This window comes from Sphingomonas sp. IBVSS2 (genome assembly GCF_002127225.1).
Classification (GTDB): Bacteria; Pseudomonadota; Alphaproteobacteria; order Sphingomonadales; family Sphingomonadaceae; genus Sphingomonas.
The window spans coordinates 672,561-726,823 of the sequence record NZ_NFUR01000002.1 but is presented as its reverse complement, the minus strand read 5'-3'; the positions used below and the strand labels follow the sequence as shown (position 1 = coordinate 726,823).

The 54,263-nt window shown below is 68.4% G+C and carries 57 protein-coding genes and 2 other RNA genes (2 of these 59 cut by a window edge); 19 read left to right on the top strand and 40 right to left on the bottom strand.

What is annotated here, in order from left to right; all coding sequences use genetic code 11:
• On the top strand, positions 1-335 hold the 3' portion of the coding sequence (locus CAP40_RS09480) for a SufE family protein (RefSeq protein WP_086129101.1). The gene continues 73 nt to the left of window position 1, outside the view; the window shows 335 of its 408 coding nt (coding positions 74-408); its start codon lies beyond the left edge, outside the window; it ends in the stop codon at positions 333-335.
• 36 nt (positions 336-371) lie between these two features.
• Here the strand turns inward: CAP40_RS09480 and CAP40_RS09475 are convergent, their stop codons facing one another.
• The 11 genes from CAP40_RS09475 to CAP40_RS09425 all read right to left on the bottom strand — a co-directional run bounded on the left by CAP40_RS09475 (position 372) and on the right by CAP40_RS09425 (position 9,097).
• On the bottom strand, positions 372-677 hold the full coding sequence (locus tag CAP40_RS09475; RefSeq protein ID WP_256924103.1) for a (2Fe-2S) ferredoxin domain-containing protein: 306 nt from the start codon (positions 675-677) through the stop codon (positions 372-374).
• Positions 674-1,210: a J domain-containing protein gene (locus CAP40_RS09470; protein ID WP_086129407.1), complete on the bottom strand. Its 537-nt coding sequence runs from the start codon at positions 1,208-1,210 to the stop codon at positions 674-676. Before CAP40_RS09470 ends, CAP40_RS09475 begins: the two co-directional genes overlap by 4 nt.
• Positions 1,211-1,268: 58 nt before the next feature.
• Positions 1,269-1,635: RNase P RNA component class A (gene rnpB / locus CAP40_RS09465), an RNA gene on the bottom strand.
• 40 nt (positions 1,636-1,675) lie between these two features.
• Positions 1,676-1,972, bottom strand: coding sequence for a hypothetical protein (locus tag CAP40_RS09460; RefSeq protein WP_086129099.1), 297 nt, complete (start codon positions 1,970-1,972; stop codon positions 1,676-1,678).
• Positions 1,973-2,050: 78 nt separating this feature from the next.
• A complete protein-coding gene (locus tag CAP40_RS09455; protein ID WP_179188022.1) occupies positions 2,051-2,752 on the bottom strand; it encodes an N-acetylmuramoyl-L-alanine amidase in 702 nt (233 codons plus the stop codon).
• A 34-nt stretch (positions 2,753-2,786) separates the two neighbouring features.
• Positions 2,787-3,632, bottom strand: a complete 846-nt coding sequence (locus CAP40_RS09450) for a protein-glutamate O-methyltransferase CheR (RefSeq protein WP_086129098.1) — start codon at positions 3,630-3,632, stop codon at positions 2,787-2,789.
• Complete coding sequence (locus tag CAP40_RS09445; RefSeq protein ID WP_373384894.1) at positions 3,629-4,612, bottom strand: chemotaxis protein CheB; 984 nt, start codon at positions 4,610-4,612, stop codon at positions 3,629-3,631. Before CAP40_RS09445 ends, CAP40_RS09450 begins: the two co-directional genes overlap by 4 nt.
• Positions 4,613-4,742: 130 nt before the next feature.
• Positions 4,743-5,108, bottom strand: coding sequence for a response regulator (locus tag CAP40_RS09440; RefSeq protein ID WP_086129096.1), 366 nt, complete (start codon positions 5,106-5,108; stop codon positions 4,743-4,745).
• A gap of 80 nt (positions 5,109-5,188) precedes the next feature.
• Positions 5,189-5,614 carry a chemotaxis protein CheW gene (locus tag CAP40_RS09435; RefSeq protein ID WP_086129095.1) on the bottom strand — a complete coding sequence of 142 codons (426 nt, stop codon included), beginning with the start codon at positions 5,612-5,614 and terminating at the stop codon, positions 5,189-5,191.
• Positions 5,614-7,938, bottom strand: coding sequence for a chemotaxis protein CheA (locus tag CAP40_RS09430; protein WP_086129094.1), 2,325 nt, complete (start codon positions 7,936-7,938; stop codon positions 5,614-5,616). Before CAP40_RS09430 ends, CAP40_RS09435 begins: the two co-directional genes overlap by 1 nt.
• A gap of 58 nt (positions 7,939-7,996) precedes the next feature.
• Positions 7,997-9,097: a serine hydrolase gene (locus CAP40_RS09425; RefSeq protein WP_218822127.1), complete on the bottom strand. Its 1,101-nt coding sequence runs from the start codon at positions 9,095-9,097 to the stop codon at positions 7,997-7,999.
• Positions 9,098-9,284: 187 nt separating this feature from the next.
• Here CAP40_RS09425 and CAP40_RS09420 point away from each other — a divergent pair, with 187 nt between their 5' ends.
• The gene (locus tag CAP40_RS09420) at positions 9,285-10,643 is read left to right on the top strand and encodes a glycosyl hydrolase family 28-related protein (protein WP_179188020.1); all 1,359 of its coding nucleotides are present in this window, start codon (positions 9,285-9,287) and stop codon (positions 10,641-10,643) included.
• A 62-nt stretch (positions 10,644-10,705) separates the two neighbouring features.
• Here the strand turns inward: CAP40_RS09420 and CAP40_RS09415 are convergent, their stop codons facing one another.
• The gene (locus CAP40_RS09415; RefSeq protein ID WP_086129092.1) at positions 10,706-11,350 is read right to left on the bottom strand and encodes a histidine phosphotransferase family protein; all 645 of its coding nucleotides are present in this window, start codon (positions 11,348-11,350) and stop codon (positions 10,706-10,708) included.
• Between the two features lie 212 nt (positions 11,351-11,562).
• Positions 11,563-11,709 carry a lmo0937 family membrane protein gene (locus CAP40_RS20155; RefSeq protein ID WP_144034313.1) on the bottom strand — a complete coding sequence of 49 codons (147 nt, stop codon included), beginning with the start codon at positions 11,707-11,709 and terminating at the stop codon, positions 11,563-11,565.
• Positions 11,710-11,860: 151 nt separating this feature from the next.
• Here CAP40_RS20155 and CAP40_RS09410 point away from each other — a divergent pair, with 151 nt between their 5' ends.
• Both CAP40_RS09410 and CAP40_RS09405 read left to right on the top strand, forming a co-directional pair.
• Positions 11,861-13,846 (top strand): ATP-binding protein, encoded by a 1,986-nt coding sequence (locus CAP40_RS09410; protein WP_086129091.1) that lies wholly within the window; start codon positions 11,861-11,863, stop codon positions 13,844-13,846.
• Between the two features lie 187 nt (positions 13,847-14,033).
• Entirely contained in the window at positions 14,034-14,492 is a 459-nt protein-coding gene (locus CAP40_RS09405) for a hypothetical protein (RefSeq protein ID WP_086129090.1), read from the top strand.
• A gap of 4 nt (positions 14,493-14,496) precedes the next feature.
• Here the strand turns inward: CAP40_RS09405 and CAP40_RS09400 are convergent, their stop codons facing one another.
• On the bottom strand, positions 14,497-14,895 hold the full coding sequence (locus CAP40_RS09400) for a Mov34/MPN/PAD-1 family protein (protein ID WP_086129089.1): 399 nt from the start codon (positions 14,893-14,895) through the stop codon (positions 14,497-14,499).
• Positions 14,896-15,086: 191 nt separating this feature from the next.
• Between CAP40_RS09400 and CAP40_RS09395 the strand changes: the two genes are divergently transcribed.
• The 4 genes from CAP40_RS09395 (at position 15,087) to CAP40_RS09380 (ending at position 18,312) form a co-directional block, all read left to right on the top strand.
• Positions 15,087-16,034, top strand: coding sequence for an RluA family pseudouridine synthase (locus tag CAP40_RS09395; protein WP_086129088.1), 948 nt, complete (start codon positions 15,087-15,089; stop codon positions 16,032-16,034).
• A gap of 58 nt (positions 16,035-16,092) precedes the next feature.
• The gene (gene rpoH / locus CAP40_RS09390) at positions 16,093-16,995 is read left to right on the top strand and encodes an RNA polymerase sigma factor RpoH (RefSeq protein WP_086129404.1); all 903 of its coding nucleotides are present in this window, start codon (positions 16,093-16,095) and stop codon (positions 16,993-16,995) included.
• Between the two features lie 230 nt (positions 16,996-17,225).
• Entirely contained in the window at positions 17,226-17,900 is a 675-nt protein-coding gene (gene mtgA / locus CAP40_RS09385; protein ID WP_086129403.1) for a monofunctional biosynthetic peptidoglycan transglycosylase, read from the top strand.
• Positions 17,875-18,312, top strand: a complete 438-nt coding sequence (locus CAP40_RS09380; RefSeq protein WP_086129087.1) for an NUDIX domain-containing protein — start codon at positions 17,875-17,877, stop codon at positions 18,310-18,312. The genes mtgA and CAP40_RS09380 overlap by 26 nt, the downstream gene beginning before the upstream one ends.
• 40 nt (positions 18,313-18,352) lie before the next feature.
• On the opposite strand, the gene CAP40_RS09375 is transcribed toward CAP40_RS09380, so the two are convergent.
• The 3 genes from CAP40_RS09375 to CAP40_RS09365 are packed head-to-tail and all read right to left on the bottom strand — an operon-like array spanning position 18,353 to position 20,647.
• The gene (locus tag CAP40_RS09375; RefSeq protein WP_086129086.1) at positions 18,353-18,634 is read right to left on the bottom strand and encodes a hypothetical protein; all 282 of its coding nucleotides are present in this window, start codon (positions 18,632-18,634) and stop codon (positions 18,353-18,355) included.
• Positions 18,635-18,694: 60 nt separating this feature from the next.
• Complete coding sequence (locus CAP40_RS09370) at positions 18,695-19,018, bottom strand: YbaB/EbfC family nucleoid-associated protein (protein ID WP_086129085.1); 324 nt, start codon at positions 19,016-19,018, stop codon at positions 18,695-18,697.
• 9 nt (positions 19,019-19,027) lie between these two features.
• Positions 19,028-20,647, bottom strand: a complete 1,620-nt coding sequence (locus CAP40_RS09365) for a DNA polymerase III subunit gamma/tau (RefSeq protein ID WP_086129084.1) — start codon at positions 20,645-20,647, stop codon at positions 19,028-19,030.
• Positions 20,648-20,719: 72 nt separating this feature from the next.
• Between CAP40_RS09365 and CAP40_RS09360 the strand changes: the two genes are divergently transcribed.
• Positions 20,720-21,127 carry an NIPSNAP family protein gene (locus CAP40_RS09360; RefSeq protein WP_086129083.1) on the top strand — a complete coding sequence of 136 codons (408 nt, stop codon included), beginning with the start codon at positions 20,720-20,722 and terminating at the stop codon, positions 21,125-21,127.
• 38 nt (positions 21,128-21,165) lie between these two features.
• Here the strand turns inward: CAP40_RS09360 and ffs are convergent.
• The 5 genes from ffs to CAP40_RS09335 all read right to left on the bottom strand — a co-directional run bounded on the left by ffs (position 21,166) and on the right by CAP40_RS09335 (position 24,218).
• An RNA gene (gene ffs / locus CAP40_RS09355) (signal recognition particle sRNA small type) lies at positions 21,166-21,263 on the bottom strand.
• 83 nt (positions 21,264-21,346) lie between these two features.
• Entirely contained in the window at positions 21,347-21,565 is a 219-nt protein-coding gene (locus CAP40_RS09350) for a hypothetical protein (protein ID WP_086129082.1), read from the bottom strand.
• A gap of 156 nt (positions 21,566-21,721) precedes the next feature.
• Positions 21,722-22,057 carry a 2Fe-2S iron-sulfur cluster-binding protein gene (locus tag CAP40_RS09345; RefSeq protein ID WP_086129081.1) on the bottom strand — a complete coding sequence of 112 codons (336 nt, stop codon included), beginning with the start codon at positions 22,055-22,057 and terminating at the stop codon, positions 21,722-21,724.
• Positions 22,054-23,145, bottom strand: coding sequence for a cysteine desulfurase family protein (locus tag CAP40_RS09340; protein ID WP_086129080.1), 1,092 nt, complete (start codon positions 23,143-23,145; stop codon positions 22,054-22,056). Before CAP40_RS09340 ends, CAP40_RS09345 begins: the two co-directional genes overlap by 4 nt.
• Positions 23,142-24,218: a cysteine desulfurase family protein gene (locus tag CAP40_RS09335; RefSeq protein WP_086129402.1), complete on the bottom strand. Its 1,077-nt coding sequence runs from the start codon at positions 24,216-24,218 to the stop codon at positions 23,142-23,144. Before CAP40_RS09335 ends, CAP40_RS09340 begins: the two co-directional genes overlap by 4 nt.
• Before the next feature lie 97 nt (positions 24,219-24,315).
• Here CAP40_RS09335 and CAP40_RS09330 point away from each other — a divergent pair, with 97 nt between their 5' ends.
• Positions 24,316-24,972: an alpha/beta hydrolase gene (locus CAP40_RS09330; RefSeq protein WP_086129079.1), complete on the top strand. Its 657-nt coding sequence runs from the start codon at positions 24,316-24,318 to the stop codon at positions 24,970-24,972.
• A gap of 93 nt (positions 24,973-25,065) precedes the next feature.
• Here the strand turns inward: CAP40_RS09330 and CAP40_RS09325 are convergent, their stop codons facing one another.
• The 5 genes from CAP40_RS09325 to CAP40_RS09315 form a co-directional block, all read right to left on the bottom strand.
• Entirely contained in the window at positions 25,066-25,272 is a 207-nt protein-coding gene (locus CAP40_RS09325; protein ID WP_086129078.1) for a DUF2093 domain-containing protein, read from the bottom strand.
• Positions 25,273-25,310: 38 nt separating this feature from the next.
• Positions 25,311-26,153: an alpha/beta hydrolase gene (locus tag CAP40_RS09320; RefSeq protein WP_086129077.1), complete on the bottom strand. Its 843-nt coding sequence runs from the start codon at positions 26,151-26,153 to the stop codon at positions 25,311-25,313.
• 130 nt (positions 26,154-26,283) lie between these two features.
• A complete protein-coding gene (locus CAP40_RS20440) occupies positions 26,284-26,451 on the bottom strand; it encodes a hypothetical protein (RefSeq protein WP_179188018.1) in 168 nt (55 codons plus the stop codon).
• Positions 26,451-26,627 (bottom strand): hypothetical protein, encoded by a 177-nt coding sequence (locus CAP40_RS20435; protein WP_179188016.1) that lies wholly within the window; start codon positions 26,625-26,627, stop codon positions 26,451-26,453. The genes CAP40_RS20440 and CAP40_RS20435 overlap by 1 nt, the downstream gene beginning before the upstream one ends.
• A 4-nt stretch (positions 26,628-26,631) precedes the next feature.
• A complete protein-coding gene (locus tag CAP40_RS09315; RefSeq protein WP_086129076.1) occupies positions 26,632-27,600 on the bottom strand; it encodes a threonine/serine dehydratase in 969 nt (322 codons plus the stop codon).
• Positions 27,601-27,751: 151 nt separating this feature from the next.
• Here CAP40_RS09315 and CAP40_RS09310 point away from each other — a divergent pair, with 151 nt between their 5' ends.
• A complete protein-coding gene (locus CAP40_RS09310) occupies positions 27,752-28,993 on the top strand; it encodes a type III PLP-dependent enzyme (RefSeq protein ID WP_086129075.1) in 1,242 nt (413 codons plus the stop codon).
• 145 nt (positions 28,994-29,138) lie between these two features.
• Entirely contained in the window at positions 29,139-30,218 is a 1,080-nt protein-coding gene (locus tag CAP40_RS09305; protein ID WP_086129074.1) for a deoxyhypusine synthase, read from the top strand.
• Between the two features lie 67 nt (positions 30,219-30,285).
• Here the strand turns inward: CAP40_RS09305 and CAP40_RS09300 are convergent, their stop codons facing one another.
• Entirely contained in the window at positions 30,286-31,041 is a 756-nt protein-coding gene (locus tag CAP40_RS09300) for a hypothetical protein (RefSeq protein WP_144034297.1), read from the bottom strand.
• Between the two features lie 38 nt (positions 31,042-31,079).
• Positions 31,080-32,576 carry a serine hydrolase gene (locus CAP40_RS09295; protein WP_086129072.1) on the bottom strand — a complete coding sequence of 499 codons (1,497 nt, stop codon included), beginning with the start codon at positions 32,574-32,576 and terminating at the stop codon, positions 31,080-31,082.
• Positions 32,577-32,716: 140 nt separating this feature from the next.
• Here CAP40_RS09295 and CAP40_RS09290 point away from each other — a divergent pair, with 140 nt between their 5' ends.
• The 3 genes from CAP40_RS09290 (at position 32,717) to CAP40_RS09280 (ending at position 34,678) form a co-directional block, all read left to right on the top strand.
• Entirely contained in the window at positions 32,717-33,490 is a 774-nt protein-coding gene (locus tag CAP40_RS09290) for a transcriptional regulator (protein ID WP_086129071.1), read from the top strand.
• Between the two features lie 93 nt (positions 33,491-33,583).
• Complete coding sequence (locus tag CAP40_RS09285; RefSeq protein ID WP_086129070.1) at positions 33,584-34,165, top strand: TetR/AcrR family transcriptional regulator; 582 nt, start codon at positions 33,584-33,586, stop codon at positions 34,163-34,165.
• A 60-nt stretch (positions 34,166-34,225) separates the two neighbouring features.
• Positions 34,226-34,678 carry an MAPEG family protein gene (locus tag CAP40_RS09280; protein WP_086129069.1) on the top strand — a complete coding sequence of 151 codons (453 nt, stop codon included), beginning with the start codon at positions 34,226-34,228 and terminating at the stop codon, positions 34,676-34,678.
• 38 nt (positions 34,679-34,716) lie between these two features.
• On the opposite strand, the gene CAP40_RS09275 is transcribed toward CAP40_RS09280, so the two are convergent.
• The 11 genes from CAP40_RS09275 to CAP40_RS09220 form a co-directional block, all read right to left on the bottom strand.
• Positions 34,717-36,609: an XrtA/PEP-CTERM system amidotransferase gene (locus CAP40_RS09275; RefSeq protein ID WP_086129068.1), complete on the bottom strand. Its 1,893-nt coding sequence runs from the start codon at positions 36,607-36,609 to the stop codon at positions 34,717-34,719.
• 95 nt (positions 36,610-36,704) lie between these two features.
• Positions 36,705-38,228: an exosortase A gene (xrtA, locus tag CAP40_RS09270; protein ID WP_179188068.1), complete on the bottom strand. Its 1,524-nt coding sequence runs from the start codon at positions 38,226-38,228 to the stop codon at positions 36,705-36,707.
• Between the two features lie 75 nt (positions 38,229-38,303).
• On the bottom strand, positions 38,304-39,554 hold the full coding sequence (locus CAP40_RS09265; RefSeq protein WP_086129066.1) for a TIGR03087 family PEP-CTERM/XrtA system glycosyltransferase: 1,251 nt from the start codon (positions 39,552-39,554) through the stop codon (positions 38,304-38,306).
• Positions 39,554-40,627 carry a FemAB family XrtA/PEP-CTERM system-associated protein gene (locus CAP40_RS09260; protein ID WP_086129065.1) on the bottom strand — a complete coding sequence of 358 codons (1,074 nt, stop codon included), beginning with the start codon at positions 40,625-40,627 and terminating at the stop codon, positions 39,554-39,556. The genes CAP40_RS09265 and CAP40_RS09260 overlap by 1 nt, the downstream gene beginning before the upstream one ends.
• A complete protein-coding gene (locus tag CAP40_RS09255; RefSeq protein WP_086129401.1) occupies positions 40,624-41,478 on the bottom strand; it encodes an XrtA system polysaccharide deacetylase in 855 nt (284 codons plus the stop codon). Before CAP40_RS09255 ends, CAP40_RS09260 begins: the two co-directional genes overlap by 4 nt.
• An 8-nt stretch (positions 41,479-41,486) precedes the next feature.
• Positions 41,487-42,650: an ExeA family protein gene (locus CAP40_RS09250; protein ID WP_086129064.1), complete on the bottom strand. Its 1,164-nt coding sequence runs from the start codon at positions 42,648-42,650 to the stop codon at positions 41,487-41,489.
• 17 nt (positions 42,651-42,667) lie between these two features.
• Positions 42,668-44,263 carry a hypothetical protein gene (locus CAP40_RS09245; RefSeq protein ID WP_256924101.1) on the bottom strand — a complete coding sequence of 532 codons (1,596 nt, stop codon included), beginning with the start codon at positions 44,261-44,263 and terminating at the stop codon, positions 42,668-42,670.
• Entirely contained in the window at positions 44,260-45,408 is a 1,149-nt protein-coding gene (locus tag CAP40_RS09240; RefSeq protein ID WP_256924100.1) for an AAA family ATPase, read from the bottom strand. The genes CAP40_RS09245 and CAP40_RS09240 overlap by 4 nt, the downstream gene beginning before the upstream one ends.
• A gap of 1 nt (position 45,409) precedes the next feature.
• Positions 45,410-46,924, bottom strand: a complete 1,515-nt coding sequence (locus CAP40_RS09230; RefSeq protein ID WP_086129063.1) for an XrtA system polysaccharide chain length determinant — start codon at positions 46,922-46,924, stop codon at positions 45,410-45,412.
• 10 nt (positions 46,925-46,934) lie between these two features.
• Complete coding sequence (locus tag CAP40_RS09225) at positions 46,935-47,579, bottom strand: XrtA/PEP-CTERM system exopolysaccharide export protein (RefSeq protein WP_086129062.1); 645 nt, start codon at positions 47,577-47,579, stop codon at positions 46,935-46,937.
• A gap of 169 nt (positions 47,580-47,748) precedes the next feature.
• A complete protein-coding gene (locus CAP40_RS09220; RefSeq protein WP_218822126.1) occupies positions 47,749-49,152 on the bottom strand; it encodes an FRG domain-containing protein in 1,404 nt (467 codons plus the stop codon).
• A 264-nt stretch (positions 49,153-49,416) separates the two neighbouring features.
• On the opposite strand from CAP40_RS09220, the gene CAP40_RS09215 reads away from it, so the two are divergent.
• The 4 genes from CAP40_RS09215 to rnk form a co-directional block, all read left to right on the top strand.
• The gene (locus tag CAP40_RS09215; protein WP_086129061.1) at positions 49,417-51,831 is read left to right on the top strand and encodes a TonB-dependent siderophore receptor; all 2,415 of its coding nucleotides are present in this window, start codon (positions 49,417-49,419) and stop codon (positions 51,829-51,831) included.
• 99 nt (positions 51,832-51,930) lie between these two features.
• Positions 51,931-52,488, top strand: a complete 558-nt coding sequence (locus tag CAP40_RS09210) for a helix-turn-helix transcriptional regulator (RefSeq protein ID WP_086129060.1) — start codon at positions 51,931-51,933, stop codon at positions 52,486-52,488.
• 98 nt (positions 52,489-52,586) lie between these two features.
• Entirely contained in the window at positions 52,587-53,744 is a 1,158-nt protein-coding gene (locus CAP40_RS09205) for a CynX/NimT family MFS transporter (protein WP_086129059.1), read from the top strand.
• Positions 53,745-53,951: 207 nt separating this feature from the next.
• A protein-coding gene (gene rnk, locus CAP40_RS09200; RefSeq protein WP_086129058.1) for a nucleoside diphosphate kinase regulator crosses the window boundary here: on the top strand, positions 53,952-54,263 show its 5' portion. It continues 87 nt past the right edge of the window; 312 of the gene's 399 nt are visible here — the first part of the coding sequence; it begins with the start codon at positions 53,952-53,954; the stop codon falls past the right edge of the window.

Below are 54,263 nucleotides of genomic sequence, written 5' to 3'. Positions count from 1 at the left end.
ACCTGGGCCGCGGGCTGGAGGCCATGCCCGATGCGCTCAAGACCGACGCCACCCTGGTCCGCGGCTGTTCCGCCGCGGTGTGGGTCTACCCCACCAGGCGCGACGACGGCCGGCTCCATTTCCTCGCCGATTCGAACGCGGCGATCACCAAGGGCATCATCGCGCTGGTGCTGCTCACGGTACAGGACAAGGCCCCGGCCGAGATATTGGCGACCGACATCGAAGCCGCGCTCGCCCCGTTCGACCTCAAGAACCAGCTGAGCTCGAACCGGACCCAGGGCATCCCCAACATGATCGCCTTGGTACGGGCAACGGCGGAGCGGTACGCGGCGTGAAACTCCCCTCCCTGGAAGGGAGGGGAATCCAAGGGGTCAGTCCCGCCCCAGCCCCAGTTCGCCGGCCACCACGTCCAGATCCGTCCCCTTCGGCACGAGCAGCCACTCCCGCGGCCCGCCGGCATCGACCACCGTCACTGCGCCGCGCGGGCAGACGCCCATGCACTTCACCTCGACGATCCCCGCCTCGGCCTTGCGGCCCTTCTTCAATCCAAGATGCTTGCGCAGCGCCTTGGCGAGCGGCGTGCGCCCCTTGGCCCCGAAGCCGCCCTTCAGCTTCTTCGAGCATTTCGCGCAGACCAGGATGGTTTGCCCCCAGTTGGAAGGGACGCGGCGCTTCAATCGCCCTTCCACGTCCGCCGTTCCTCGGCGGCCTTGAGCACGTCATAGGCTGCCTGGATCGCCTGGAACCGCTGGGCGGCTTCCGCGTCGCCCGGCTTCACATCGGGGTGATTGACCTTGGCGAGCCGGCGCCAGGCGCCGCGCACCGCTTCGAAATCGGCATCGACCTCGAGTTCCAGCACTTCGAGCGCACGCATCTCGTCGCGCGAGCGGCTGCCGTCGCCCGGCCCTGCCCAGCCATTATACTTCGCCTCGGCAAAGCCCGATGCGTCGCGGCGCTCGTCCGCCTCGCGCTTGGCCGCCTCTTCCGCGGTCAGGCCGGCGAAATAATCCCAGTTGCGATTATATTCGGCGGCGTGCGCCTCGCAGAAATACCAGCGCTCGCGGCTGTTGGGCGATTTGGGCGCCGGCCGGTCGCCCGGCTGGTCGCAGCCATGGCGATCGCACATGCGCACCTGCACGGCCTCGCGCTCGGCGCCATAGGCGCGCCAGCGCGGAAACCCCCAGTCGGTCGAGCGTGTCGATCTTGCCATGCCGCCCAGATAGCCCCTCGTTCGGTCGGCGCAAGCGCGATGCCGCTCCATAAAGTGAAATGCCAGAGGGTCTATAAGCCGGGTTCTGTCCTCGCCTGACGGCGATGTGCGACCATTCCTCTAGGCGACGGATCGCTCCGCCGCTCCAGCAACCAACCCGGGCGACGGGCCGGAACCAGGCCCATGCGCCGCCCCTATTCGGTCTTGCTCCCGGTGGGGTTTGCCATGCCGCTTCCGTTGCCGGTCGCGCGGTGCGCTCTTGCCGCACCCTTTCACCCTTGCCGCTCCTTGCAGGAGGTAGGCGGTCTGCTCTCTGTGGCACTTTCCCTGGGGTCGCCCCCGCCGGGCATTACCCGGCACCGTGTTTCCGTGGAGCCCGGACTTTCCTCGCGTGCTTGCGCACCCGCGGCCGCCCGACCCTCTGGCACGGACCGCTCTAGCGAAGCCGCGCGCGACTGCAAGGGCTCAGGGCGTTTTGCCCGGCTCGGCGGCGCGCAGCACCGCGGTGCCCCAGGCCATCACCTCGACTCGCCAGGTAACGTTCAGGCCCGATGCCAGCGCGATCTTGCGATAATCGGATCCCAGCCCCGTCACGCCATCGGCACCGCGCACCCGCGCGATCCGCTGCACGGCTTCGGTCGCCTCGCTGACGGTGGGGATATTGACGGAAGCGGGCACGCCACCGCGCGCATCGGCACGGGCGACGCCGGAGAGATAGGCCTGGACCGGGCCCAGGGACGTAAGGCCGATATTGCTGCTCAACGCGTAGCCACCTCCGCTTTCCTATAGATCATCCTATACTTGCAATAGCCTGCATGGAAATGGTGCACGCCTGCGTAACTAGTCGTCGCCCTGGGGCTTGGGCAGGAGCAGCGCGAGCAGCAGGCAGCGGCATTCCATGTCGATCTCGCCATCGATCATCTCGGGACGGAAGCGGCGCTGAAAGGCGATGACCGCGGCCTGCTCGTCGGTCACGTCATAGCCGAAACGCTCGAGCGCCATGATGAAGCCGGCATCGGGCCAGCCGGGGTCCATCAGGTTCTTCGTCGGCCGCGGCAGCGCCAGGCGCAGGCGGGCGAGCGCGTGCCAGTTGAACAGCTCGCCCGGATCCTGCTTGCGCGCCGGCGCCACGTCCGAATGGCCGACGACGTTGCCGCGGGTGATGCCGTAGCGCGCCTTGATCTCGGCGACGAGCGGGAGCAACGCGCCCATCTGTTCGGCCGGGAACGGGCGGTAGCCATGCTCATGGCCGGGGTTGACGATCTCGATGCCGACCGAGGCGGAATTCACGTCGGTGATCCCGCGCCAGTGCGAGCGGCCGGCATGCCAGGCGCGCTTATCCTCGCGTACCAGCCGGTGGATCGTGCCGTCCTCGTCGACGAGATAATGGGCGGAGACCTTCGCCGCGGGATCGCGCAGCCGATCGAGCGCCGCCGCGGCGCTCTCCATGCCGGTATAGTGCAGCACGATCATGGTGACCGGCAGCGCCCGCGCGTCGAAATTGGGCGAAGGCGCGTCGAGAAAGGCCAGGCCGTTGTGCATCGTGGACGACGCTAGCCGCGCAGGGCCGCCGCGATCAACCCGCCGCGCGCAGGGTCCCCGGCGTGTCGACCGGACGATAGAAGCCGCGATAGCGCTCGCAGGGCACGAAATGATCGGTCTGGCCGATCACCGTCTCCCCCGCCCCCAGCGCCAGCAACCCGCCCGGCCGCATCGCCGAAGCCAGGCTGTCGAACACCTTGCGGCGCACCGCGAGCGAGAAATAGAGCATCACGTTGCGGCACAGGATGATATCGAACATGCCCGCCGGGGCGGGATCGAGAGTCAGGTTGTGCTGGCGGAACTGGAGCTTGCGCACCAGCTCGGGCTTGGCGGCCCAATCGGCGCCCACTGTGTCGAACCAGGTCATCATCCGGAGCACGGGCAGCCCGCGCTGGATCTCGAACTGCGAGAAGCGACCGCTTCGCGCCCGCGCCAGGGCCGCGGGAGAAACGTCGGTCGCCACGATCTCGGGATCGGGCAGGCCGCGTTCGGAAAAGAGCATGGCGAGGCTCAGCGGCTCCTGCCCGGTCGAGCAGCCGGCGGACCAGATACGCAGCCGGCGGCTGCCCGCATCGGCCTGCATCGCCTCCGCCGCGTCCACGATCATGTCGAGCACGGCAGCATCGCGGAAGAAGCTGGTTTCCTGGTTGAGCAGCGCATCGACGACCAGGTCCGCCAGCTCCCCGGTCCGCGCCGCGATCAGCTGCGCCACCAGTTCGTCGAGGCTGGCCAGCCCGCGCGCGCGCAGGATCGGCTTCAGCGCCGTCTCGATCCGCCAGGTGCGGTTCGCCGCGATCTGCTGGCCGGCGCGCTGTTCGAGCAGCGCCGCGATCATGTTCATCGCGCCTGCCGAGGCGATCGGCGTGGAGCCCGGGATCATGCCCCGCCTCCGCCGCGGGCGATCAGCCGGCCGATCTCGTCCGGCGGCAATATCGCGCTCGCCCGTCCGGCATTGGCCACCGCGCCGGGCATGCCCCACACCACCGAGCTGGCCCGATCCTGCGCCAGCACGCGCGCGCCGGCATCGCACAGGTCCCTGGCGCCCTCGCAGCCGTCGCGCCCCATGCCGCTCAGCACCACGCCCAGCGCGCGGCTGCCGAACACTTCGGCGACGCTCTCGAACATGGGATCGACCGAGGGCATGCAGCCGCTCGCCGCCTTTTCATGAGACAGGCGGATCGCCGCGCCGTCGGAAGTGCGGACCACGCGCAGATGCGCGTCGCCCGGCGCCACGATGATCCGGCCGGGCCGGATGCGCATCCGGTCGACCGCGACTTCGCAGGGCCGGCCACCGAGCACCGCGAGCTGCGTGGCGAAATAGCTCATGAACGAGACCGGCAGGTGCTGGGTCACCAGGATCGGCACCTGGAAGCTCGCCGGGATGGCGCGCAGCAACTGGCTGAGCGCATGGATTCCGCCCGTCGAGGCGCCGATCGCCACCAGGTCGAAGCCCTCGGGCGCCTGGGCGGGAAACTGGTAATGCGGATGCTGCGCCGCCGGCTCGGGCTGCGCATGGGCATGGGCCTGCGCCTCGAGCAGGCGCGAGAGGCGCTCCTCGAGCACTTCGGCGAAGCGGCCGCCGAACGCGCCGATGCCTGGCTTCACCAGCGTGTCCGCCGCCCCCAGCGCCAGTGCCTGCACGGTCACCGCCGCGCCCTGCTCGGCCGCCGACGAGACGATCAGCACCTTGGCCCCGCGCCCCGCCGCGATCACGTCGGGCAGCGCGGTGATGCCGTCGATCCCCGGCATCTCGATATCGAGCAGGATGATGTCGACGCTGTGCGTCTTGAGATAGTCGAGCGCCGCGCGCACGTCGCTATAGGCGGCGGCGACGCGGAAACGGCGCGTGCCCTCCACCATCCGCCCCAGCACCGATCGCGCGACGACCGAATCGTCGACGATCAGCACCTGCGCCGGTCCGGCGGGGGTGCCGCCATATCCGGTGTCCGCAAGAGATGCCTGCGCCACTTGTGGCTCCCTCATGCGCCGCTCAGGCGACGCCGACGATCTGCAGCTTGCTTTCCAGCGTCTCGCGGTCGAACGGCTTCATGACATATTCGTCGGCGCCCGCCTCGATGGCGGCGCGGATATAGGCCATGCCGTTCTCGGTGGTGCAGAACACCACTTTCGGGCGCTGCGGCAGACCCGAATCCTTCAGCGCGCGCAGGAAATCCATGCCGCTCATCACGGGCATGTTCCAGTCGAGCAGGATCACGTCCGGCGGCGTCTGCAGGCAGGAGTCGAGCGCCTCGCGGCCGTCACCGGCCTCGCGCACTTCGAAGTCGAGCGTTTCCAGGATGTGCCGGGCGACCTTCCGGATCACCTTGGAATCGTCGACGACCAGACAAGTCTTCATTTTCCCCTGTTCCCCGCTTTCAGCGCTCTAGGTGGAGTGGACAGTGCACGAAAGGCGTAAGCGCCACGTTAATCGCGAGATTAATTCGGCCCGGCATGGCCGGGGACGAGGCTGGCAAGGTCGATCGCCAGGATCGGCTCGCCGTCGCGCTCCACGATTCCCCGCCCCGCCCCGCGCCAGGCGGGGTCGAGCGTGACGCCATGCGCGAGCGGCAGCAGCTCGAACGGCGCGACATCGTCGAGCGCGTCGACCAGCATCGCATAATGATGCCCCTCGACATGGGTGATCACCGCGCGGCGCGCCGGGCTGCCGCCCGCCATGCCGAGCGCCGACTGGGTGTCGACCACCGTCACCACGCGGCTGCGCAGCGCAGCGAGCCCGCGGACATGCGCCGAGGCGCGCGGCACCGCCGTCACCTCGCCGATATCGACCACCGATTCCACCTGCTCGGAATCGATCGCCACGGCGCGCCCGGCGATCTGGGCGATGAGATAGAGATGCGACATCAGCGACCTGCCTTGCCGGAAACCCGAGCTTCGAGTGCGGAAAGCAATCCCGCACGATCATATCTATAGACGCTGTCGTCGCCCGAACCGCCCGCGGCGCGCTTCTTTCGCAGCCGGACGACCGGTGCCGGCACGCCGGTCGTCTCCCGGCCGTCCTCGGTCGAAAGCACCACGGCGGGCGTCTCCCCGGGCGCCAGGCGCAGCGCGACGCGGTAGCCCGAGGCCTCCAGCAGCGGCTTGACGAACGAGGCCATCCAGCCATCGTCGTCGCCGGCGATCAGGCACAGCGGCGGGCTGTCCTCCACTTCGCGCTCGGCATGCTCGTCGAAGATCCACAGCATGTCGACCAGCTCGATCTGCTCGCCGTCCACCAGCACCACCCCGGCGATCGGCCCCGGCTCGCGGGCCGGCGCGATCTCCTCGGGCAGCATGACGATGTCGGCGGCTTCCTCGATCGCATAGCTGACTTCGTTGGTGCCGTCCTTGAGGCGCAGCACGTTGATCCGCTCCACCCCGTCCAGGTCGCCATGCGCGGCGAGCGGCAGGATGCGGTCGTCGATCGTCACGCGGAAGCGGCCCGCGGCGAAGCGGACATTGCCGGCATCGACCTGCTCCACCCGGTCGACCGCCGCCAGCGGCACCGCGCGGCGCACGCCGTCCAGGTCGCGGAACAGCAAGGCGGGCAGGCCCGGCGCGGCTTCGGCTTCCTCTTCCTCCTCGAAGATCTGCTGGCCGTCACGGCTGAAATCCAGGCTCGCGGCCTTGGCCATGCCGGCGCAATCGAGCAGCAGCATCGGCAGGCCCGAATCCGGCAGCGTCTGGCCGGCATAGAGGCCGGTCGACATCACCGCGGGCGAGGCCGGCTTGATCACCAGTTCCTCATTGTCGAGCACCGTGTCGACCGCGAGCGCATAGCTGCCCTCGCTCACGCTGACGATGGCGAGCATCTGGCAGCCCTCGTCGCGCGCCACGGCGGCGGGCAGGCCCAGCATGTCGGCGAGATGGATCAGCGGCATCCGGCGCTCACGCACGGTCGCCACTGGGGAGCCGCCGACCAGGTCGATGCGGATCGCCTCGCCGCGCTCGGTCACGATCTCCTCGATCGACTGGCGCGGAATGGCGAAGCGCTGGCCGTCCACTCCCACCACGATCGTGGAGATGATCGAGAGCGTCAGCGGCACATGGATGGCGATGCGCAGGCCCTTGCCCGGCGTGCTGTCGAGCTCGACGCGGCCGCCGATCTGCTCGATCGCGGCGCGCACCACGTCCATGCCCACGCCCCGGCCCGAAATCTCGGTCACCACGTCCCTGGACGAAAGCCCGGGCTCGAACACCAGGTCGAGCTTGGCGCGGGCCGAAAGGCCGCGCAGCTTGGCCTCGTCGCGGCCATTGGCGGCCAGCTTCTGGATCAGCCGCTCGGTATCGATGCCGCGGCCGTCGTCCGCGATCTCGATGATGATCTGATTGCCCGACTGGCGCGCGGAGACCGACAGCCGGCCATTTTCGCGCTTGCCGCCGGCGCGGCGCTCGGCCGGCGTCTCGATGCCATGGTCGATCGAGTTGCGGATGATGTGGACCAGCGGATCGCGCATCACTTCGATCATCTCGCGGTCGAGCTCGACGTCCGAACCGTCGACCTGGAGCATCACCGACTTGCCCAGCCCCGCCGCCGTGTCGCGCACCATGCGCGGCAGCGCGGAGAAGAGCGCGTCGATCTTCTGCATGCGCGTGCGCGTCACCGTGTCGCGCATCTCGCCCACGGTGAGCGACAGGCGCTCGAGCGCGGCCTCGATGGCAGGATCGATCTCGCCGTTCCGCAGCCGGCGGGCCAGCTCGTTGCGGGCCAGCACCATGTCCGACATGCCGGACATCATCCGGTCGAGCAGATCGACGTTCAGGCGCACGCTGCGCGAGGGCGCGCGGCTGACGATCGGGCCGGCATGGGCGATTTCCCCGGCCCCCTCGGCCAGCGCGGCGACCAGCAGGTCGTCGCCGCTGTCGTCCAGGCTGGTACCCGATTCGATCGCTTCCACCAGCTCGCCGATCCGGTCGACCACCGCGAGCACGGCGTTGACCAGCCCGCGATCGGGCGCGCGCCTGCCTTCGCGCACCTGCGCCAGCACGTCCTCGGCGGCATGGCTGAGCCGGCCGAGGCGCGGCAGGTCGAGAAAGCCGCAGCTTCCCTTCACCGTGTGCACGAAGCGGAAAATGGCATCGAGGCGGGCGCGGTCCGCAGGGTGCGCCTCCCACGCGACGATCTCGCCCGAAAGCGCTTCGAGCGTCTCACGCGTCTCGGCGATGAATTCCTGCAGCAGGTCGTCCATGGGGCCCCGGAAAGCAAATTTGCGGGGCGGTTGTGCGGGATGGGTGGTTAAAAGGGCGTTAGTGCTCGGGCGATTGCCGGGCGCCGTCCGCGCCAGCGGCATAGCTCGCATCCAGCAGCGCCGTGCCGAGATCCCCCAGCTTCTGGTAATCGAAGCTCGCATTGGTGAACACGATCACCATATGCCCATCGGCGAGCACGCGGCGGGCGAGCATCCGGAAGCCGCCGTTCGAGCCATCCTCCCACGCCGCCTCGCGCTCCCGGCCCCCGATCGGCGCCACGCGCACCCGGCCGCCCAGCGCATAATGCTGGTCCGGCATCAGAATGGTCGTCAGCGCCCGGCGCGAGGCGGGGCGGAGGAAATTGCCGTCCAGCACTGCGTTCATCAGCGTCATCAAGTCGGGCGCGCTGGTATAATAGCCACCCGCCATCGCCATGAAATCGGGCACCGGATTGGGCTTGCGCACCGGTTCCGGATCGAGCCCGGCATAGCCCTGCGCCATGCCCCTCACCGCGCCGGAATCGCCGCGATAGACGCCGCTGTCCTTCAGCCCCAGCGGTTTCACCAGCAGCCGATCGACCAGCGCGGCATAGGGCTTGCCGGATACGCGCTCGACGATCGCCTTGGCGATCAGCCAGTTGGAATGCGAATAGTCCCAGGCGGTGCCGGGTGCGAAGGCCAGGTCGCCGCTGGCATAGCGGCGCACCGCTTCCATCTGGTCCATTTCGATGCCGCGCGTCGCCGGATCCTTGCGCGCCGCCAGGATCTGGTTGGGCACGCCGCTCGAATGGCTCATCAAGCGCCGCAGGGTGAGCCTGGCGCCGGTGTCGGCGCGATAGTCGGGCAGGTAGCGGCTGATCGGCGCGTCGAGGTCGAGCTTGCCTTGGTCCACGAGCTTGAGGATCACGATCGAGGCGATCCATTTGGACACCGATCCGGTCTCGAAGCGCGTGTTCGGCAGCATCGGCACGCCGTTCCCGGCATCGGCGCGGCCGAACCCTTCGACCGCCGCGATCCGGCCGCCCTTGCCGACCAGCATCACGCCGTTGAACCCGTCGGCCTCGGCCGAGGCATCGGCGATGTCATGATAGGATTGCGCGGCAGCCGGCGCCGTGCCGGCCCCCAGCAGGATTGCAGCGAGCAGCGCAAGTCGCTTCACGGGCAGGCTCCGTCAGGATGATCTTCCGACGATGGCACGCGCCAGTGTGTCGTTCAAGCAAGACGGTTGGAATGCCTCGCCCCCGGACGCTGGAATTGTAGGATTCCGCCAGATAGTTCTCTTTTTGTTCCGATTCGGTTCGGAATCTCGGACACCACCCAAAGTGCCGTTCAAAGGAGAATTACGCATGATCTCGGTCAAGGATTTCGGCGCGCTGGGCGACGGCACGACGAACGACACCGCTGCCCTCAATACGGCCTTCTCGCAGGTCGGGCGCAGCATCTACATTCCCAAGGGGCGCTATGTCCACGACCAGCTCGATCCGCCGGTCTGCGCGCAGATCATCGGCGAAAGCGAATATTGCGCGATCCTCAAGCCCAGGGCCGGCGTCACCACCGGGCTATCGATCGCCGGGGGCGAGCATTATCCCGCAAAGCTGGCGTCGTTCCAGATCGACGGAGAGCTTACCTCAGGTGCCATCGGCCTGTTCCTGGGACAGGCATCCAGCTCCGTACAAGTGGACGGCGTCCGGGTCTCGCGCTTCACGGGAACCGATGCGGTCGGCGTCCGGGTCGGCGACCTGCTCAAATCGACCATCCGCAAGCTCACGGCGGAACTCAATACGCTGAACCTGCATGTCGAGCGGGTGATAGACCTGCTTCCGACGACGCTTCATTTCGATTCGTGCGTATTCGCCGATGCACGGACCCATGGCGCCAAGCTGGTGGACGGGTGGAACATCTTGTTCACCAATTGCGATTTCGAAAGCTCCGTCCTGGAAGGCACTCTGCTCGCACCTCGCGACCAGGGCAATCTGGACCAGATCGTCTTCGACAGCTGCTGGTGGGAGAAAAACTATTTCTCGCATCCGGATCGCTACCAGTTCGTAGCCGGCGACGGCACGGCCCGCGCGGGCGCGGTCATCCATGCCACGCTGCGCAATCCCCGCTTCTCCACCGATACGGACTCCGCCAAGGCGGTGCACATGAACGGCCCGGCCGTGCAGGGCTTCGTCATCACCAATCCGACGATCTATTCGGCCGTGAACGGCGCGATCTCGATCGAGAACGGAGCCTTTGGCGAGATCAACGAATGGCAGGTGATCCGCGGCATGCTGTTCGACAGCGTCGTGCATGACCCGGACAACAAATGCGCATCGAGCGGCGCCGCCGGCTTCAGGTCCTGGGCGCCGGCGTTCAGCGTGCCCGGCGCGGGCGCGGCGGGCATCGCATCCTCCACCGTCGCTATCGCCGACTATCGGCTGGAGGGCGCCAAGACGATGCTCCAGCTCGATTTCACCGTGGTCCTTGCGTCCACGGCCACGCCGACGGCGATCTTGGCGACGCTGCCGACCGGGCTCACCCCGGCCCAGTCGGCCGTGTGCTTCGGGTTCGTGATGGAAGACAGCGGCGGCGGCCCGGTATACGCTCCCGGCGTCCTCGCTGCGTTCACCGACGGCAAGCTATATGCGCGAAAGGCCGACAATGCGGCGTTCGCCGCCGGGGCCACGGTCAACTTTCGCGGCGTGGTGATCTACGAAAACTAGCCTGGCGCCGGGCGACGGCTGCCTTCCCGGAAGCGCCGGGAAGCAGCCGTTCCGCCCGGTCCTCACCCCACCCGGAACGAAGCTCCGAACAACAGCACCTCGGCATCGGGCGGGCTCACCTGAAGCATGCCGCCGCCCTGGGTGACCAGCGCGTGGATCAGATAGGCCGCCGCCGCACGCGGCGTGATCGGCATGTCGTCCTTGCCGCCGGCCAGCGCGCCGCGCAGCTCGGGATCGAGCACGATGCGCGGGCCGTCGGCGCGCACGACGATCTCGATCTGGCCGTCGACGATCTCGGCGCCGATATCGAGCTGGCCGCCACGGATCAGCGCATCGCCGCCGATCAGCGCCAGGTTCATCAGCACCTTGATCGCCTGCTTGGGCAGCACCGGATCCTCGACCATCCAGCCCACATTGACCCGGTGGTTCTCGCCGAACAGCCCCTCGATCGCCGCCTGCGCCTCGCGCGTGTCGACCGTCTCGCCGAAGCCGCCCGCGGCGCCAAAGGCGAGGCGGAAGAACTTCAGCTTGTTGGCGCTCGCCTTGGCGCTCTCGTTGAGCAGCTCGAGGCAGCGGGCACGCATCTCGGGGTCATGCTCGTCGGCGAGCAGTTCCAGCCCGTTGTTGAGCGCCCCCACCGGGCTCAGCAGATCGTGGCAGAGCCGCGAACAGAGCAGGCTGGCGAAATCGGTCGGGCTGATGTTCAAGATGCTTGCTCCCCCGCAGGTGCAGCCTCTTTGGCGCAGGGCGCGCCATGCTGCAAGCGCATGCCTGTACGCGTCATCCGGGCAACGCTACCATTACCGGAAAACACGGGAGAGACCGACCGACCGCGCGAATCTCAGCATCGACAAGGCGCGCATCGATGGCGTGGCGGCGCCTGTCCGGGGCCGGTGGACGACGAAGCGCCCCGGGGGCCCTAGACTACTTTCCGCCCGGTGAAGAGCTGGATCAGGCCGACCACGATGGCAATCACCAGCAGGAGGTGGATGATCCCGCCAGCGATGTGGAAAGTGAAGCCCAGCAGCCAGAGGATCAGCAGGACGACAACGATGGTCCAAAGCATCTTCATGCTCTCCGATTAGCGTTCGTCCATCAACGGGTTGCGCCGCCGAAACGTTCCCCGGCCCCCTGCGGTTTTTCCGGATTACACACCATGTCGCGCTTGCTGCTACAATGCCGCCGGGCAGGCACTGGCCCGGTACCTGGAACGAACCATGACGAGCAGGGCCGCAGAGAGGCAGGACGCCACGATACCGGACCGCGATCGGATCGGCCTCGGCGCGGCCGCCCTGCCGCAATGGATGACCGGGATCGGCTGCATCATCCTCTCGCTGCCGCTGCTCGGTTGGCTGCTCGACCTGCCGGTGCTGCGCGGCTTCGGCAATCCCCATTACGCCGTGGCGCCGCTCAGCGCGATCAACGGCTGTAGCGTGACCCTGGCGGCGTTCCTGGCAGTGAGCGGCCACCCCCGGCTGGCCCGGCTGGCCGCCACCCCGGCAGCGATCCTGCTCAGCCTCATCACCTTCCAGTATCTCACCGGTGCGATCGCCATCGAGCGCCTCTTCTTCTTCGAGGCGGTGCAACGCCTGGGCGTGCGCAACGACGGGCTCAGCCCGGGCGGCACGGTGGCGGTGCAGGCGCTGGGCGGGCTCGCCGCGCTCGCGCTGACCGTGGATCGCCGCGCCTATCGCGTCATCGGCATCATCCTGGCCAGCGGAACGGTGGCGCTCACCCTGCTGGCGACGGCCGCGCTCGTCAGCGAGCCGGGCGGCATCTCGCCGGCCTTTCTCGGGCGCTCGGCGATATCGAGCGCGCTCGCCCTGCTCCCGGCCGCCGGGCTCATCCTCCATGCCATGCGCCACGAACCGAACGAGCGGGGATGGCACCTGCTGATACGGCTGGCGCCCGCGGTCATCATCCTTCCCGCCATCCCCTCGCTGCTCGGCTTCGCGGCCTATCAGGCGGACCTGCTCGGCTTCGGCGCGGCCCAGTTCGTCGTCCTCGCCGCCAATGTCGTGATCCTGGCCGGCGTGCTGGTGCGCGCGATCGGCCATGCCGATGCGCAGGGCCGGGCGCTGGCCATCCGCGAGGCCAAGCTGAGCGCCGTGCTGACGATGGTGCCCGACGCCGTGATCCTGATCGACGAGGAAGGCACGATCCTCGACTTCAGCCCCGCCGCCGAGCGGCTATGGGGCTATCGCGCCGAGCAGGTCGTCGGCGAGCCGGTCGTCCTTCTCTCGCCGCCGGCCCATGCCGAGCGCACGCGCCAGGAGCTGGCAGACCTGCGCGAGCGCGAGCTGGACCCATGGAACGCCGAGCCGCTCAGTGCCGTCGGGCAGCGCAGCGACGGCTCGCTCTTCCCGCTCGAGGCGCGTGCCGGCCGGGTCCAGGCGGAGGACGTGGCCTGCCTGACCATCTTCGTGCGCGACATGTCGGTCCAGTTCGGCGTCGAGGACCAGGTCGCCCAGCTCAATGCCGAGCTGGCCCATCTCGCCCGGCAGAGCGCAATGGGCGAGGCCGCGGCCGACCTTGCGCACGAGCTCAACCAGCCGCTCACTGCAGCCGCCAACTATCTCTCGGCCGCCGCCATGCTCGCGCGGAGCACCGGCAGCGAAGGCCCCGGCACCGAGATGGTGGACCATGCCCGCACCCAGGTGATGCAAGCCGGCGAGATCATCCGCCGCCTGCGCAGCTTCACCGAGCGCAACGATACCGAGCGAAGCGTCGAGCCGCTCCGCCCGATGATCGAGGACGCGGCGCGGCTCGTGCTGGTCGGGTCGAGCCGCCTCGCCGCCCAGATCGACTGCGACGTCGCGCCGGCCGAGCTGCGTGCCTTTGTCGATCGCGTCCAGATCCAGCAGGTGCTGGTCAACCTGATGCGCAATGCCGTGGAGGCACTGCGCGCGAGCGGGCAGCGGGATCCGCGCATCTGGGTCACCGCCCGGCGTGTCGACGGCCCGATGATCGAACTGCGCTGCCGCGACAACGGCCCCGGCCTTCCGCCCGAAACGCTCGCGCATCTCTTCCAGCGCTTCTCGGCCAGCCGGACCAGCGCCGGCATGGGCATCGGCCTGTCGATCTCGAAGCGCATCATCGAACTGCACGGCGGCGTGTTCTCCGCCGAGAACGCCCCCGAGGGTGGCGCCATTTTCGTCTTCACCCTGCCCACGCTCGACGAGGAGGACGCGAGCGCCCGCTAGGTCGTATCGATCTCCAGCGATGCGAGGTGCCGCCCGCAATCTCTCCTGCGAGGGGAAGATGGGTTGAACATCGATCCCCCACGTCGCCGACAAATTGCGACAATTTCGCCCCCCGGCCGATAAACCTTCGCGACAGGCCCGTCCTATCCCCGGTCTCGTCCAGACGTCACTGGAGCGGAGAAATCGCATGATCAAACTGAAGCTCGCCGCGCTGCTCGCTGCCGGCGCGATCGCTTTCGGCGGAGGCGCCGCGCTGGCCGCCCCGGCGCAGCAGGACCAGACGGCACCCAAGGCCCAGATGGCGCGCCGCCCCCACCACAACCCGATGGACGCCAACAAGGACGGCATGATCAGCCGGGACGAATGGATGAAGGCCGCCGCCGCGCGCTTCGAGCGGTTCGACGTCAACAAGGACAGCAAGATCTCGCGCCAGGAGCTGCGCTTCGGGCGCTTCGAGGAGCGGATGCACCGCCGCCACCGCCGCGGCTGGCAGCATGGCGGACCGCATCGCGGCCCCGGCTTCGGCCCCGGCCGCGAAGGCCCAGGGGCCCCGAACGGCCCGCATCGCCGCTTCGGCCCGCCCCCGCCCCCGCCGTCGGGACAGCCCGCGCCCGCGGCGCCCGCCGCCCCGGCGCCCGGCAACTGAACGGTCAGTCGATCGCGACCGGATCGAAGCGCCCGTGGAGCGCCCCCCCCTCCACGGCGCGCCAGACGGTCACGATATCGCCCCCGACGATCAGCCACAGCTTGCCGTCGGGGGCGGCCATCGCCGCATCGGTTATCGAGGGAGTCGCATCGCCGCTGGGATGCGAATGCCAATAGCCCTGGAGCTTCGGCCCGTCCCCGCGCTCGGCTCGAAGCGCTGCGAACAGCGCGGCAGGATCGATCTCGAAATGCCTGTCCGGCGCTTCGTCCACATTTTCAACAGCTTGATAGCTGGTGATTGCGCTGTCCGAACCGAACAGCAGCCCACACGCCTCAAGCGGCGCGGCGAGGACGGCCTCCCTTCGGATCGCATCGAGCAGGGCCATGGGAATTCGCAGGCGCATCGCCGCCCTCGATAGGACATGGCCCGCCGCGCGTCATCCCGGCGCAGGCGGGAATGACGGTGCCCGACGATCGAGTCCCCATCCCAGGGATTCCAACATCTTGACAGAGTACTGAAACCCGCGGAAATCTGTCGGATACCGATCGGTACAGATCTTGAAATCGCCAACCTCGTCCCCATTTAAGGTCAAACATGAATCCGGGGGTTTCCATCATCGAGGCACGTATCGCGGACACAGCCGATGGCTGGCGTCTGGACCGTGCGCTCGCCGACGCGGTGCCGACCCTGTCGCGCGAAAGGCTGAAGGCGCTGATTTCCTCCGGCGCGGTCACCGGCCCGCAGGGGCTGGTGCGCGATCCGGCGAAGAAGGCGCCCGCCGGCGCGCTGTTCAGCGTCGCGGTGCCCGAGCCCGAGCCGGCGCACAACGAAGCGCAGGAGATTCCGCTCAAAGTGGTGTTCGAGGACGAGCATCTGATCGTGATCGACAAGCAGGCCGGGCTGGTCGTCCACCCGGCGGCGGGCAATCTCGACGGGACGCTGGTAAACGCGCTGCTCCACCATTGCCGGGGCTCGCTCTCCGGCATCGGCGGCGTGGCGCGGCCGGGGATCGTCCACCGGATCGACAAGGACACCTCGGGCCTGATGGTGGCGGCCAAGACCGACCGCGCGCACGAGGGATTGGCGAAACAGTTCAAGTCCCATTCAATTGACCGGCGCTATCGTGCGATCGTGTCAGGACTTTTGAGACTATCCGAAGGTACGGTGGATGCGCCGCTCGCGCGTTCGCCGCACAATCGCAAGAAGGTTGCGATCGTGAAGAACGGGAAGCGCGCCGTCACGCATTGGCGCAAGCTTCGCGAACTTCAGGACGCGACGCTGGTCGAATGCCGGCTGGAAACGGGCCGCACCCATCAGGTGCGCGTCCATATGGCTTCTCTGGGCCATCCGCTGGTCGGCGATCCGGTCTATGGCAGTGTTCGCAAGGGGCACCGTCAACTTCTGGAAACCTTGAATTTCCGGCGCCAGGCCTTGCACGCGGCCCATCTGGGGTTCATTCACCCCATCGATAGCACCGCTTTGGCGTTCGAAAGCGAAATCCCTGCCGATATGCAGGAACTGTTCGATAACCTCATCGTATGATTTCAGGCGGCGCCGGCCTCGGCCGGGCGCGCCCTTCAAGTGAAAGGGAGATATGATCATGGCAAGCGGAAGCAACGTCCCGGCGACGATCCCCGCGCTCGGTGGTGAGGCCAGCCTCAACCGCTACCTGGCCGAGATCAAGAAGTTTCCGATCCTGAGCCCCGAGCAGGAGTTCATGCTCGCCAAGCGCTTCCAGGAGCATGGCGATACGGACGCCGCGGCCCAGCTGGTCACCTCGCACCTGCGCCTCGTGGCGAAGATCGCCATGGGCTATCGCGGCTATGGCCTGCCCGTCTCCGAGCTGATCTCGGAAGGCAATATCGGCCTGATGCAGGGCGTGAAGAAGTTCGAGCCCGATCGGGGCTTCCGCCTGGCGACCTATGCCATGTGGTGGATCCGCGCCTCGATCCAGGAATTCATCCTGCGCTCGTGGAGCCTGGTGAAGATGGGCACCACCGCCGCGCAGAAGAAGCTGTTCTTCAACCTGCGTCGGATGAAGGCCAAGCTCGATGCGTTCGAGGATGGCGACCTTTCCCCCGAGCATGTCGCCAAGATCGCCACCGATCTCGGCGTCACCGAGGAGGAAGTCACCTCGATGAACCGCCGCATGGCGATGGGCGGCGACACGTCGCTCAACGTGCCGATGCGCGAGGATGGCGAGGGCCAGTGGCAGGATTGGCTCGCCGACGAGGACCAACTGCAGGACGAGCGCGTCGCCGAGGCCCAGGAAGCCACCGTCCGCCACGAGATGCTCGTGTCGGCGATGGAGGACCTCAACGAGCGTGAGCGGCACATCCTCACCGAGCGCCGCCTGACCGACGATCCCAAGACCCTCGAGGAGCTCTCGCAGGTCTATGACGTCAGCCGCGAGCGCGTCCGCCAGATCGAGGTGCGCGCGTTCGAGAAGCTGCAAAAGGCGATGATGCGCATCGCCGGCGAGAAGCGCCTGCTGACCGCCTGACGAGCGTCATGGGGGATCAGGATCGCGATACCGGCGCGGAGCCCCCGCGCCAGCCCGAGGCGCCGGCGGACATCCCGCCGGCGCCTTCCGCATCCGCGCCGCGTCCGCGCGACTGGTCGCCGCGCGCGACCACGGCGCAGCAGCCCGGGCTGGGCGCGCCGCCGATGCCGGACCTCCGCCCGCTGGGCGAGGAATCTTCGCCGGGGAAAGCAAGGGCGCGCAAGCCCCTGCTGCGTCGCCTCCTCTTCTGGATCCTGAAGGCCGTCCTGCTCTTCCTGGCCGTCTCGATCGGCATGGTGATCGTCTACAGGTTCGTGCCGCCGCCGATCACCTGGACGCAGATCGGCGACATCGTCGGGGGCCATGGCGCCACCAAGCGCTGGATGTCGATCGACCGGATCGATCCCAACATGACGCGTGCCGCGATCGCCGCCGAGGATGCGCGCTTCTGCGCCCATCACGGCTTCGATCTCACGGCGATCGAGCAGGCCTATGCCCGCAACCAGAAGGGTGGCCGCATCCGCGGCGGCTCGACGATCAGCCAGCAGACCGCCAAGAACGTCTTCCTGTTCCAGGGCGGCGGCTATGTCCGCAAGGCGCTGGAGGCCTATTTCACGGTCCTGATCGAGAATATCTGGGGCAAGCGGCGGATCATGGAAGTCTATCTCAACGTCGCGGAGACGGGGATCGGCACCTATGGCGTCAACGCCGGCGCGATGCGCTATTTCAAGCATGACGCCTCGCGCCTGTCTCCTCGCGAAGCCGCCCAGATCGCCGCGGTGCTGCCCCTGCCCAAGAAGCGCGCCGGCATCGATCCGCGCGGCTTCACACGTCGTTACGGAAACGCGATAACTTCCCGAATCGGCACCGTGCGTGGGGATGGACTGGACGATTGTGTCCGGTGACGCGAATGAGGTGAGGACGCCGATCCGCATCGCCGCCGCGCTGATCGACGACGGTGCGGGCCATATGCTGCTGGTCCGGAAAAAGGGAGCTGCGGCCTATATGCAGGCCGGCGGCAAGATCGAGCCGGGCGAAACGCCGATCGAGGCGCTGCGCCGCGAACTGGCCGAGGAGATCGGCCTGATCCCTGCCACGGAACCCGCCTATGTCGGCCGCTTCCAGGCCCCCGCCGCCAATGAGCCGGGCCACGTGGTGGAGGCGGAGCTGTTCCACCTCACCGCCGCGCACCGGCCCGCCGCTGCGGCGGAGATTGCCGAGGCGCTATGGGTGCGGATCGCCGAGGCCGAGGCGCTGCCGCTCGCCCCGATGACCCGGGCCCATGTGCTGCCGATCGCCTTGAAGCTGCTGGGCTGACTTCATTCTTCCCCGGGCTGGTCCGGGGAAGGAATGAACGTCACTGGATCTTGTTCGCGGCGCTCTTGGCCGCGTCGCCGACATCCTTGGCCGCATCGCCCACCTTGTCGGCGGCGGTGCTGACCGCATCGGTCTTCGCATTCTCGCGGCTATTCTGGTTGAACAGATAGATGGCGCCGATCACCACCGCGATCAGCAGCGCCAGCCCGATCAACAGGCTGCCACCGCCGCCGCGGCGCTCGATCACCACCGTGCTGCCTTCCGTCTCGGTGACTCGCTCGGCGGTCACGCCATCGCTGCGCTCGGTTACGCGCTCGACCATTGCACTCCTCCTCGAACTTGCCCGTCAGCAACCGAGAAGACGTTGGAATGGTTCCGAAAATCAGAAGGGCAGCTTGAAGCCCGGCGGCAGCGGCAAGCCGCTCGTCATTTTCGACATCGCCTCCTGCGAAGCCGCATCGGCCTTGGCACGGGCGTCGTTGAAGGCTGCCGCGAGCAGATCCTCGAGCATGCCCTTCTCAGCCGGGTTCAGCAGCGAATCGTCGATCTGGATGCCGATGATCCGGCCCTTGGCCGAGGCCTGGACCTTGACCAGCCCGCCGCCCGACGCGCCTTCCACCTCGATCTTGTCGAGATCGGCCTGCGCCTTGGTGAGCTCGGCCTGGACGTTCTGCGCCATGGCCATGATGTCTTCGAGACTCTTCATAGATACTTCCTAACTTCCGGTCTTGCTCCAGCCGATCAGCTCGGCATCGGGAAAGGCTTCCATCGCGGCGGCGACCATCGGCGAGGCGAGCACCGCGTCGCGCTCGGCCTGCTCGTTCGCCGCCTGCTCCTCGCGCAGCGTCATCGCCTGGGCCGGCACGTCGACGCACAGCAACTTCCAGTTGGTGCCGGTCAACTCCTTGAGCGCGGCACCCAGTTCCTTGATGAAATCGAAGGGCAGCGGCCGCGCCGCCGCGAACTCCACCTCGGTGCCCGCGAAACGCACCGGGCGAAGATAGTCGCGCACCTGGGTGGCGAGCTGGAAGCGGCGCTTCTCCTCCAGATAATCGGCCAGCTGGCCGAGGCTGGTGGGCATCGCCGCGCCGTTCGGCCCCGCCGCCGCGGGAGCACCGCCACCCGAGATGGTGACGCTGCCGCTGGCGATCTGCCGCGCGAGGTCGCCCGGGTCGGGCAGCTGCGAGGCATGGATGACGCGCAGCAGCGCCATCTCCGCCGCCTCGATCGGCAGCGCCGCCCGCGCCACTTCGTCGTGCCCGCGCAGCACCAGCTGCCACAGCCGGTGGAGCGCCGGGAAGCTCAGCCCGGCCGCCCAGCGCTCGAGCGATTTCAGCTCCTCGGCCGACTGGCCCGAATTGGCATCGGTGCCGAGCTTGGCAAGGGTGACGGCATGCACCGTCTCGAGCAGCGTGCGCAGCACCGCCTGCGGATCGACGCCAAGGTCGTACTGCCCCCGGAGCGACGCCAGCGCGCCGGGCGCATCGCCCTCCAGCAGCAGCCCGAACAGCGTGCGGATCGCGCCGCGGTCCGACAGGCCCAGCATCTGGCGCACCGCCTCGGCCTTCACGCCCTCGCCTTCCAGGCCGGCGTGCGCGATCGCCTGGTCGAGGATCGACAGCCCGTCGCGCGCCGATCCCTCGGCGGCGCGGGCGATCAGCGCCAGCGCCTCGGGCTCCGCCTCGAAGCCCTCGGCCTGGGTCACCCTGGCGAAATGCTCGGCAAGCAGCTCGGCCGGGATGCGGCGCAGGTCGAAGCGCTGGCAGCGCGAGAGCACCGTTACCGGCACCTTGTTCACCTCGGTGGTGGCGAACAGGAACTTCACATGCGCCGGCGGCTCCTCCAGCGTCTTGAGCAGCGCGTTGAACGCGCTCTTCGAGAGCATGTGCACTTCGTCGATGATGTAGATCTTGTAGCGCGCCGAGACCGCCGAATAGCGCGACGCCTCGATGATCTCGCGCACGTCGTCGACGCCGGTGTGGCTGGCGGCGTCCATCTCGATCACGTCGATATGGCGGCCCTCGGCGATCGCCCGGCAAGGCTCGCAGACGCCGCAGGGATCGATCGTCGGCCCGCCCTGCCCGTCCGGGCCGATGCAGTTGAGCGCCTTGGCGATCAGCCGCGCGGTCGAGGTCTTGCCGACACCGCGCACGCCGGTGAGCAGGAAGGCGTGCGCCAGCCGGTCGCGCTTGATCGCGTTGCCCAGCGTGGTGACCATCGCATCCTGGCCGATCAGCTCGGAAAAGGTCTGCGGCCGGTATTTGCGCGCCAGCACGCGATAAGCATTGTCGCGCGGCTGCGGAGGTTCGTCGAGGCCAAGCAGGGAATCGGACATCGTTTGCGTTCCTAGCGTGTTCCCGTCGCCGCGTCCAAGCCGATGGACTAAGCCCGGCATGGGAGGAATGCGATGAAGATGACCGGAATAGCGCTCGGGCTGGCGGTGGCGGCGATGCTGGCGACGGCCCCGGCTCGCGCCGCAGACAAGCCGCTCTACCAGCTTCGCGTCTATGCGCTCCACGAAGCCAGCAAGCCCGTCTTCCATGCCCGCTTCCGCGACCATGCGATGCGGATCATGAAGCGCCACGGCTTCGACATCGTCGCGACCTGGGAAGCGCGGCGCGACGGGAAGCCCGAATTCGTCTACCTGCTGCGCTGGCCCGACGAGGCGACGCAGAAGGCCGGCTGGGCGGCATTCATGGCCGATGCGGAATGGATCGCGATCAAGAAGGCGACGCTGAGCCCCGACGCGCCGATCATGGGCGAGATAGAGGACCGGACGATGCGCCTGACCGACTATTCGCCGCCGTTCCCGTGAGGGCGACGGCCGTCGCGGACGCGATGGCGATGTGTGGATGCGGTGGGAGCCGGAACGACCCGCAGCGAAATCGTTGTGGCTGCTTCCTTCCGGATCTGACCAGGTTGGCGACGACTGCGTCCGCCCGACTCCCGCGGCGCATATGGGCAAAGTCAGGCGGTTAGGCAAGGGCGGGAACGCAGGCACGCTCCCGCCCGAAACCCTTGGCGTCCGCAATCCTTAGCGGACGCGCACCTTGCGGCACACCCGCTGGCGATGGCCATGGTGCCACTTGGTCTTGCACACGGTGCGCCATTTCGGGCGCTTGTGGTGCGGACGGTGGTGCTGGATGTCCGCCTTGCCGGCGATCGCCGGCGCCGCCGGGGCGGCGGCGGCATTGGCGGCCGGGATGGCGAGAGTCGCGGCAGCGGCGGCCGCGAGGATCGGAAGCAATTTCATATCTTCTCTCTCCTGCTTGCGGGGGAAAGAGCCCCCCGATGTCGGAAACCGGAACGATCGTTTCGGTTCCATGCTCGATCCTGAAATTGAACCGATTTCGACAGGCTGAACGGATCGCTCAGCCAAGGGTCATCCGAGATTCCGCTGCAATACGCCTCAGCGCCCCTGCATGTCGCGGTGCCCGGCCGGCATGTGCACCACCAGCCCGTCCAGGTCCGGCGTGAGCAGGATCTGGCAGGCCAGCCGGCTGGTACGCACCGCGCCCACCGCCAGGTCGAGCATGTCTTCCTCTTCCTCCGCGGCGCGGGGCAGCCGGGCAAAATAGTCGGGATCGACGATCACGTGGCAGGTCGAGCAGGCCATCTGCCCTTCGCAGGTGCCCTCCAGCGGCTGGCCGTCATTCTGCGCCACTTCGAGCAGGCGCAGCCCCGCCTCTGCCGTCACTTCGTGCCGGTCGCGCCCGTCGGCGCTGACGAAGGTGACGCGGATCATGCCGCGCGGCTCTGCCGCCGGGCGGCGGCGACGATCCGGTCGATCGCATGGAGCAACGCGTCCTCGGTGGTGTAGCGCCCGAAGCCGATGCGGATGCTCGCGCGTGCCTCGGCGGCAGAGAGGCCGATCGCCTCGAGCACATGGCTGGGCCGCCCCGATCCGCTCGCACAGGCCGATCCGGCGGAGAAGGCGACATCCCGCAGGTCCGACATCAGCCGGGCGACGTCGAGCCCGTCATGGCGCAGGTTGAGATTGCCGGGATAGCGGTCCCCCTGCGCGCCGTTCAGCACCCAATCGCCGGGAATACGGGCGAGCGCGGCGCGGAAGAGCTGCTCGGCATGGGCGTGATCGGCCCCGAGGCGCTGCTTGGCGAGCCTTGCCGCCGCGCCGAACCCCGCGCACAGCGCGGGCGACAGCGTCCCCGAACGGCCCGCCGGCTCCTGCCCGCCGCCATGCATCAGCGGCTCCAGCGCCACGCCGTCGCGGATCCACAGAGCGCCCACGCCCTTGGGCCCGTGGATCTTGTGTGCCGAAACGGCGATCAGGTCGCAGCCATCGGGGATGCGCACCCGGCCATAGCCCTGCACCGCGTCGCACAGGAACAGCGCGCCGGCGGCACGGGCGAGATGCGCCAGCTCCTCGATCGGCTGGATCACGCCGATCTCGTTGTTGACCAGCATCGCCGCGACCAGGCCGGTGCCCGGCCCGATCGCCGCCCGCGCGGCGGCGAGGTCGACCAGCCCCTCGGTGCCGACCGGCAGCACGACGACCTCCCTGCCCTTGCGGTGCTCTGCCGCGGCCGTGTCGAGCACGGCGGCATGCTCGGTGGCGATCGTCACGATCCCGCCGCCCGTGCCCTTGATCGCCCAGTTGAGCGCCTCTGTCGCGCCGCTGGTGAAGCTCACCGTGCCACCCCGCGGAAGCAGCGCGGCGACATCGTCGCGCGCCGCCTCCACCGCGGCCCTGGCCGCCCGGCCCGGGGCATGGGCGGAGTGCGGATTGGCGAACTGGGTCTCCAGCAGCGGCAGCATCGCGGCCAGCGCCTCGGGCGCGAGCGGCGTGGTCGCCTGATAGTCGAGATAGGTCATGCGGCCCTGTTTCTGGCCTCGATCGCGATCCGGCGCCAGAGCGTCGTGAAGGCATCCACCTCCGCTTCGGTGGTACCGCGCCCGAAACTCACCCGCACCACTTCGCGCAATGCCGGCTCCTCCCAGCCCATCGCAGTGAGGACATGGCTCGGCCGCATGCTGCCCGAGGAACAGGCGCTGCCCGCCGAGACCGACATACCGGCCAGGTCGAAGCGGATCAGCTGGGCGGCGGCGGAGACGCCCGGCATCCGATAGGCGCCGATCAGCGGACTGCGCGGACGGCTTGCGCCCACCGTGTCGCCACCCGCCGCGACGATCGCCGCCTCCAGCCGTGCCCGCAGCGCCGCCATTCGGGCCAGATCTTCGGGCGTCTGGACGGCAATCGAATAGCCTAGTGCACCGGGAAGGTTCTCGGTGCCCGCGCGATAACCCTTTTCCTGCCCGCCCATCGGCAGCAGCACGCCGAAGTCGCGCACCAGCAGCGCCCCGATCCCCGGCGGCCCGCCCCGCTTGTGCGCGGACACCGCGACAAGATCGGCATGGCGCAGCACCGCATCGTCGGCGCGCGCGGGCATCTGTGCCGCATCGACCAGCAGGATGGCGCCCGCCGCGTGCACGATGTTTGCGATTTCGGCGATCGGCTGGCGCACGCCGGTCTCGCTGTTCGCCCATTGCACCCCCACCAGCGCGCGCGGCCCCGCGGCCAGCGCGCCACGCAGCGCGTCGAGATCCAGGATTCCGTCGCCGTCCACGGGCAGCACCTGCGCGCCTTCCGAATGGCGCAGCACCGAATCATGCTCGACCGCGCTGATCAGCCGGCGCGGCGCCACCGAGCGGCCAAGCGCGATCTGCAGCGATTCGCTGGCGCCGCTGGTGAAGACCAGTTCGTGCGCCCAGCCATAGGCGGCGGCGACGTCGCTGCGCGCCTTTTCCAGCGCGGCGCGGGCCGCGCGCCCCTCGGCATGGGGCGAGCTGGGATTGGCCCAGTGGCGTATCCCCGCCTCCACCGCCGCCAGCGCCTGCGGCAGCATGGGAGTGGTCGCGGCATGGTCCAGATAGATGCGGTCGGCCAAGCGAATCTCGTTGTAATTGCGCAAAGGGGCGCGCTGCCTATATAGCGCCCAACGCACCGCGCTCCACAGCGCGCCTCCAATTCAAAGCAGGTCTGCCTTGCCCGAAGTCATCTTTCCCGGCCCCGAGGGGCGCCTCGAAGGCCGTTTCGCTCCCGCTCCCAAGCCGCGCGCGCCGGTCGCCATGATCCTCCACCCGCATCCCAATGCGGGCGGCACGATGAACAACCGCATCGTCCAGGAAGTCTACAAGACCTTCCAGCGCCGCGGCTTCGCGACGCTGCGCTTCAATTTCCGCGGCGTCGGCAAGAGCCAGGGGACGTTCGACAACGGCATCGGCGAACTGTCCGACGCGGCGAGCGCGCTCGACTGGGTGCAGAGCTTCCACCCGGAGGCGAGCAGCACCTGGGTCGCCGGCTTCGGCTTCGGTGCCTGGATCGGCATGCAGCTGCTGATGCGCCGCCCGGAAATCCGCGGCTTCATCTCGATCGCGCCGCCCGCGAACATGTTCGACTTCACCTTCCTTGCCCCCTGCCCGTCCTCGGGCATCATCATCCAGGGCGAGAATGACGAGGTGGTCACGCCGGGCGCAGTGCAGAAGCTGGTCGACAAGCTGCGCACCCAGAAGCACATCACCATCCATCACGACACCATTCCGAGCGCGAACCACTTTTTCGAGCACGAGATGGACGACCTGATGAAGAGCGTGGACCGCTATCTCGACATGCGGCTCGACCCCAACTCGCCGATCCGCTGATTCCCGCATCCCGTCACCCCGGCGAAAGCCGGGGTCTCCGGCGGCTGGCGCAGGTTGACGGCACGAGCGCCCGGCTTTCGCCGGGACGACCGCCTATTTCTTCAGATTCCCCGCCCCGCCCGCCAGCATCGCCGCGGTCGCCTCGGCCGCGCTGCGATAGGCTTCCTGGAACTCGGCGCTCCAATATTTCAGCTCGTTGAGCGGAATCTGCTCGCCGCTCACCGCGCACAGCACATAGCTGCCGGGACGCAGGATATCGAATTCGGGCGTGTCGTAGTGGAGCTGGGCGGGGCCGTTCATGCCGCCTATCTAGGGATTGCGGCGCCCGCGTCCAACACTCAGCGCGCCAGGACCGTGTCGATCCACCGATCGACCACCGCCGTCGCCGGATAGCCGGGGTCGCCCAGCGCGCGGTTGATCTCCATATGGCCGCGCAGCCCGCGTCCCGCAAAGCCCTGCACCGTCACGTGCGCACCCGCCGCCGCGAGCGCACGCCCCAGCGCTTCGGACTGGCGGGTGCCGTCGGCACGCTCCACGTGCAGGATCAGGAAGTCCCGCGCATTGGGCGCCGCCGCCTGCAAAGTCGGCGAGAGCGCGCGCTGGCGGGCGGGATCGCGGCCGAACGCGGCATCATAGGTGCCGCCCATGATCCGCGGGCCATCGGCCATCTGCGCGGGCACGTCATAGGCCGCGCCGTCGAGCAGCACGACGCCGGCCAGCTTGTCGACGCCCCAGCCCGCCTTGCGGAGATAGGCGGGATCGGTCGCGACCAGCGCCGCCAGATGCGCGCCCGCGCTGTGCCCCATCACCACGATCTTGCCCGGATCTACCCCCAGCGCACGCGCATGCTGCGCCAGATAGGCCAGCGAATCGGCGACGTCCTGCGCCTGCTGCTCCACCGTCGCACCCGGTACGAGCCGATAGTCGACGCTGGCGAAGGCAAAGCCGCGCCCGGTGAAATGGGCGATCTTCGCGGCGCCCGTGGCATTGCCCTTGTCGCCCCGCTGCCAGCCGCCGCCATGGACGAACACCACCAGCGGCGCGGCGTCCCCCGCGCCCTTGTAGAAATCGAGCTTCTGCAGCTGCGCCGTGCCATAGGCGATTTCGCGCGCCGGCGCGGATTGCGCGGACGCGGGCGTGCCGGCGAGCAGGAACGGCAGCAGGATCAAGGGCTTGCGCATCACGCACCTCATCGGCCGGGCATGCGAAGGATATGCGAGCGGCGCAGGGGCGTCCAACGATCTTGTGTAACCAGATGTGTCAGCGCCCCCAGGGGAGGATTGGCTTGGCGGCAATACGCCCTGGACCGCTTCAGATCTGCAAAATCAACAGGTTGCCGAGGATCACGACCGCGCAGATCCACATCAGGATCGCCTTGGTCCGGTCGGCCCGGAACTGTTTCCACCCGCCCCAGACGAGCGCGCCCATGGCGATCACCGCGATGCTGAGCCAGAGGGGTTCGAGGCCGGGATCGGGCATCAGCTGGCGATCAGCCAGACCAGCAGCCCGGTCGCCCCGATCACGCCGCCGAACAGCGCGATCATCCGCGGATCGCCGCGATAGGCGATGCGCAGCACCCCCCAGAGGAAATAGCCCAGCGCGCGCGCGCCGACGCTCATGACGTTGGCGATCACGGCGCCGAGGCGGCCGGCCACCGGGTCAGTCTTTCCCGGCAAGGACTTGGGCATAGGCATCGGGATCGGCATTGCCCCCGGAAAGGATCACGAGCAAGCCCGGCTTCACGTCCAGCCTGCCCGCGAGCAGCGCCGCCAGCGCCACTGCCCCGCCCGGTTCCACCACCAGCCGCAGCTTCGCCGCGGCCCAGCGCTGCGCCGCGCGCACTTCCGCCTCGCTCACCGCCAGCCCGGTCGCACCCCGCCGCGACAGCACGTCGAAAGTGAGCGGCGAGACGCGTGTGGTCTGCAGCGCGTCGCACGCCGTGGGCGGCGGATTGTCTTCCACCGGCTCGATCCACCCGGCATCGAGACTGCGGCGCATATCGTCCCAGCCCTCGGGCTCGACCGTGACGATCTCCGCATCGGGCAGCGCCAGCGCCAGGCCCGCCGCCAGCCCGCCGCCACCACAGGGCACCAGCACATGCGTGAAATCGGGCAACCGGGCCTCGACGATCTGGGTCATCGCCTCGATCCCGGCGCTCCCCTGCCCCTCGATGATCCAGGGATCGTCGAAGCTCGGCACCAGCGTCGCGCCGCGGGCATGGGCAAGGTGCGCGGCGATCTTCTCGCGGCTCTCGGTCATCCGGTCGTAGGAGACGATCTCCGCCCCCATCGCCAGCGTCGCGTCGCGCTTCACCCTGGGCGCGTCGGCGGGCATCACGATCACTGCCGGGATGCCGAGCTTCTTCGCCGCCCAGGCGACTCCCTGGGCATGATTGCCCGAAGAAAAGGCGACCACGCCCTTCTCGCGCGCGGGATCGTCCAGCGCCGTGAGCCGGTGCCAGGCGCCACGGATCTTGAACGCGCCGATCGGCTGCAGGCACTCGGCCTTGAAGCATACCGGCACCCCGCGGATTTCCTGAACGAACAGAGGGGTTTGCGGAAGGATCTCGGCGACCTTCGAGGCGGCGTCGCGAACGCCCGCGCGTGTAGGTTGTCGCACAATTGTCACAATTCACCCCCGCCGTAATATTCCGGGCCTCGAATCACTTTACACCCCGTTCCAACGTCCTTATGTGCCGCCTTCCGCTGCCCCATGGGACTTCCAACCGCAAGGCAGCTTTTGTCAACGATCGCCGTAAGGCACTTGGAGGTCCCTTGAGTTGCACAAGCATCATCGCGCGCTGGGGTTAGCACCCCTTTCGACCGCCGGCTCCACCGTGACCGGCATCGACATCGCCAAGCAGGGTCCGGTTCAGCCGGTCACGCTCGTCCGTCCGCACGCCGCGGCACGGGCCGCCCGGTTCTTCGTCGAGAAGTTCCCGGGCAAGGCAATGTATGCCGTGAAGGCGAACCCTTCGCCCGAACTGCTGCAGATCCTGTGGGACAACGGCATCACCACCTATGACGTGGCGTCGATCGGCGAAGTGCGCCTGGTCGCGCGTACGCTGCCCGAAGCCACGCTTTGCTTCATGCACCCGGTCAAGGCCGAGGAAGCGATCGAAGAAGCGTACTTCACCCACGGTGTCCGCACCTTCTCGCTCGACAGTCTCGAGGAGCTGGAGAAGATCGTCCGCGCCACCAGCCGCGACGGCGTGGCCGCGAGCGACCTGACGCTGTGCGTGCGCCTGCGCGTCTCGTCGGATCACTCCAAGCTGAGCCTGGCATCGAAGTTCGGCGCCGGCCCGGGTGAAGCCGCCAAGCTGCTGTTCGAGACCCGCCAGGTCGCCGACGCGCTGGGCATCTGCTTCCATGTCGGGTCGCAGGCGATGTCGCCGGAAGCCTATTCGAACGCGATGGAGCGCGTGCGCGCGGCGATCGTCGAGTCGGCCGTCACCGTGGACGTGATCGACGTCGGCGGCGGCTTCCCCTCGACCTATCCGGGCATGACCCCGCCGCCGCTCGAAGCCTATTTCGAGACGATCCACCGCGCGTTCGAAAGCCTGCCGGTCTCCTATTCGGCCGAACTCTGGGCCGAGCCGGGCCGCGCGCTGTGCGCCGAATACAGCTCGATCGTGGTGCGCGTGGAGCGTCGCCGCGGGGCCGAACTGTACATCAACGACGGCGCCTATGGCGCGCTGTTCGACGCCGCGCATATCGACTGGAAGTTCCCGGTCGAGCTGCTGCGCGAGCCGGAATCGAACGCCAAGGACGTCGAGTTCAGCTTCTACGGCCCGACCTGCGACGATCTCGATTACATGAAGGGCCCGTTCCTTCTGCCGGCGGACACCCGCTCGGGCGACTATTTCGAGATCGGCATGCTGGGCGCCTATGGCTCGGCGATGCGGACCGCGTTCAACGGCTTCGGCACCGATGCGACCGTCATCGTTGCCGACGAACCGATGGCATCGATGTATGTCGAGCTTTCGGAACGCCAGCCGGCGTGGAACGTCGTCAAGCTGTAACGTCACAACGCTTTAAACCGTCATCCCTGCACGGGCACCGCCTGCGCAGGGATGACGGATATGTTTCTGGGGTCTAAGGGCCCCGATATCGGGTTACCGCGTCCCCTTTGAATGACGGCGGCATGGCAAGAATATGGGAGACCCCATGACCGACACCCTCACCAAGACCGCGGCGGCCAACGCCCCGATCAACGACACCCGCAAGGCGGAGCTGCTGTCGAAGCAGGTCAAGCATATCGACATCAAGTCGTTCGACGCGCGTCCGATCGTCGACGCGATGGCCGATATGAGCTTCACCAGCCGCGACCTTGGCCGCGCCACCAAGATCTACAACGACATGCTGGCCGACAAGGACTGCACCGTCGTCCTGGTGATCGCGGGCTCGACTTCGGCCGGCGGCTGCATGGACCTCTATGCCGAGCTGGTGCGCAACAACATGGTCGACGTGATCGTCGCCACCGGCGCCACCATCGTCGACATGGATTTCTTCGAGGGCCTGGGCCACAAGCATTATCAGGCGCTCGAGATCCCCGACGACGACACGCTGCGCTCGCTCTATATCGACCGCATCTACGACACCTACATCGACGAGGAGCAGCTCCAGGACTGCGACCACACGATCAACAAGATCGCGGAATCGCTCGAGCCCAAGCCCTATTCGTCGCGCGCCTTCATCCGCGAGATGGGCAAGTATCTCGTCGAGCACGGCAAGAAGGACAACAGCCTGGTCAAGCTCGCCTATGAGCATGACGTGCCGATCTTCTGCCCGGCGTTCGTCGACTCGTCGGCCGGCTTCGGCCTGGTGAAGCACCAGGTGGACGCGGCCAAGGAAGGCCGTCCCTATATGGTGCTCGACGCCATCGCCGACTTCCGCGAGCTGACCGAGATCAAGATCCAGGCGGGCACCACCGGCCTGCTGATGATCGGCGGCGGCGTGCCGAAGAACTTCATCCAGGACACCGTCGTCTGCGCCGAGATCCTGGGTCATGAGGATGTGGAAGTGCACAAATACGCAGTGCAGATCACCGTCGCCGATGTGCGCGACGGCGCCTGCTCGTCCTCGACCCTCCAGGAGGCGGCATCCTGGGGCAAGGTCAACACCGGCATCGAGCAGATGGTGTTCGCCGAAGCGGGCTCGGTCATGCCGCTGCTGGCGTCGGACGCCTATCACCGTGGCCATTGGCGCGAGCGCGTGAAGCGCGGCTGGGCGAAGCTGTTCGCCTGATCACCCACGCGATCGAAACGGAAGACAGGGCGGCCGGGACATCCCCGGCCGCCCTTTTCCTTGGCGCTCAACGCACAAAGAAGGCAGTGCGCGCGACGCCAGCATTGTTGGTGGGCCCCATCCAGGCACGAACCTCGACTTCGTAGAGGCCGGATGCTGTGGCCGGGATGCTCGCGCCGAAAGTGGCCGAAGCAGCGTCGAACTGCAACTTTACAGGGCGAGAGACGACGCCGTTGACGGTCACATTGGCTTCTACCTCGGTATCGCCGGCACGCCACGGGCCGCTCTCCGAGAGCGCGCAGCCGCACAACATGGTGACTCCCACGCGCAGCCCCACTGCCTCGCCTTTCTTCGCCCACTGATAGGCGACGGGATCGGCGATATCCACGATCAGCCCGGGCAGCTCGATCAGCCAGCCGTCCCCGGCGGTCAGGTGACGTCCGGGCAGGATCCATTGCGTGCTGGTCGCGGTCGTCACTGCCTGGGGCTGGCTGAGCGGGCCGGTCGCCTGCGCCGTCACCCGGCGCGGGCGATCGATGTCCAGCCGGGCCCGGAACACGGCGGAATCCGCATCGGACTTTCTGGCGCCCCGCTCCCCGCCCATGATCCGCTGGGTGTCGCCCGTCGTGCCCGAAGTCGTGCCCTGCGCAAGCGTCTCGCCGGTATCGGCATCGGTCAGGACGATCCGGACAGGCGCGGCATAGCCGCCGAGGAACTTGGCACCGCGCGCGATCACGCGGACTTCCACATCGGTCGGGTCGGCCATTGCCGGCTGGACCAGGAAAACGGCCGCGCACATCGCAAGGCCCGGGCAGAAACGCATCGTCATGCTCCTCGAGGAAGAAAGTGAATGGTATCGCATCAGTTGGCGGCCGGCGGCGCGGCAAGATCCCCAAGGATCGCCGCGATGCGCGCATTGCCCGGATCGAGCGCCAGCGCACGCGCATAGCTTGCGCGCGCGGCTTCGATGCGCCCCAGCGCGCGACAGGCTTCGCCAAGGCTGTCATGCGCGTTCGACGAACCGGGAAAGCGCCGCACGTTCCACTCGAACGGGAACAGCGCGGTTTCCGCGTCGAGGATCTGCATGGCGTCATAGCCGACCCGGTTCACGATCCCTTCCACGACATCCAGCGGTGCGGTCGCGTCCAGGAGGTCGACCGCCTGGCGCCAGCGTCCGGAGGCGAGGCCGCGAAACAGTTCCTCCTCCCGCAGCTCGGTCGCGCGCGCGGCCCCCGGCATCACCAGATCGGCCAGCAGGGTCACCAGCCGGTGCCGGTCGAAGGTCGAGCGTCCGCCATTGTCGAAATAGATCACGGTCGCGCAATCGTCCGGATCCGCCGTCCGGAAGAAATGCCGCCAGACCAGGCGGACGTCGCCGCCATGCCCGACGATGGTGACGTCGCCGTGCCGGTAATATTCCCAGCCATGGCTGTGCCAGGCGGCCGCGCCGCCGGGCATCGGAAAGGGCGCCCAGGACGCACGCAGCGCCCCCAGCGGCAACAGGTCACCGCGCAGCAGCGCCTGGGTCCACCGCACCATGTCGGCAATGGTAGTGAAGGCGCCCGCGGAGCCGAAGGCATAGGTGGGCAGCACCGGCAGCACGAACCGCGCCGGCGGCCCGCCACGCCCTGGAACCGGCCGATAGCTCGATACCAGGTCGGGCAGCCGCACCGCGGCGCCGGGATAGCCGGTGTGATAGCCGGTGCGGCGCATCCCGGCCGCCCGGAACTGGCGGGCCGCCAGCACGGTGAGCGGGGCACCCGCCGCCTGCTCCAGCGCGATGCGAGCGAACAACATGTTGGTCTGGTTATAGTCGTTGCGGGTGCCGGTCGCGAAGCGCAGCGGCTTGCCGCGGATGGCCGCGAGCGCCTGGTCTTCGGTCGGCGCGACGAAATCCGGGATATAGTCCGGCAACCCCGACACATGGGCAAGCGCCTGTGCCAGCGTGATCCCGCGCCACGCGTCGGGCAGCCCGTCCCGGATCCGGGCGAGCGGCATCGACAGGTCGAGCGCCCCGCGCCCGGCGGCCTTTGCCAGCTCGACGATCAGGAACAGCTTGGAGACGGAGAAGATGGGATAGACGGATCGGGCCGTGATCCGTGCGCCGGTATCGCGATCCGCCAGTCCCGCGTGGCGGACATGGACGAGCCTGCCGCGCCGCAGCACCGCCGCGGAATAGCCGACCGTGCCATAGCCCGATGCCGTGGCGTCGAGCAGATCGTCCAGCCGCTTCGCCACCGGCGCGCCGGCGAACCCGCACGCCGCCGGCATGGCGAGTGCCGACGCCGTCATCCCCGCCAGGCCGAGACCCAGGACATGACGCCGGTCGGGCAGGAGGAGGTCATCCTTAGACGGCATTTGGCGATTCCCTTGCGTGGTGCGTGTCGATCGGGAATCGGCTATCGTGCTCGGCCGGAAGGGCCGAATGACATCTCGTGACCTGATCTGACATCTGGCAACCGGACCGGCATGGGCGTTTCTTTGCAGTGGACGATGGGATGCTTCGCTTCGACGATTTCCGCCTGGATCCTGCCGCGCTGCAGATCTTCCGGGGCGACGCGCAGCTCGATGCGCCGCCACAGGTGGTGGAAGTCCTCGGCTATCTGATCGACAATGGCGGGCGGACCGTGGGCCGGCAGGAACTGCTCGACCGATTCTGGCCCCGCGCCGGAACCGGCGGGGACGCATCGCTCAACACCTGTATCCGCCGCATCAGGGCCCTGCTCGGCGACGAGGCCGACACGCCGCGCTATATCCAGACGCGGCCGAGATCCGGCTATCGCTTCATCGGCGCGATCCATACCGCATCCGTGGCCGGGGCGCCTCGCCGTCTTGGCCGCCTCGCGGCTGCGGGCGGCCTGTTCGCCGCGCTCGCCGTCGGCGGTGCCGTCTGGGCACAGGCCATGGTCTTCCGGCCCCAGCATCGCATTGCCATCGAAGGGGTCCAGGGCCTGTGCGAATATGTGCTCTTCCCCAAGTTCAACGCGGGCCTGCGCGAGAGCTTCCTCGCCGAGGTCGGCAACGGCCTGCCCAGGGGCTATAGCGTCGCCACCACCGACAAGGGGGCCGATCTCCTTGCCCGCATCAGCGTGCGGCAGACTCCGCGGCAGACGGTCGTCGTGGTCAATCTCGTCGATCGCGGCGGCGGGCGCATCCTGTGGTCGGGGCAGTTCGTCGGAGCGACCGACACCAACGACTATCTGCCCTTGCAGCGCGCATTGGCGCGGCACATGGCGCGCGGGCTCCGAAAGGCGCTTGCCGAACACGCCTGAAGCGCATCGCCGGCCATCCTCGACTTCGCTCGCTGCAACATGGCGGCATCAATCCGGATGCAGTGCACCGGCTGACGCATCAGTGAGAGATGAATGCCCCGCCTGACCGAAGCGACTGCCGCCAAGCGCCGCATGCACATATTGGACGCGACCGCGCATTGCCTGTTCGAACGCGGGCTGCTCGCCACCTCGGTCGACAATGTCTGCGCCCAGGCCGGGATCAGCAAGGGCGCCTTCTACAGCCATTTCCCGAGCCGCGACGCGCTGATCCACGCCGTGACGGACATGCTCGCCGCCGAACTGGGCCCGATCGAAGATGGCAGCATCGCGACGCTCGCCGATTCGGTGTTCGAACGCCAGATCGCCCCTGCCCTCCCCCCGGCCCATGCCCGGTTCGGCATCGAGATCACTGCCGCCAGCGCGGGCGATAGCGGCCTGCGCGAGCGCAACACCGCAAATCTCGAACGGCTCCGTCACGCAGTGGAAGCCGCGGCCCGCAGCCTGATCGCCGCCGGCAAGGCACGTGCCGATGCCGATGCCGCCACGGTGGGCTGGCTGGTCCAGGCGCATGTGATGGGCGTGCTCTGCCGCAACGCGGTCTGGCAGGCGCAGGACGCGGCGGCGCTGCGCCGCGGCACGCATCTGCTCCTCGAAAGCCTGCTTGCGCCCGTTTAGTTGCATTTGCGAACCGATTGGGCCAGCCTCCCGGCTTCACACGCAGTGGGAGGGGCTGCAATGCATAGTCAAATCCTGGCGCCAGTGGTGGTGCTCGTCGCCTGGACGCTCGTCATGCTGGTCTGGACGATCGTCACGCGCGTTCCCGCGATGAAGGCGGCTGGCATCGACATGGGCAAGCTGATCGGCAGCAAGGGCACCGATGCCGACAAGGTGCTGCCGCCGGCGGTCCAGTGGAAGGCGCACAACTACAACCATCTGCACGAGCAGCCGACGCTGTTCTACGCGATCGCGCTGACGCTCGCGCTGCTCGGCCAGGGCGAGGGCCCCAATCTGTGGCTCGCCTGGGCCTATGTGCTCCTGCGCATCGCGCACAGCCTGGTGCAGGCGACCTTCAACAAGGTCTCGGTCCGCTTCCTGTTCTTCCTGCTCTCCACCCTGGCGCTGGTGACGCTGACGGCGAGCGCGGCGGCATCGATCTTCGCGCCGGCCATGACGGTGAGCGCCGGTTGACCGATCCTCCCCCTTCCCCGGGGGAGGATTTTTGAGGGTTACCCGAACATCCGATTCAGGCTGCGCTCCAGCATCAGCAGCTGCCAGAGCGTCCGGCCGTGTTCCGCCCGCCCCGCCTTGTGCTCGGCGGCGAGCTTCTCGATCGCGTGCAGGTCGAACCAGCCGGTGCTGGCGAGCAGCTTCGAGCGCCCCAGCGCTGCCGCCTCATCGGCCAATGCCTTGCGGAACCAGGCGCTGATCGGCGTCACGAAGCCCATTTTCGGCCGGTAGAGCACGTCCTTGGGCAGATAGGGCTCCAGCGCCTTCTTCATCAGCCACTTGCCCTGCCCCGCCCGGATCCGCAGCGACGGCGGCAGCGTCGCCATGAACTGGACGAGCCGATAGTCGAGCAGCGGCTCGCGCGCCTCCAGGCTCACCGCCATGCTGGTGCGGTCGACCTTGGTGAGGATATCGCCCGGCAGCCAGTGCTGGATATCGGCATATTGCGCCCGGTCGAGCGCATCGCGCGCCGGCGCCTGGCGCATCGTATCGGTATAGCGCCGCTCGGCGCTGTGCCCGGCCAGCGCTTTCTTCATGGCATCCGAATAGAGCGCGTTGCGCAGCGCCGGGCCAGTGACGCCCACGGCCTTGGGATAGGCGAACTCGCCCCCCTCGGCCAGCGCCAGGAACGTCGTCTTCGCGCGGAACGGGCGCGGCGCCCAGTCCGCCTTGGGATAGAGCCGGCCGAGCGTGCCGAACACGCGCTCGCGCAGGCCCTGCGGCAGCAGCGCGCGCGCACGCTCCTCGGCGGCGAAGAACCGGTAGCGGCGATAGCCGGCCAGCGCCTCGTCCGCGCCGTCGCCCGACAGCGCCACCGTCACGCTCTCGCGCGCCAGCTCGCACACCCGGTAGGTCGGCAGCGCCGAGGCATCGGCAAAGGGCTCGTCGAACGCGCCCACCAGCGTATCGATCAGCGCGAAATCGTCCGCCGCCACCTTGCGCGTCCGATGCGCGGTGGCGAAGCGCTCGGCGACCATCTGCGCATAGCCGGTCTCGTCATGATCGGCCTCGTCGAAGCCGATGGTACAGGTCTTCACCGCCGCCTTGCTCGCCTCGGCCATCAGCGCCACCACCGCCGAACTGTCGACGCCGCCCGAGAGGAACGCACCGAGCGGCACATCGGCGATCATGCGCGCACGCACCGCGCTCCGCATCAGGTCGACCAGTTCGGCCTCGAGGTCGCGCAGCTTGCCGGTCGCGCGCTTCGAGAAGTCGATGTCCCACCAGCGCTGCGGCTTCGGCACCGGCTTGCCGCGCTCCAGCAGCAGGAAATGCCCCGCCGGCAGCTTGCGCACCCCCGCCAGGATCGAGGAATCGTCGGGCACATAGCCGAGCCCCAGATAGTCCTCGACCGCCTTGAAGTCCGGCGTCCGCCGGAACAGCGGATGCGCGAGCAGCCCCTTCAGCTCGGAGGCGAAGGCCAGCGCCCCGTCCGACAGCTCGGCATAATGAAGCGGTTTCACGCCGAACCGATCGCGCGCTAGGAACAGGCTTTGCGCACCGGCGTCGTAGAGGGCGAAGGCGAACATGCCGTTCAGCCGGTCGAGCATCCTGGGGCCCCAGGCCCGCCAGCCATGCAGCAGCACCTCGGTGTCGCTGTCGGTGGCGAAGCGGGCGCCCTTGGCCTCCAGCTCGGCGCGCACTTCCCGGAAATTATAGATCTCGCCATTGTAGGTGACGACCAGGCCCTGGTCGGGCGTGGCCATCGGCTGGATGCCGCCTTCGAGGTCGATGATCGCGAGGCGCCGATGCCCCAGCCCCACGCCTGCGCTGGTCCACACCCCCGAGCCGTCCGGTCCGCGATGGACCAGCGCATCGGTCATCTGCACGATACGCGCGGGGTCCACCGGCTTGGCGAGGGCGGGATAGTAAAGGCCGGCGATACCGCACATTCAGCGAAGATTCCTCATATGTGCCGGCTTAGCCCGCCTCCCTTACTTCGTCATCCCTGCCCTCCTCCTTCGCGGAGATGACGGAAGGAGGGAAGTCAGCGCCTGCCCGCCATGCGGTCGGCGAGGGTCTCGACGGGACCAAGCGCGCCCAGAAAGTCCTGGATCGCAGCATGGGCGCCATTGTCGCTCCCCTGCTCGGCCGAGAGCAGCACCGCCACACCGGCCTGGCTGCCGCCGAGCAGCTTGGTCTTGAGCGTCTCCAGCTTCACGCGCTTGTCGCTGCCGGTCAGCACGCCGCCGATCCGGTACCAGGTGACCACTTCGCGCTCGATGCGGCCGGGGCCGGTCATGCGCAGCGCGGCGCCGCGGCGGATCGGGCCCAGGTCCTCGATCTTCACCCAGCGATCATTCTCGCGGATCGCGCCGATGCCGAAGCCGACCAGCTCGCGCCCCTCGTGCTGGGTCGCATAGACCGCTACCGCCAGATCGACGCTGCGACCCGTCGCATCGGCATAGCGGCCGATCAGGAAATGGTCCGCGCCCGGGAAGTTGGGCGACCAGGCCGCGCGGATGCTGGAGGGCACGCGATGCCAGCCGGGCACCTCGGGCAGCGCCACGCGTGCCGGCACGGGCGCCGCGCGCGCGTCGTTCAGGCTGGACCAGCCAAGGAACAGGCTCGCCACCAGCAGCACCAGCAGCCCCGCGACCGGCGCATCCACCCGGCGTGCCGGCACCGCCTGCAGCCCCGCGGGGTCGAACCAGCGTGCATCGGGGTCGCGATCGAACCATTTCCAGCCGATCGCCAGCACCGCGGCCATCACCAGCGCGAAGAACACCCAGCCATAGACGATATGGTCGAACCCCGTCGCCGCCTCCACCGAGGTCAACCAGGCCGCATAGATGGTTCCGAAGGCGCGCAGGCCGTTGGCAAGGATCGGCACCACGATCGCCGCGACCAGAAAGGCCGCGCGCCGACGCCACGAGACATAGCAGACATTGGCCACCAGCACGCCGAACGCAGTCATCGCGATCACGAACTTGGCCCCCGAACAGGCCTCGGCCACTTCGAAATAGCCGTTGGAGGTAGTGATCAGCACGCCATCCACGCTGGCGGGCACGCCGAACAGATGCAGCATCGGCATCACCATCGCGATGGTGATGTCCTGCAGCGGCCCCTCGAGGAAATCGCCGAAGGGCATCAGGAACGCCATGTAGCAGAGCGGGAAGAGCAGCGCCCGGGCGACGTTCGGGCCCAGCACGGTCACCACCGTGCCCTGGAGCATCAGCACCAGCCCGGCATGGCGGAACAGCGCCACACCCGCGGCATCGCCCACCATCCAGCCGAGCCCGCCCGCCGCGACGATCGCCAGGCCGGGCCACCAGCCCTGAGGCGCCACCCTGGCGAGTTCGGCCCGCCGCTGCCATACCAGCCAGGCGATCACCGGCGCGATGAACAGGCAGTGCCCGAAGGTGGTGTTGGTCCAGTAGATCGTCGCCAGGTCCGCGGTGTCGCGGTGGAAGATCGCCAGCAGCGCCAGCCACACGCCCGCCAGGATCGCGGCATGCTGCTTCCACCGCGCATCGAAGATAACGGTCGCAGGCGCGGCGGAGCCTGGCATCGTCGCTGCTTCGGCCATGTCGTCAGCCCCTTTCGTGGATCCCCGCCTGCGCGGAGACGGCGGAATGCGGAACGATCACGCGGCCCGCCGCGGCTTCTTCGGCACGTCGGTGATACGGGAGACGCGCTCTTCCTTGGCAGGGCGCAGCGGCTGGCCGAGCACTTCGTCGAGCGGGCTCAGCCGCGCTTCCCAGCTGTAGCGGTCGATCACGCGCTGCCGCGCCGCCTCGCCCAGCTCGGCTGCCTTGCGGCGGTTGGAGAGCAGCCGGGTGACGTGCTCCGCCATCTCGCCCACCGTCGCGCCCACCAGGATCGTGCCGCCATGGTCGATGCCCGTCGCGGCGGCTTCGCTCGCCACCACCGGCCGCGCCATCGCCATGCCCTCGAGCACCTTGTTCTGGATGCCCCGCGCCAGCTTGAGCGGCGCGACCACCACCGCGGCCTGGGCCAGCCAGCCGCGCACATCGGGCACCTCGCCGATCACCGCCACGCCCGGATGCTTGCCCAGCGCCTTCACCGCGTCGGTCGGGTTGCGGCCGACGATGATGAAACGCGCGTCGGGATGGGCCAGGCGGATATGCGGCAGGATCGTCTCGACGAACCAGGTCACCCCCTCGATATTCGGGCGATAGTCCATCTGGCCGGTGAAGACGATCGTCGACCCCATCACGTCGACGCGCTTGAAATGCGCCGAGGGGTCGAAATAGTCGGTGTCGATGCCGTTCTCGATCACGTGCACCCGATCCGCGCCGGTGCGCTGGCGGAACAGTTCCGCCTCCGCCTCGCTCACGAACAGATTCGCATCGGCCCGTGCCGCGATCGCCTTTTCGTGCGCAAGCAGCAGCCGCGCCTCGCGGCCGAGCATCCAGCCCATCGGGCCCTTGCTGCTCTTGGCATAGGCGGCGAACTTGGCCGAATCCATGTCGACAAAGTCCATGATCACGCGCTGGCGCGGCCGCGGCGGGAGATATTGCGCCATCTGGCTCGAGAAGACGTAGATCGTGTCGATCCGGTGGCGCTCGAGGATGTTCTCCACCGCCTGGCGCAGCGCGTCGTTGTCGAACGCGGTGAGCGACACCGGCCGGTGCTGGACCAGCGCCTGGAACCCGGCCACCAACTGCGACTTGGCCCGCCACACGATCGAGCGGTTGCCGGTATATTTGGTCAGCCCGCCCTTCTGCTTCAGGTCGGCGGGATCGTCGGCGAAGGCGATCAAGTGGACGCGCTTCTTCGTCGAGAGATATTTCAGGATGTTGAAGCCGCGGATCTTGTCCCCCCGGTCGGGCGGATAGGGAACGCGGTGCGCGAGGAAGAGGATGTCGCCCATCAGCCGAGGCCCTTCGCGATCAGGGGACCCGCGCGATTGGCGATCCACAGGGGCAGCTTGCTCCAGACGCGCACCTGGAGCGAATATTTCGGGTTCACCGGGCTCGCATCGCGCGCCTTGGCGCCTTCCGCCACCCGCTCGTAATAGGTCAGCGGCTGCGGGTCGAAGCCCCAGTTCTTCTTGAACGAAGCGGCGCCGGTGCCGGTCTTGGAGCGGCCGAAATCGAAGCGCCGGCAGCCGCGGGTGCGGGCATGGCGCATCAGCTCGAAATACATGCGGTCATTGGCGCGCAGCGCGCGCGCTTCCCGCGTGCCGCCTCCCCAATAGGGATACACGGTGCCGTTCCAATAAAGGCTCAAGACACTCGACACTGCCACCCCGCCGCGGCGGACTATAAGCACGTCCGCCGAATTGCCAAATTCGCGTAAAACCTCGGAAAACAGAGTCCGGGGAAATACGGGCGTGCCGAGATTGCGGACCGACTCGGCATAGACGGCATAATGGGCCGCGATGTCGGCGGGGTTACAGCCGGTCGCGATATCGAGGTCGTTTTCCAGTGCCTTGCGCACTTCGGCGCGCTGCTTGCGCGGGATGGCGGCGAGCTGCGCAGCGTCGTCTTCCGCCAGTGCATGCACGAAGCCGAGATAGCGGGTATCGTCCACCCGCCATTCCGGCCCGGGCAACGGGCCGCCCCGCACTTCCACCACCGGGCATTTCCTCTGGCCGGCGAGCGCCCAGGCCGCCTCGGCCAGCTGCGAAACGACGCGCGCGTCGTGCGTCAATATGCCGCCGCCCACGCCGAACCCGGCCGATGCCAGCACATTGCCGAACAGCGGCGAGCGAACCTCCGTCAGCGGCATCACGCCGGCCAGGTCGCCCCTGGCATTCTCGGCGACCAGATAATGGCTCCGCTGCCCGCAGCCCCGCGCTACCGCGACGCTCCAGGCGGGCAGATGGAAGGGTGTGCCCTCCGGGTGATCGTGCACGAACGCCCCGATCCGCGCGCGCTCGATCGCGTCGCCCAGATCCGCGACGCGCAGCGCCAGAGGCTGGTTGCGCAGGGGGGCGTTCACCGCGCCTTCTCCGTCTTCAGGCGCGCCGCCTCGCGCGCCGCGATCGCATCCATCCGGCCCCAGGCATGCCCGGCGATCAACGTCTCTAGCTTGCCGGCCATCGCGCCCAGCCGGCTGTAGTGGCGCAGCTTCGACTTGAACGGCGCGTCCTGCACGCGCGGCTGCCCCGGGTCGATCTCCCAAGGATGGAAATAGAAGATGGCGGGGCGCGCCGCGTCGTTCGCCGCGCGTACCGCGCGGTAGGTCACTTCGCCCGGCAGCAGACGGAAGAAGCCGCCGCCGGTGGTCACTTCGCGGCCGAGAAAGCGCGCCAGCGTGATCGGTATCTCGATCAGTTCAGCGCCGGGCACCGGCCAGAAGGCCCCGCGCGGCGCATCGTGCCAGCCATAATGATCGTGCTTCACCGGCGCGACGCTCGAGGAATAGGCATAGCCCGACTCGGCCAGCACTTCGTGCGCCCAGGGCGTGCGGCGGTCGATCGAGAAGCTCGGCGCGCGATAGCCGGTCACCCGGGTCCCGCTCGCATCCTCCAGCGCCGCCCGCGCGGCGGCGAGGTCGGCGCGAAACTGCTCGGGCCCCATGGTGAAGACGCGCTGATGGTCCCAGCCATGGCTGGCGACTTCGTGCCCGGCATCGGCGATGCGGCGGATCAGCGCGGGATAGCGCTCCGCTACCCAGCCGAGCGTGAAGAAGGTCGCCTTCACGCCGCCGGCCTCGAACAGCGCGAGCACCTTGTCGGTGTTCGCCTCGACCCGGTGCTCGAGCGAATCCCACGCGTCGCGCCGGATCGTGTTCTCGAAGGCGCCGACCTGGAACCAGTCCTCGACATCGACCGAGAGGGCGTTGACCATCATGCGGATCAGGCCGCGTTCCCGCGGATGGCCGAAAGGTCGGGGCGGCGGCCCTGCCCCTCGCCCTGCTCCACCCAGTCGACCAGCAGCCCCAGCACGCGGCGCAGCGCCTCGTCCTGGTCGCGCACCTGGCTCTCCAGCTCGGTGATGCGGCGCTGCAGCGCCGGATCGTTCGCCGGCGCGGCCATCTCGGGGCGCAGCGGCACCGGATCGGCGGGGCGCGGCGGCGGCACCGGGGCGCCCATCGGCATCGGCGCGACATCGGTCAGTTCATAGGGTTCCGGCTGCGGCGCGGGCATGGGCGCGGGCGCCGGCGAAGGTGCCGGCGTCGCCACCGGTGCGGGCCGATAGCCCGAGACCGGCGTGTCGTCGTTCAGGTCCGCGATCACCGCGGCCAGTTCGTGCGCACCGAACGTCTCCATCTCCTCGACCGCGCCGAACAGCAGCACGCGGCTGGCAAGCTGGTTGATCCGGCGCGGGCTGCCGCCCGACCAGCGATGGATCGCCGCCACCGCATCGTTGGTGAAGCGCGGCTTGCCCCGCCAGCCGACGCAGGAGAGGCGGTGGATCAGATAGGGCTCGACTTCGTCTGCCTGCATCGGATCGAGATGGTGCATGGCGATCACGCGCTGGCGCAGCTGCTCGAGACGGGGATCGCTCAGCTTGAGACGGAATTCGGGCTGGCCGAGCAGGAAGATCTGCAGCAGCGGATAGCCGCCGGCCTGGAAGTTGGAGAGCATGCGCAGCTCCTCCAGGCTCTCGATCGGCAGCGACTGGGCCTCGTCGACCACCACGAGCGTGCGCCGTCCGGTGCGGGCCACGGCGTGCAGCCCGCGCTCGATCTCGCCCAGCATCTCGGCCTTGTTCAGGCCGGTGCTGTCGATCCCCAGGCCCTGGCAGACCAGCCGCAGCAAGTCCTCCGGGCGCAGCTGGGTCGAGACGATCTTGATCACGTTCAGCCGCTCGCGATCGATCTCGCCCAGCAGATGGCCCATCAGCGTGGTCTTGCCCACGCCGGGGTCGCCGGTGATCACCACAAAGCCTTCACCCTGGCTCAGGCCGTAGCCGAGATAGGCCATGGCCTTGCGGTGGGTGGCCGTGTCGAACCAGAATTTCGGATCCGGGGTCAGCTGGAAGGGCCGGCCGCTCAATCCGTAATGGTCGTCGTACATGTGCTTCGTCCCGACGCTTAGAAACCGTAACGCAATCCCAGCAGCGCCTGGGCGCTGGCCGAGCTCTGGCCCTCCCGCTCGAACCCGAACACGCCCGCGGAAAGGGTCGCGCCCAGCCGCCCGAAGCGATGGGTATAGGCCGTATTCGCTCCCCAACCGTAAATCCCGTCATTCCCCGGAATGTCGCTGTTGTAATAGCTGCCGAGGATGCTGCCCTGAAGGGCGCCGTTGGGCCCCACATCGGTGGAGGCGAAGAGCTGGGCGTAAATGCTGGTGTCGCTGGTGCCGTTGGTGGTGAAGGCAGTGCCGCCCGCCGGCGCGATGAAGTCGCGCCGCGCCCAGCCGCCGCCGATGCCGAAGCGGGTGCCGCCGCGGCCGGCCACCGCCACCGCGGTCACGCCCCGCGCGCGATAGGCCGAGGTCGCCGCCGAGGCGAAGACCCCGTTCATGCAGCCGCCCGCCGCCGCGCCCGTGGTGCCATAGATGCAGCCCGAGAACTGGTTGCCGAACGGATCGGTGGTGCTGGCCAGCGCGGTCGGCAGCGTGGCGAGCTGGCCGTTCAGCTGCTGGCCGAAGGTCTGCACCGTGTCGTAGACGCCGATCTGGATGCCGCTGCCCGGGCTCGCCTGATAGCTGAGCGAGCCGGTATAGCTCATCGAGCCGTAGCGGCGGCCGACGCGCGCTTCCAGGAAGGTGCGCCGGCTCGGCCGCCAGATCACGCCCGCATCCCAGAACATGCCGTCCAGGTCATAGGCGATGCGGCGCGGCGAATTGGGATCGGTCTTGAAGCGCCCCGCCCCGTCGACCACCGGGTTTCCGGCGGTATCGCGCAGCGGATCGCGCTGGGTGATCTTGATCTGCTCATAGCCGACGCCGCCGGCCACCGCGAGGCCCTGCGCCACCGGCAACACCACGTCGCCGCGGCCATATTTGCCCTCGAAGCGCTGGTCGAGCTGGCCGGCATCCTCGCGCGTGTAGGACCCGCTGGCGGTGATGCCGACGGGCAGCACCGTGCCCGATTTCACGCCGACGCTGGCAGTTGCGACATGCACCTTGGAATCGTTGTAGTTGTCGAGCCGCGGCTGGCCCGGCGCCACGCCGGTCTGCCCGGGCGCCTCGACCTTGGTGTAGCCGAAGCGATAGGCGCCGTTGACGAACATCGGCCCCAGATGCGTCGCCACGTTCGGCCCGATATAGCCCGAGAAGACCTGGGCGGAATTGCTGAAATTGCCGACATTGCTGGTCTGCACGTCGCCGCGGATGTCCGATCGGGTGCGCGTCGCGATGCCGCCCGCCTCGATCGAGAAGCCCGGCGCCACCTTCGCCTTCACGGTCGCCAGGCCGCTATGGGTGTGATCGTTGTTCAGCCTGTTCTGATAGTCGAACCGGTGCTCGTAGCGATAGCTCACCTGCACCTCGACACGGCGCGACTGGACCGAGGCGTCGATCCCCGCGCCGATCGTCGAATAGGTCAGCACGTCGCCACCGTTGAGATCGGCCGCGACCACCTGGCTCGCATCGATATAGGGCGTGATGCGCGCGCGCTGGGCGCTGGCCGGCGCGGCGGCCATGACGGCGGCAAGCGCCGCGCCCGTGACGATGAGCCGCTTCACCGGCCTTCCTCCCCATATTCGTAATAGCTGCCGAACCGCCGCCCGCCCGGCTGGAACGACACGGAATTGAGCACGAGCTGGATATGCTCGCAGGCGTCGAGCGTGTTCACTGCGGCGCGCAGGTCGCCCTCGCTGGTCTTGTCGGCGCGCACGACGAGCATCACCTGCCCCACGTGCAGCGCCAGGACCGATGCGGGAGACGCGGCCAGCGCAGGCGGCGAATCGAAGATCACGATGCGGCGCGGATTGGCCTCGGCCAGCCCGTCGAGCAGTGCGCGGGCACGGTCGCTCGCCAGCAGCTCGGTGTCGCTGATCGAACGCGCGCCGGCCGGCAGCACCGAAAGCTGCGGCACGTCGGTGTCGATGATGCAGTCCTCGACGCTCGCCACCGATCCCGCCAGCACGTCGAGCAGGCCCGGGCCGCCCGGCAGGCCGAGGCGCGGCAGCACGTCGGGCTTGGGGAAGTCAGCATCGACCAGCAGCACCTCGACGTCCTTCTCGGTCGCCATCGAGAGCGCGAGGTTGATCGCGCAGAAGGTCTTGCCCTCGCCCGGCTGGGCCGAGCAGACGAGGATCATGCGGGCGCGGTCGGCCGCTTTGGCCGTATCCTTGGCGGCGACGGCGCGGGCAGTGAGCAGCAGCTGGCGCTTCACCATGCGGAACTCCTCGGCCAGCGGCGTGATCGCCGCGCCGGGCATCAGCATTCCGCCCTGTTCGAGCACCTCGCGGTCGAGCGCCGCCGCGCGGCGGCCGGCCGGGCGCGCGGTGGCGATCTGCGGCTCGGGCTCGGCGGGGATGCCGCGCGCGAGCGCCGGCTGCACCGGTTCCGGTTCGGGAGCGGGCTCCGGCTCCGGCTGGGGAGCCGGCATGGCGATGGGTTCGGGCGCCTGCTGCACCGGCGCCGGCTCGGGCTGCGGCGGCACGGGCGCCGGCTCGAGCTGCACTTCGGGCGGCGGCGAGGCCTGCGGCACCAGCGGCGGCACCACCATCGCGGGTTGCGCCACCGGCGCCGCCGCGCGCTTGCGCACCGGCGGCGGCGTTGGCGCTTCCTCGGGCGGCTCGACCGGCGGAGGCGCATAATGGAACGAAGGCGCCGCCCGTTCGAGCAGCGACCCCTTGAGCCGGCGGGGAGTCTGGTCGTTCATCTCAGGCTCCCATGCCGCGTTGGAGGAATTCGACGCCGATCAGCCCCACATAGGCGCAGCACAGGGCAGCCAGTCCGCCGGCGAACAGCACCAGCTTCCGGCGCCGCATCGCGGTCTGTGCGGCGGTCACCACTTCGCCGATCGAGCCGATCACCGGCATGCCGCTGGCCCTTTCCAGCTTGGCGGCGGTCGGGAAGGTCGTCGTCAGCTTGCCCAGCGCAAAGGCCGCGGCCAGGCCGGCGCCCAGGCCGGCGATCAGCACGCCGGTGAGCAGCAGCGGCCGGTTGGGCGAGCTCGGCGCGCGCGGCTGGGTGGGCGGATCGACCACGTTGAACTTGTCGGCATCGGCGACATTCTGCGCCTGGCTCGCGATCTTCATCTGCTCGCGCTGGGCGAGCAGCGTGTCATACTGGCCCTTGAGCACCTGATATTGGCGCTCGATCTCGCCCTGCTCGGCGGCCACGCCCGGCGCTTCGGCCATCTTGGCCTGGAGCAGGTTCAGGTCGCCTTCGATCTGCGCCTTGCGCTGGATCAGCGCGGCGACGGTCGCCTGCTTGTCCGCCCGCATCGATTGCAGGCCGATATAGACCGGATTGGAAGCGCCGGCCGAAGCGCCGCTCACCACCGGTTCGCGCGCCGCCGCGCTCTGTGCGGCAGCGAGCTGGTTCTTCAGCGCGATCACGTCGGGATGGCTGTCGGTATAGCCCTTGGCCCGCGCATCGGCGAGCTGGCCCTGGATCGCCGCGAGCCGCGCCCGCGCCGGGCCGGTCACCGCGCCGCCGCCGGCGCCGGCGACATTGGCCGGCGTGCTCGCCATCTGGGCGTTGACGACGTTGAGGCTCGATTGCGCCGCCGCCAGATCGGACTGGATCTGGCCGAGCTGGGTGCGTGCGGCGGAGACGCGATCGTCGATCGATCCGGTACCGGGCAGCGAGCCGAGATAGCGGTTCTGGAAGTCCGCCTTCTTCGCCTCGGCGTCCGCGAGCTGCTTCTGCCGCGCGTCGAGCTGCTGGTCCATGAAGTCGAGCGACTGGCTCGACTGGTCCCGATTGTCGGAGAGATTCGCCTCGACGAAGATGTCGATCAGCTTCTGGGTGATCTGGCGGGCGAGCTTGCCGCTCGGCGCGGTGACGCTGATCTCGAACAGATTGTCCTGCTGGGCGGTCAGCTTGATCGCCTTCTGGAGGCCGGCCACCCGGTCCGCCACATCGCGGTCGGTCGCCACGGTGCGGGCCAGGTCGGTGCCGCGCACCACCTTCTCCAGGTTCACCGCAGCAGTCAGCGTCTGGCGGACGCGGTCGAGGTCCTTCTGCTGGTTGAGCGCCGTCGTCCCGTCGGTCGGGATGATCTGGCGCAGCTGCACGAAGATGCGCGCGCGCGATTCATAGTTGTTCGGCATCTGCGACACCACCAGCCAGCCGGCCAGGCAGATGCCCCAGGCCACCGCCAGCGCTACCCAGCGCCGCTGCCAGATCGCGTGCAGTGCGCCGCGCAGCTCGTCGTAGAGGCTCCCCACCCGCGCTACCTCAGAACATGCTCGTGGGGATGATGATCACGTCGCCCGGCTCGAGCTTGACGTTCGCCTTGATGTCGCCGTTCTTCAGCAGGTCGCCCAGGCGCACCTTGTATTCGGTCTGCTTGCCGGTCTGCCGGTCGTAGCGCACCAGCCGCGCGCGGTTGCCCGCCGCGAACTCGCTGAGCCCGCCCACCGCGATCATCGCGTCGAGCAGGGTCATGTTGGCGCGATAGGGGATCGATGCCGGCTTCTCGGTCGCGCCGACGACGCGGACCTGCTGGCTGTACGTCCCGTTGAAATTCTCGACGATCACCGAGACGATCGGATCCTTGATATACTCGCTCAGCGCGAATTTCAGGTCGTCCGCCAGCATCGCCGGGGTCTTGCCCACCGCCGGCATGTCGCTGATCAGCGGCACGGTGATGCGGCCGTCGGGGCGCACCTGCACCTTCGCCGACAGCTCGGGATTGCGCCACACGAAGATCTGGAGCTGGTCCATCGGGCCGATGACATATTCGTCGCTCGGCACCTCGCGCTGCGTCACCGCAGCCGCGGGCGGCAGCTCCGGGCGGCCGCCCCCGCCGCCGCACCCCGCCAGCAGCGCCGCCGCCGCGCCGAGAGCCAGAATTGTCCTGCCGAAACCGATGAAACGCATGCCGAGCTCCTTTCCCGGCGGGCAGGCGCGCCGCCGACGTCTCGGCAGCAACCCGCACAGGATCGCGCTCAGCTATGGGGGCGAGAGGTAAATATCGGGTTAGGCCTTGCGGACCGTTCGTCGCTTCATCCCGTTGGGGCACGCGGTCCCGCGGCGGGACCGCGCCCGCTCAGGCGCAACGGCCTCCCCGATATCGCTCCCGGAGATGAACGGTCGTCTGGTCGATGCTCGGATACACGGTAGTCGCATTGACGTTGATGCTGTCGAGCTGCCGCAGGATATGCGCCTTGTCGGTGATCGTGATCCGGGAAATCGCCATGCCCTCCTGGCCATCCTCGGAAAGCGTCGCGTCATGCCCATAGAGCAGAAAGGCGCCCGCCTGCGACTTGATCCGCGTGTTGGTTCGCTTCGCCTTCACGCAAACGATCGACCTGAGATCGTCGGGGACCATGCGCGGCTCGAAGAACCCCTTTTCCGACTTGATGTGGTGCAACAGCTTTCCGGCGACCTCGGTTTCGTTGAACGCCTCCATGGTGAGGTTCAAGTCCATGTCGTTCTTCTGCTCGAACGTCAGATTGGAGATGTTGGCCAGGCAGCTCACCGTATCGGAGTCGTAATATTTCACGTCGTCCGATCGCACTCGGAACACAATGACTTCACCGTCGACGTCGCTCGGCCCGTCCCTCCCGTGACAGGCGAAGAACAGCGCAACCAGCGGATTGCTCGAAATGTCCAGGAGCCGGGTCGGCAGCCCGTAATGCTGCATGCGGACCAGGCGGTCGAAGCGATATTGATCGGCCTGGAACTCGTCATAATGGGCAATGAGCAACTCTTTGCAGAGCCGGTCCTCGTTCGGCATGAACTGCCATGCGCCATCCGCCGATTTCCGCAAGAGGGACGGCGTCAGTTCGAAGCGCGCATCCTCATGCCCGCGAAAGAAGCTTTCGGTTTCCTCGCCGCTGGACGGCTCGCCGTCGGCCCGCCCGTCGCCGGACAGCTTGTACAGCAGCTGCAGAAAGGCCTCGACGCTGCCCGCGACGCCTAGCGTCTCGCGGATACGCGGCGGCGGTGCCGCGGCCCCCGGCTCGACTTCCTGCGCGACCAGTTTCGCGAGATCCGGCTTCAAGCCCGGCTTGAGCTCCGCCAACTCGGCCAGGATCGCCTGCGCATCTCCCGCCCTGACGGCCCAATGCGTGCGAAAGAGCTGATAGGCATCGGCGCCGAACAGGTCGCGGGCCTCGTCGAGGTCGGCAAAGTCGATCTCGCCGAAATCGATGAGCGTCTCGAACCGGGTGGATACTTCTCTCCGCCCCGCATCGGTCTCGTCGATCCGGCCATATTTGACGAGCATCGAGACGCCTTCGCCCCTGCCCTTGCGCATCACCTCGCTGCAGAGGAAAGTGGGCAGCTTCTCCAGGAATGCGACGGCGCTTGCGTCCAGATCGCCAAGCCGCTCCTCGATGTCGGTGGGCGTGTATTCGAACATGCGCGCACGGTTCATCCCGATCGTCTTGATCTTCCCCTCGACATAATCGGGGTTACCGAAAGCTATGTAATTGAAGTTATCCGACATATTTACTCTGCCCGGGCGTTTCCCCTGCCTAACCATGGCCATCGGAGTCGCGGCAATGGCCGCCACGGGGAATTTTTGGACCGGAATGAATGGATGCGTCGACAACCGCGGAACCATTTCCGCAGCGGCGCGTTCCAAGCCGAGATATGTTGCACTGACGCAACAACACCCAACTCCATTTTTCCCCGCGCCAAACTTTCCTTTGTATCAATTCCCAGTGAGTTGGTAGAGATTTTGCTCACCATAAGAAAAGGTGGGCCCTCCATGCGTTTCCGTTCCTCGTCGCTCCTCGCCATCGCCACCACCCTGGCGTTCGCCGTGCCGCCTGCCTTCGCGCAGGACACCGCCGGGCCGCAGGCCGATCAGGCACCGCCGCCCGAAGACACGCAGATCGTGGTCACCGGCACCCGCGCCCAGGGCCGCTCGCGGCTCGACACCGCCTCGCCGGTCGACGTGCTGAGCGGCACCGCGCTGCGCAACCAGGGCACGACCGAGCTCGGCGCCGCCCTTGCCGCCATCGCCCCCTCGATCGACTTCCCGCGCCCCTCGGCGGTGGACGGCACCGACGCGATCCGCCCCGCCACCTTGCGCGGCCTCTCGCCCGACCAGACGCTGGTCCTGATCAACGGCGTGCGCGCCAACGCCTCGGCGCTGCTCAACATCAACGGCTCGGTCGGGCGCGGCGCCGCCGCCGTCGACCTCAACACCATCCCCGCCACCGCGCTTGAGCGGATCGAAGTGCTGCGCGACGGCGCCTCGGCGCAATATGGCTCGGACGCGATCGCCGGCGTGATCAATGTTCGGCTCAGGGAAGCGCGCTCGGGCGGCGGCGCCACCGCCACCTATGGCTTCTACGCCACCGACATCGACACCGCGCGCGGCAGCCGCTCGGTCACCGGCGAGCCTGCCTTCACCGCCTCGGCCTGGCAGGGCATCGGCTTTGGCGAGGACGGCTATGTCACGCTCTCGGGCGAGTATCTCAACCGCGAGGCGACCAATCGCGCCGATTTCGATCCGCGCGTCACCCCCAGCCGCGTCACCGGCCGCTTCGGCGATCCCGCGGTCGAGCAATATACCGGCTATATCAACGCCGGCACCGGAATCGGCGACAATTTCAAGCTCTATGGCTGGTTCGGCTATCAGGATCGCGACAGCCGCAGCGCCGCCTTCCCGCGCCTGCCCGCCGCCACCGCCGCGGTCTCCGGCATCTATCCGAACGGCTTCCTGCCGATCATCAACACCAAGTCGACCAACGCGAACGGCGCGCTCGGTATCAAGGGCGACCTCGCCGGCTGGGACGTCGACCTCAACGTCGCATATGGCCGCAACAAGATCGCCTATTACACCCGCAACTCGGCGAACTATGCCTATGGCAACGCGTCGCCGACCAGCTTCTATGACGGCGCGCTGATCTATGACCAGTGGGTGGCTGGGCTCGACGTGTCGCGCAAGTTCGACGTGTTCCAGTCGCTGAACGTCGCCTTCGGCGTCGAAGGCCGCCGCGAGGGCTTCAAGATCACGCCGGGCGAGCCGGCCTCCTGGAATTATCCCGCCACCGGCGCCGTGCCGGGCCAGGCGCCGGGCGCGCAGGGCTTTGGCGGCTTCTCTCCGCTCAACGCCATCGAGCGCAGCCGCAAGAACGTCTCGGGCTATCTCGATATCGAGGCCCAGATCACCGACAAGCTGCTGATCGGCCTGGCCGGCCGCGGCGAGCACTATACCGATTTCGGCGACACGGCGACCGGCAAGGTCTCGCTGCGCTACGACATCGCGCCGTGGTTCGCGCTGCGCGGCACCGCCTCGACCGGCTTCCGCGCGCCGAGCCTGCAGCAGCAATATTTCACTTCGATCGCCTCGGTGGTCCAGAACGGCTCGCCGGTCCTCACCGGCACCTTCCCCTCGGTCAGCGTCGTCGGCGCCGCGCTGGGCGGCCTGCCGCTCGAGCCCGAGCGCTCCACCAACCTCTCGGTCGGCACGGTTATCCGCTCGGGCGGGTTCGACCTGACGATCGATGCCTATCAGATCCGCCTGCGCAACCAGCTCGCCCTTTCGGAGAATATCCAGGCGAGCTTCAGCCCCCAGGTCGCGGCGCTGCTCGCCAGCACCAATACCGGCGCCCAGGCCGCGCGCTTCTTCATCAACGGCCTGCGCTCGCGCGTTCGCGGCATCGACGCGGTGGCGCATTACCGCCTGCCCACCGGCGATGCCGGCACGTTCGACTTCACGATCGCGGGCAATCTCAACCAGACCAAGGTCGACCGCAGCAGCATCCCCACCTCGACCGGCACGATCAACCCCGCGCCGGTCCTCTTCGCCCGCAGCCGCATCCTGACGATCGAGCAGGGCACGCCGGGCCAGAAGGTGACGGGCTCGATCGACTGGTCGCTCGACAAGCTCGCGATCACCGCGCGGGCGAGCTATTATGGCGACGTCAACCAGCCGGGCACCACGCCGGCGGCGGACATCCATAGCGGCCGCCACACTATCACTGACCTCGAGCTGCGTTATCAAGCGCTTAAGGGCGCACAGTTCGCACTCGGCGTGAACAATCTGTTCGACGTGTATCCGGACTATACCATCGCCGCTAACAACAGCACCGGCGTGGTCGGCTTCCCCTATTACTCGCCCTTCGGCTTTGGCGGGCGCTACGTCTATGCGCGGCTCGGCCTGAGCTGGTGAACCATCCCCGAGGGAGCGGCCGCCCGGCCGCTCCCGTTGGCGGCTACCGCAAGCGGGCCTCGCATTGACCCCAGGCCCGGGGAGGCTATTTTCCGCCCCATGCTGCACGATCTCCCCGTGGGCAGGGCCCTGCGCCGCTTCCGCATCCTGAACGGGATCAAGCAGGGTCATGTCGCCGAGCACCTGGCGGTGACCCAGGCCAGCGTTTCGCGCTGGGAAAGCGGCATGCACGAGCCCGACGCGGCGATGCGCGAGCGCATCCTGGCGATGATCGCCGCCAATGCCGGCAACGACGCGGACGCGGCGCTGAAGCGCCTGGTCGAGACGTCGAGCGTCCCGGTGCATCTCGTCTGCGACGCCACCCATCGCCTGCTCGCGGCCTCGCCCGCCCGGGCGATGGCATGGGCGGACAGTGCCGACAGCTTCCTGAACCGCTCGCTCTGGGCCTTTGCCAGCCCCGAGATCGTCGCCGCGGAAGAAGGGCTCGCCGATCGCGGCTGGTATGATCGCCCGTTCCAGCGGCTGGAGTTCCACACCGGCCATAACGGCAGCGTGGTGATCGCCGTGCTGCCGGGCACGATGCGCTGGGAGACGGTGCCGCTCGCCGATGGCCGGATCGGCCGCATCACCACGACGATCGCGAGCGACCCGGCATAGAGCCACGCCCCGATCGGAAGGTGGGCCGGGAGTCCGCGTCCCGGGCCTTGTATAATCTATTCGTGGCCATCGGCCGCCACCGCCCCTAGCAGGGCCGCATGCGCACGCCCTGGCCCCGAATCATCATACTCTGGCTGGTCGGAATCCTCGCCGCGGCGCAGCTGGCCAAGATCTCCGCCATCGCGCCGATCCTGCGCGAGAGCTTCCATTTGTCGCTCCCCCAGATCGCCCTGCTGATCTCGCTCCTCGAAGTGGGCGGCGCCCTGTTCGGCTTCGTCGCCGGCCTGGGCCTTGCCCGTTTCGGCATGCGCGCCTTCCTGCTGCTCGGCGGCGCGACGCTCGCCGGCACCAGCCTGGTCGAGGCGATCGCTCCCAACCCTGCCATCCTGTTCACCGCCCGCGCGGTGGAGGGTGTGGGCTATCTGCTGATGGTCATCGTCGCGCCCACCGCCATCGCCGCGCTCGCCACCGACCGGAGCCGCGGCCGCGCGCTCGCCCTGTGGAGCACGTTCGTGCCCGTCGGCCTGGCATTGGGAAGCGCGGTCACTGCCTCGCTGGTCACGCTGGCGGGGCCGCGCGGCGTGATGCTGGTCTGGGCGGTGGCGCTGGCCGCGATCACGGCACTGCTCACCCGCTTCCCGCTTCCCGGCGCGAGCAGCCGGCGGATCACGCTTCCCGCTCCGGCCGCCTGGATCTCCACCTTCGCCTTCGGGCTCTACACGCTGTTCGTGTGCGCGCTGCTCATGCTGCTGCCGAGTTTCCTGGTCGAGCGCAGCGGCGCCCCGATCGAGCAGGTCGGGCTGATCACCGCACTGGCCTCGCTCGCCGCCCTGCCCGGCTCGGCCGCCGCCATGTGGATGATGCGGGGCGGCGCGCTCGGCCGGCGCCGGATGATGCTGGTCTCGACGCTGGCCCTGCTCGCCACGCTGCCGCTGGTCCTGTGGCTCTATCGGGGTGCCGGGGCGGGCCTGGTCGAAAGCGGTGTCCTCGCCGTCGGCGCGACCCTGATCAGCGGCCTCGTCCCGCCGCTGATGTTCGCCCGCCTGCCCGCCCAGGCCGGCGCCACCACGCCCGACGATCCCCGGATCGCGGCGGCGAACGGCCTGATCACCCAGTTCGGCGCGGGCGGCGCGCTGCTCGGCCCACCACTGGCCGGCATGGTCGTCGCCGCCTGGGGCTGGCCGGCGCTCGGCATCGCGCTGATCGCGCTGGTGCTGGCGATGCTGGCCTGCCTGCTGGTCGCCGAAAGCCTCTGACCCGGTTTGACAACGCCCGGTCCAGGCTCCATCCTCCCCACATGATGCTTCGCGCACCCACGCTGCGATACCGCATTCACGCGGGACAGTCCCTGGCAGGCAACTAGCCCCGGGTTCTCCTCAGGCATGTCCCGGAGATCCGGGGCCAAGCGATGCGCCGTTCGGCGCCCCGGCGGCATCGCCGCCTTTGCCTGGGAGTTCCAGAATATGAGCAAGACCCGCAAGGCGGCCAGCCGGCCGCCGATCGACATGATCGATTCCGAAGCCGAGCGGCTCGCCGGCCTGGCGCTCAGTGTCGAGCGCCGCTTTCCCGCGGTCAGCGCGCTGCTGCTCCGCGAGACCGAACGCGCGAGGCTGCACAGCGCGGCCGCCATCTCGCCCGACACGGTGACGATGGGCTCCACGGTGGAGTTCGTCGACGACAGCAACGGCACGCGGCGCACCGTCACGCTCGTCTACCCGCCCGACGCGGACATCTCCCGGGGGCGAATCTCGATCCTCACGCCCGTCGGCGCGGCG

Bases quoted from the DNA above. Each gene is read 5' to 3' on its own strand.
- CAP40_RS09470 (WP_086129407.1), bottom strand. From the start codon at position 1,210: ATGGCAAGATCGACACGCTCGACCGACTGGGGGTTTCCGCGCTGGCGC.
- CAP40_RS09455 (WP_179188022.1), bottom strand. From the start codon at position 2,752: ATGCACAACGGCCTGGCCTTTCTCGACGCGCCTTCGCCCAATTTCGAC.
- CAP40_RS09450 (WP_086129098.1), bottom strand. From the start codon at position 3,632: ATGATCCCGGGCTCCACGCCGATCGCCTCGGCAGGCGCGATGAACATG.
- CAP40_RS09445 (WP_373384894.1), bottom strand. From the start codon at position 4,612: ATGGTGGAGGGCACGCGCCGTTTCCGCGTCGCCGCCGCCTATAGCGAC.
- CAP40_RS09440 (WP_086129096.1), bottom strand. From the start codon at position 5,108: ATGAAGACTTGTCTGGTCGTCGACGATTCCAAGGTGATCCGGAAGGTC.
- CAP40_RS09435 (WP_086129095.1), bottom strand. From the start codon at position 5,614: ATGTCGCATCTCTATCTCATCGCCCAGATCGCCGGGCGCGCCGTGGCG.
- CAP40_RS09430 (WP_086129094.1), bottom strand. From the start codon at position 7,938: ATGGACGACCTGCTGCAGGAATTCATCGCCGAGACGCGTGAGACGCTC.
- CAP40_RS09420 (WP_179188020.1), top strand. From the start codon at position 9,285: ATGATCTCGGTCAAGGATTTCGGCGCGCTGGGCGACGGCACGACGAAC.
- CAP40_RS20155 (WP_144034313.1), bottom strand. From the start codon at position 11,709: ATGCTTTGGACCATCGTTGTCGTCCTGCTGATCCTCTGGCTGCTGGGC.
- CAP40_RS09410 (WP_086129091.1), top strand. From the start codon at position 11,861: ATGACGAGCAGGGCCGCAGAGAGGCAGGACGCCACGATACCGGACCGC.
- CAP40_RS09405 (WP_086129090.1), top strand. From the start codon at position 14,034: ATGATCAAACTGAAGCTCGCCGCGCTGCTCGCTGCCGGCGCGATCGCT.
- CAP40_RS09400 (WP_086129089.1), bottom strand. From the start codon at position 14,895: ATGCGCCTGCGAATTCCCATGGCCCTGCTCGATGCGATCCGAAGGGAG.
- CAP40_RS09395 (WP_086129088.1), top strand. From the start codon at position 15,087: ATGAATCCGGGGGTTTCCATCATCGAGGCACGTATCGCGGACACAGCC.
- rpoH (WP_086129404.1), top strand. From the start codon at position 16,093: ATGGCAAGCGGAAGCAACGTCCCGGCGACGATCCCCGCGCTCGGTGGT.
- CAP40_RS09380 (WP_086129087.1), top strand. From the start codon at position 17,875: ATGGACTGGACGATTGTGTCCGGTGACGCGAATGAGGTGAGGACGCCG.
- CAP40_RS09375 (WP_086129086.1), bottom strand. From the start codon at position 18,634: ATGGTCGAGCGCGTAACCGAGCGCAGCGATGGCGTGACCGCCGAGCGA.
- CAP40_RS09370 (WP_086129085.1), bottom strand. From the start codon at position 19,018: ATGAAGAGTCTCGAAGACATCATGGCCATGGCGCAGAACGTCCAGGCC.
- CAP40_RS09365 (WP_086129084.1), bottom strand. From the start codon at position 20,647: ATGTCCGATTCCCTGCTTGGCCTCGACGAACCTCCGCAGCCGCGCGAC.
- CAP40_RS09360 (WP_086129083.1), top strand. From the start codon at position 20,720: ATGAAGATGACCGGAATAGCGCTCGGGCTGGCGGTGGCGGCGATGCTG.
- CAP40_RS09350 (WP_086129082.1), bottom strand. From the start codon at position 21,565: ATGAAATTGCTTCCGATCCTCGCGGCCGCCGCTGCCGCGACTCTCGCC.
- CAP40_RS09345 (WP_086129081.1), bottom strand. From the start codon at position 22,057: ATGATCCGCGTCACCTTCGTCAGCGCCGACGGGCGCGACCGGCACGAA.
- CAP40_RS09340 (WP_086129080.1), bottom strand. From the start codon at position 23,145: ATGACCTATCTCGACTATCAGGCGACCACGCCGCTCGCGCCCGAGGCG.
- CAP40_RS09325 (WP_086129078.1), bottom strand. From the start codon at position 25,272: ATGAACGGCCCCGCCCAGCTCCACTACGACACGCCCGAATTCGATATC.
- CAP40_RS09320 (WP_086129077.1), bottom strand. From the start codon at position 26,153: ATGCGCAAGCCCTTGATCCTGCTGCCGTTCCTGCTCGCCGGCACGCCC.
- CAP40_RS20440 (WP_179188018.1), bottom strand. From the start codon at position 26,451: ATGCCCGATCCCGGCCTCGAACCCCTCTGGCTCAGCATCGCGGTGATC.
- CAP40_RS09305 (WP_086129074.1), top strand. From the start codon at position 29,139: ATGACCGACACCCTCACCAAGACCGCGGCGGCCAACGCCCCGATCAAC.
- CAP40_RS09300 (WP_144034297.1), bottom strand. From the start codon at position 31,041: ATGCGTTTCTGCCCGGGCCTTGCGATGTGCGCGGCCGTTTTCCTGGTC.
- CAP40_RS09295 (WP_086129072.1), bottom strand. From the start codon at position 32,576: ATGCCGTCTAAGGATGACCTCCTCCTGCCCGACCGGCGTCATGTCCTG.
- CAP40_RS09290 (WP_086129071.1), top strand. From the start codon at position 32,717: ATGCTTCGCTTCGACGATTTCCGCCTGGATCCTGCCGCGCTGCAGATC.
- CAP40_RS09285 (WP_086129070.1), top strand. From the start codon at position 33,584: ATGCCCCGCCTGACCGAAGCGACTGCCGCCAAGCGCCGCATGCACATA.
- CAP40_RS09280 (WP_086129069.1), top strand. From the start codon at position 34,226: ATGCATAGTCAAATCCTGGCGCCAGTGGTGGTGCTCGTCGCCTGGACG.
- CAP40_RS09275 (WP_086129068.1), bottom strand. From the start codon at position 36,609: ATGTGCGGTATCGCCGGCCTTTACTATCCCGCCCTCGCCAAGCCGGTG.
- xrtA (WP_179188068.1), bottom strand. From the start codon at position 38,228: ATGCCAGGCTCCGCCGCGCCTGCGACCGTTATCTTCGATGCGCGGTGG.
- CAP40_RS09265 (WP_086129066.1), bottom strand. From the start codon at position 39,554: ATGGGCGACATCCTCTTCCTCGCGCACCGCGTTCCCTATCCGCCCGAC.
- CAP40_RS09255 (WP_086129401.1), bottom strand. From the start codon at position 41,478: ATGGTCAACGCCCTCTCGGTCGATGTCGAGGACTGGTTCCAGGTCGGC.
- CAP40_RS09250 (WP_086129064.1), bottom strand. From the start codon at position 42,650: ATGTACGACGACCATTACGGATTGAGCGGCCGGCCCTTCCAGCTGACC.
- CAP40_RS09240 (WP_256924100.1), bottom strand. From the start codon at position 45,408: ATGAACGACCAGACTCCCCGCCGGCTCAAGGGGTCGCTGCTCGAACGG.
- CAP40_RS09225 (WP_086129062.1), bottom strand. From the start codon at position 47,579: ATGCGTTTCATCGGTTTCGGCAGGACAATTCTGGCTCTCGGCGCGGCG.
- CAP40_RS09220 (WP_218822126.1), bottom strand. From the start codon at position 49,152: ATGTCGGATAACTTCAATTACATAGCTTTCGGTAACCCCGATTATGTC.
- CAP40_RS09215 (WP_086129061.1), top strand. From the start codon at position 49,417: ATGCGTTTCCGTTCCTCGTCGCTCCTCGCCATCGCCACCACCCTGGCG.
- CAP40_RS09210 (WP_086129060.1), top strand. From the start codon at position 51,931: ATGCTGCACGATCTCCCCGTGGGCAGGGCCCTGCGCCGCTTCCGCATC.
- CAP40_RS09205 (WP_086129059.1), top strand. From the start codon at position 52,587: ATGCGCACGCCCTGGCCCCGAATCATCATACTCTGGCTGGTCGGAATC.